The sequence below is a fragment of the Streptomyces sp. NPDC000983 genome (genome assembly GCF_040299205.1).
In the GTDB taxonomy this organism is placed as follows: Bacteria; Actinomycetota; Actinomycetes; order Streptomycetales; family Streptomycetaceae; genus Streptomyces.
The window spans coordinates 391,878-449,394 of the sequence record NZ_JBEPBM010000001.1; the positions used below are offsets into that span (position 1 = coordinate 391,878).

Consider the following 57,517-nt stretch of genomic DNA (forward strand, 5'->3'; position numbering starts at 1 on the left):
TCCAGCTCACCGGCGGGCAGCTCGAAGGTGGGGCTGCCCTTCGCGGGCGTGGTGCAGGCGCCCAGCGCGACACCGAAGCTGCGGGAGTTCTCGTTGACCTGCCGGGCGACGGCCTTCACCCGCTCCAACGGCATCCCCGCCTCGGCGGCGGCGCCCGCGATCTTCTCCACGAACAGGGTCGCGCCGGTACCGCGCCGCCCCGCGGTGTACAGGCTGTCGGTGACCGCCACGTCGTCGTCGACGAGGACCTTCGCCACCTGGATGCCCTCGTCCTCGGCGAGTTCGGCGGCCATCTCGAAGTTCAGTACGTCGCCCGTGTAGTTCTTCACCACGAACAGCACGCCCGCGCCGCTGTCCACGGCCGCCGCGGCGCGCACCATCTGATCGGGCACCGGCGAGGTGAACACCTCGCCCGGGCAGGCCGCCGAGAGCATCCCGGGGCCCACGAACCCGCCGTGCAGCGGCTCGTGACCCGAACCGCCCCCGGAGACCAGGGCGACCTTGCCGGCGACGGGCGCGTCCCGGCGGACGATCACCCGGTTCTCCACGTCCACGGTGAGTTCCGGGTGGGCTGCCGCGATACCGCGCAGCGCGTCCGCGACGACGGTCTCCGGGACGTTGATGAGCATCCTCATGGGTACCTCCTGGTGAGCCTGCTGACAGCTTCCGGACCGCTTCCGGCAGTATCCGCCCCGGCAGGCGGGAAGGTCACGCGCCGGGGCGGACCCGTCGGAGGTGTGGCGCGGCCGGGGCACCGAACCGGCCGGCCAGGGGAGGATCTACCGGCGGGGCCGGGCGGTCCGCGCCGCCCGCCGCCGACGCCGTACCCGAGCACGACGAGATCAGGAAGGCGAACACCATGAGCGAGAAGCTCACCGTCGCGGTGCTGGGCACCGGGATCATGGGCGCCGCGATGGCCCGCAACATCGCCCGCGCCGGACACGCCGTCCGCGTGTGGAACCGCACCCCCGCGAAGGCCGAACCGCTCACCGAGGACGGCGCGTCCGTCGCGCCGAACCCCGCCGAGGCCGTGCGCGGCGCCGACGTCGTGCTCACCGTCCTGTACGACGGCCCCGCCGCCCTGGACGTGATGCGCGAGGCCGCACCCGGCCTCGGGCCCGGCACCGCGTGGGTGCAGTCGACCACCGCTGGCCTCGACGCCCTCCCCGCGCTGGCCGCTCTCGCCGCCGAGCACGGACTCGCCTTCTACGACGCGCCCGTGCTCGGCACCCGCCAGCCCGCCGAGGCCGGTCTGCTGACCGTGCTGGCCGCCGGGCCCGAGGACGGCCGGGAGAAGGTCACGCCCGTCTTCGAGGCCGTCGGCGCGCGGACCGTGTGGACCGGGGGCGACGGCGCCGCGGGCACCGCCACCCGGCTGAAACTGGTCGCCAACAGCTGGGTCATCGCGGCCACCGCCGCCACCGGCGAGGTCCTCGCCCTGGCGCGGGCCCTCGACGTGAACCCGGGCCTGTTCTTCGGGGTCATCGCGGGCGGCCCCCTCGACATGGGGTACCTGCACGCCAAGTCCGCGCTGATCCTGGAGGACCGGCTCACCCCGGCCCAGTTCGCGGTGTCCACGGCCGCGAAGGACGCCCGGCTGATCGTCGAGGCGGGCGAGCGGGGCGGCGTGCGCCTCGACGTCGCCGCCGCGGGCGCCGCCCGCCTGGAGCGGGCCGCCGCCCAGGGCTACGGCGACGAGGACATGGCCGCCGCCTACTTCGCGAGCTTCGACGAACGGACCTGACCGGGCGGCGCGGGCGCGCCGGTCCTCACCCCTTCGGCGCGCCCCGCCCACCGCCCCCGACGCTCAGCGCCAGGGCGTTCGCCGCGACGATCGCCGCGATGCCGCACCACTCCGCCGCGCCCAGCGCCTGGCCGAGACCGACGAGGCCCACCAGTGCGGCAAGGACCGGGTTGACGCTCATGAAGAGACCGAAGGCCCGGGCCGGGACATGTCTGAGGGTGAACAGGTCCGCCGCGTAGGGGACGGCCGAGGACAGCACCCCGGCCGCCACCGCGCACAGCAGCGCCGCCGCCGTCACCGGCTCGCGCACCGCCAGCACGATGCCGACGGGCAGGAACAGCACCGCCGAGACCGCGGCCGCCGCCGCGGCACCCTGGGCGCCCGGGACCCGCTCCCCGACGGTCCGGTTGAGCAGGATGTACGCGGCCCAGCAGGCGGCCGCCAGCAGTCCCAGGGACATGCCGAGGTAGTCGGCCGAGGGCCGCGGTCGCATCAGGACGACGACACCGGCGGCGGCGAGCAGCGAGTAGAGCGTGTCCACGCGTCGGCGCGAGCCGGCGAGCGCGATGGCGAGCGGGCCGAGGAACTCCAGGGTCACCGCGAGGCCGAGACCGATCCGGTCGACGGCGGTGTACAGCGACAGGTTCATGGTGCCGAACACCAGCGCGAGCAGCAGTACGGGCCACCACTGCCGCCAGGTGAACTCCCGCAGCCGGGGCCGGCCGATGGCGAACAGGACCACGGCGGCCACGTACTGGCGCACCGCGACGACACCGATCGGCCCCACCACGGGGAAGGCGAGCGAGCCGATCGCGGCGCCGGTCTGGTTGGCCAGGCCGCTGCCGAGCATCGTGGCCACCGGGGCGATGCCGACCCGGGCCGACTCCGGCTTCGGGAGCGGCACTTGAAGCGCTGACGAGGGTGCGGTGGAAGCGCGCATGCAGGCATCGTGCGGCCGCCACCCGCATACGCAAAATGCACCGACGACCCCATCCATACGCTTCGGGCATGGATGCTGGGACCATGGATGTGGAGCTCCGCCAGTTGCGCTGTCTCGTCGCGATCGTGGACGAGGGAGGGTTCACCGACGCCGCCCTGGTGCTCGGCGTCTCCCAGGCCGCCGTCTCGCGCAACCTCGCCGCCCTGGAACGCGCGCTGGGCACCAGGCTGCTGCGCCGCACCTCACGCGAGGTGGCGCCGACACCCACCGGTCAGCGCATCCTCGCCCACGCCCGCCGGGTTCTCGGCGCGGTCGAGGAGCTGACCCGCGAGGCCGCCGCCGGGCACGAGCGGCTCCGCGTGGGCTACGCCTGGGCCGCCCTCGGCCGGCACACCCCGGCCTTCCAGCGGCGCTGGGCCGCCGCGCACCCCGGCACCGACCTCCACCTCGTGCGCGTCAACTCGCCCACCGCGGGCCTCGCCGAGGGCGCCTGCGAGCTGGCGGTGGTGCGCCGGCCGCTGGACGACCGCCGGTTCGACTCGGTCATCGTCGGGCTGGAACGCCGGCTGTGCGCCATGGCCGCCGACGACCCCTCGGCCCGGCGCCGCTCGGTGCGCCTCGCCGACCTCGCCGGACGCACCCTGCTCGTCGACCGCCGTACCGGCACCACCACCTCCGAGCTGTGGCCGCCGGACGCCAGACCGGCCACCGAGGAGACCCAGGACGTCGACGACTGGCTCACCGTCATCGCCACCGGCCGCTGCGTCGGCATGACCGCCGAGGCCACCGGGCACCAGTACCCGCGCCCCGGAGTGGTCTACCGGCCGGTCCGGGACGCCGAGCCCATCGCGGTACGGCTCGGCTGGTGGCGGGACGACCCGCATCCCGCCACCCAGGCGGCGGTGGAACTGCTCACCGCGCTCTATCGGGGGGACTGACCGGACCGCCGCAAGCCGAGCGCGCCCCGCCCGGACCGCCGTACGCCGAGCGCACCCCGCCCGGACCGCCGTACGCCGAGCGCACCCCGCCCGGGCCGCCGTACGCCGAGCGCGCCCGGACCACCGCACGCAAGCGCGTGCCCCAACCACCCGGTCCGCACCACCGCCCCACCGGGCGTGCCTCGTCCGGACCGTCGCGAATGGCCCCGACCGGCTCGCCGACCGGGGCCGACCGGCCCAAGCGGTGCCGCCGGGAGACGCCCAGGCTTGAGGGGCGGGGGCGCACAGCGCTCCGGGGGCCGACATCAGGAGGCGACGGGTCATGACCGAACGCATCTCGCCGAGGACGGCCGAACTCCCGCCCCTGGGCGACCTCGGACGACGTCTCTCCCTGCGGCGCACCCGCCTCGGCCTCTCCCGCGAGGAGACCGCCGACCGGGCGGGCATGGCCACCGGATACCTCCGCTACCTGGAGGAACAGCCCGTCACCGCACCGGGCATGGGTGCGCTCCTGCGGCTCGCGGGCGCCCTGCGGACGACGGTCACCGAGCTGACCGGAGGCGACGTCGAACAGCCGCCCGGGCCGGGCCGCGCCGCACGGCGGCCGGAGTTCACCGTGCTCACCTCGGCCGAGTGCCGCGCCCTGCTGTCCACCCACGGAGTGGGAAGGCTGGCCGTGCCCACCGCGACCGGGCTCACCGTCGTCCCCGTCAACTACACCGTCGTCGACGGCGCGGTCGTCTTCCGGACCGCGGCGGGCGCGACACCCGCGCTCGCGGCCGGCCTCCAGGTCGCCTTCGAGGTCGACCGTATCGACGACGCCTTCGCCAGCGGCTGGAGCGTCCTGGTCCGCGGACGCGCCCTGGCGGTCACCGACCTCGCCGAGGCCCGCCGCCTCGACGAGACCGCCCACAGCGCCCCCTGGGCCGGCGGACGGCGCACCCTGTGGGTGCGGATCGAACCGCACGCGATCAGCGGACGCCGTATCGCCGTATGAGCGCGGAATCCTCCAACCGACAGCGGACAGCGACAGCGACAGCGGACAGCGACCGGACGAGGGACGGACGGCCTCATGTACCTGAACGACGGATTCCGTGAGCTGCGCAGACCGGAGTGCCTGCGGCTGCTGGCTCGGGCCCCCATCGGCCGGATCGTCCACACCCGGCACGCGCTGCCGGCCGTACTGCCGGTGAACTTCTCGCTGGAGGACGGCGGGGCGGTGCTGCTGCGGACCGCCGCCGACTCGGAGCTGGTGCGCGCCGTCGACGGCGCGGTGGTCGCCTTCGAGGCCGACGAGATCGACGCCGGCGCGCGGTCCGCGTGGAGCGTCGTGGTCACCGGGCCGGCCTCGGTGATCAGGGACCCCGCCGAGACCGCGCTCCTGCGCCGCACCGGACCCCGCTCGTGGGCCCCCTCCCCGCAGGAGGTGTTCATCAGGATCGCGCCGGAGCTGGTGACCGGCCGCGAACTGGTCGGCGGCCGCACCCTGTACGGCGTGGAACTGTCGCCCTGACCGGCGGCCCGAGCCCGCTCAGGCCGCCGCGAGCCGGATCCCGGTGACCAGGTCCGGGCGGATCCGGACGGCGTGGTCCATGGTCTGCTCCGACCAGGGGCGCAGGATCTCCGCGTAGCGGGCCAGCTCGACAGGGTCGGTGATCAGATGGGCGTACCCCGTGACGACCACGCTCCACCCCAGATGGGTCTCCGGATCGATGACGTCCGCCTCGTAGGCCACGACGACCCCGGGCGAGCCGGCCTGCCGGGTCCGGGAGGTCAGGGCCGCGCCCTCGTGGGTGCGGATGACGATGTCGCCGCCGTCCAGCACATGGTTGACCGGACGGACCGTGGGCAGTGCGTGCCGGGTGAAGACGATCCGGCCGAAGGACACGCTGCCCAGCAGCCGGAGTGCCTCGGCGTGGTCGAGCGCGATGCTCCGGCGGGGGTCGGTGGCCGGCCGGTGGCCGTTGTCGAGGGGCATGGGCGGCATCCGTCCGGGTTGCGACGGGGGAGTCTCGTCGGGTGGGTGCGATCTGACCATTCGAACGCGGCGGCGGCCGGACCGGCTAGGGCCGTTCGGCCTCGCCCGCCGTCCGGCCGTCCCCCTTTCCCCCTTTCCCTGGTTCTCCCGGTTCTCCCGGTTTCCCCGGCCGCCGCCCCGCTCCGCACGGAGGTGCGGGGACCCCGACCGCGCCGCCCCGCGGACCGCTACCGTGGCCCTTGACCGCACTGGTCGGCGACGTGTCGGGCGACGTGGAGGAGAGCGAACCGTGGGAAGCCAGGAGCGGTCCGGCGAGGCCCGCGTACGGCTGCCGCAGCTGAAGCTGGACGAACTGCTGGAGGAACTGCAGGCCCGGCTGGACGCTGCCCGCGGCACCCGGGACCGGGTGCACAGCCTGCTGGAGGCGGTGCTCTCCGTCGGCCGGGAACTCGACCTCGAACAGGCGCTGCACAGCATCGTCGAGGCCGCCGCGGTGCTCGTCGACGCGCAGTACGCGGCGCTCGGCGTGATCGGCGCCGACGGCAAGCGGCTCTCGGCCTTCCACACCGTGGGGGTCAGCGAGGAGCAGATCGCCCGGATCGGCCCCTACCCGCAGGGCCACGGCATCCTGGGCGAGCTGATCCGCCACCCCGAGCCGCTGCGCCTGGCGAAACTCTCCGAGCACTCCGCCTCCTACGGCTTCCCGCCCCACCATCCGCCGATGAACACCTTCCTCGGCGTCCCGATCCGGGTGCGCGAGCAGGTGTTCGGCAACCTCTATCTGACCGAGAAGGCGGGCGGGGCGCAGTTCGACGAGGAGGACGAGTCGGTCCTGTCGACGCTCGCCGTCGCCGCGGGCGTCGCCATCGACAACGCCCGGCTGTACGAGGAGTCGCGGCTGCGCGAGCGCTGGCTCCAGGCGAACGCCGAGGTCACCCATGGTCTGATGTCGGGCGCCGAGCCGGGGGAGGCGCTGGGGCTGCTCGCCCGGCTGGCCCAGGAGATCACCGGGTCCGTCCTCGCCGTCGTGGCGATGCCGGTGGAGGACACCGACGCGCTGCGCGTGGAGCTGGCGATCGGCAAGGGAGCGGAGGCCCACCGGGGGCTGGTGCTGCCCGTCGACGAGAGCATCGTCGGCCGGGCCTTCTCCACCGCCGCGCCCGTGACCGGCGCGGATCTCACCGGTGCCGATCTCACCCGCGCCGAGCCGGACGCGGCGGCCCGCGACGCGGGTCCGGCCGGTCTCGGCCCGGCCGTGGCCGTGCCCATCGGCACCGGCGACGGGGTGCGCGGCGTCGTGCTGCTGGTCCGCGACGAGGGCAGCCCGGTGTTCTCCGCGAAGGAGACCGGACCTCTGAAGGGCATTGCCGCCCAGGCCGCGATCGCGATGGAGCTGGCCGAGCGGCGCCGCGACGCGGCGGAGATCGCGGTGCTCAAGGACCGCGACCGGATCGCCCGCGACCTGCACGACCTCGCGATCCAGCGGCTGTTCGCCACCGGCATGACCCTCCAGAGCGCGGGCCGCTTCATCGAGCACCCCGAGGCCGGGGAGCGGGTGGCGCGGGCGGTGGACGACCTGGACGAGACCATCAAGATCATCAGGTCGACGATCTTCGGGCTGCGGGCCCGCGAGGACGGCGCCGGAACCGGTCTGCGGGCCCGGGTGGTCAGGGTGGCCGGGGAGGCGGCCCCGGTGCTGGGCTTCGCACCGAGCGTGCGGATGGAGGGGCTGATCGACACGGACGTCCCCCGGGACGTCGCCGACCATGTGGTGGCCGTGCTGGCCGAGGCCCTGACCAACATCGCCCGGCACGCCCGCGCGGGCCGCGCCGGGGTGGCGCTGGAGACCGACGGCAGCGAGGTCCGGCTGACGGTGACCGACGACGGCGTGGGCATCGAGCCGGGGGGACGGCGCAGCGGACTGCGCAACATGGCCGAGCGGGCCGAACAGCTCGGCGGAGACCTGGAGTTCACCACTCCGGAAGGGGGCGGCACCCGCCTGGTGTGGCGGGTCCCGGTACCGGGCGACGCGAACTGGGGCTGAACCCCGCGGGCCCGTCACGGCGCGGGTGCCGAAAGGCGGTGACCGGGCGCCGAGGCTGACGGGCCACCGCATGCCCGGCCGGCCCCCGGGACCGCTCCGGGTCCGCCTCCCGAGGAGCCGCGTCCCGGACTGGTGAGGTGGCGGTCCCACCGGTGCTCGGGCTCGCCTCCCAAGAAGCCGCGGGCCCGAGAGGTGAGGTGGCGCCCCCCACCGGTGCTCGGGCTCGCAAGAAGCCGCGGCCCCTACCGGCGAGGTGGCGACCCCGCCGGTGCCAGGGCACCTCGGGGCCGCCGCTCACCCGGTCGGTCCAGCGCAGCGCGCGAAATCCGCCGGGCTCGGTGGCCCCGTACCGCCGGTCCGGGCAGGTCCCGATCGCCGGGTGCGGCGAGGTCTCCGGCGCCCCAACCACGGGGCGGCGCAAGGCCGACCACTCCTCGGAACGCCGTCCGCGCCCGGCCACGCGGGCCGAGGTACCCCCGCACGCTCCGGCGGACACAGGGCTCGTTCGCCCCCGACGCGCGCCCCTTCCGACCGCTCGCCCGCGCCCCCGGGGGCCGGTGGAGGGGCCGCTCGGCCCATGCTGCCGACGCGGGCGTGGCCCACTCTGAGGGCAGCGGGCGTACGTCCGGCACCACCGCCGATCCGGCGGCGCACCAGGAGGCGCACCATGACGACTGCGACGACACCCCGGATGACCAGGACGCTCGCCGCCGAGTACCGGGGCCGGCTCATGGCAGTGGCCCACGAGACACGTATCCCGCCGGGCATCCGGCTGTTCCACGAGGGGGGCCGCGCCGACCAGTTCTGGATCATCCGGTCCGGTGCGGTGACCCTCGACCTGCGGGTGCCGGGCGGCCGTCCGACCGTGGTGGAGACGCTCGGCCCCGGCGAACTGCTCGGCCGGTCCTGGCTCTTCGCGCCGTACCGCTGGCGGTTCGGCGCCGAGACGGCCGGACCGGTGCGGGCCCACGAGTTCGACGCCGGCGCCGTACGCAGGATGTGCGCCGACGACCCCGGCATGGGGCGCGCGATCGCGCGGTGGGTCGGCGACCTCACCGTCCACCGGCTCCGGGCCGTCCGCACCGGGCTCCTCGCCCTGCACGGGGCCGAGGGCGGCGGGTGCGGCGGGTGAACCGCGGAAGCGGCCGGGGAAGGGGGCGGAAAGGACCCACCCGCTTCTCGCGGATCCGGATTGCGCGGTGCACGGCCCGAGGCCGCTTCTCCGCGCCGGTGCAGAGGTCCTTTCCGTCCCCTCCAGCACACCACACCGGCCGGTGGACCACCAGGCCGCCCGGGCGGCGGCGGGCTCACCCCCTGCGGCCCCCCGGCAGCCCGTGCGACGGTGGAGGGAGTCCCGCGCCACGCCGCGGGCCGACGGAAGGCGGTGGAGCCATGCGACTGCCCCCGGTCACGGGTGGGCCCCCACACCCGGCGCCGACCCGGCACGGCCCGGTCCCCGGCCCGGCCCCGCGCCGCACCGAGCCGCCCGCCCCGCCGTCGCCGTACCCCTGCCGGAGTGACCATGGAGCACCTCGCCCCCGCGTTGCGCGCGGTCTCGGCCGTCGTCCTCGACACCGACGGTGTGATCACCGACTCCGCCCGGGTCCACGCCGCGGCCTGGAAGGAGGCGTTCGACGCCTTCCTGCACGACCGACCGCCCCGCGATCCCGAGCAGCGAAGGCCCTTCGACGCCCGGGACGACTACCTGCGGTACGTCGACGGAAAGTCCCGCCTCGACGGGGCGGCCGCCTTCCTCGCCTCCCGAGGTGTCGACCCCGAGGACGCCGTGGTGGGGGAGGTCGCCGCCGCGAAGGAGGAGCTGTTCACCCGCCGGCTGGAGGAGCGGGGAGTGGACGCCTACCCCGGCACCGTGCGACTCGTCCGCGCCCTGCGCGACGCACACCTGCCCGTCGCGGCGGCCTCGGCCTCCCGGCACGCCGGCGAACTGCTCACCCGGGCCGGCGTGCGGGACCTGTTCGACGTGCTCGTCGACGGCGGCGAGGCCGCCCGGCTGGGCCTGCCCGGAAAACCGGCGCCCGACCTGTTCCTCACCGCGGCCGGCCGGCTCGGCGTCCCCGCCGGGAACGCCGCCGTCGTCGAGGACGCCCTCGCCGGCGTGGAGGCCGGCCGTGCCGGAGGGTTCGCCCTGGTGGTGGGCGTGGACCGGGCCGCCGCCGAGGACTTCGCCCAGCGGCTGTACCGGCACGGCGCCGACCTCGTCGTACGGGATCTGGCGGAACTGCTCGGCGAGGAGGCGCGGTGACGGCACGGAGCTGGGAGTACGAGGGCTACGACCCCGCCGACCAGCGGCTGCGCGAGTCCCTGTGCACGCTGGGCAACGGCTACTTCGCCACCCGGGGGGCGCTCCCGGAGTGCACGGCCGACGACATCCACTACCCCGGCACGTACGTCGCCGGCTGCTACAACCGGCTCACCTCCGAGGTGGCCGGGCGGCAGGTGGAGAACGAGGACATGGTCAACCTGCCGAACTGGCTGCCCCTGCGCTTCCGCCTGCGCGGCGGGTCCTGGCTCACCCCCGACACCGCGGCCGTGCTGGAACACCGCACGGAACTCTTCCCCGACACCGGGGTGCTGGACCGGCACACCCGCTACGACCTGGGCGAAGGCAGGATCCTCAGCGTCCGCCAGCAGCGCATCGTGCACATGGGCGACCCCCATCTGGCCGCCCTGCGCACCGAGTTCGGCGCCGAGGGCTTCGCCGGCGACCTGGAGGTGGAGGCGTCCCTCGACGGCGGTGTCACCAACTCCGGAGTGCCGCGCTACCGCGACCTCGACTGCCACCACCTCGTCCACGCGCACACCGGTGTCGCCACCCCGGACACCGTCTGGCTGCGCTGCCGCACCCGCACCTCCGACATCCGCGTCGGCATGGCCGCCCGCCTCACCTCCGACGCGCCCGTCACCGCCCGCAACAAGAACCCGCGGACCGCCCAGCACACCGTCCTGCCGCTGACCGAGGGCCGCACCTTCACCGTCGACAAGACCGTCGCCCTGCACACCTCCCACGACCCGGCGATCAGCGACCCGCTGCACGCGGCCGTCAGCCGCGTCGCCCGCGCGCCCGGCTTCGACGAACTGCTCGACTCGCACCGCACCGCCTGGGCCCAGCTGTGGCGCCGGGCCGCCCTCGACGTCGACGGGGAGCCCGGCCGCATCCTGCGCCTGCACCTCTTCCACGTCCTCCAGACCCTCTCCCCGCACACCGCCGACCTCGACGCCGGCGTACCCGCCCGCGGCCTGCACGGCGAGGCCTACCGGGGCCATGTCTTCTGGGACGAGCTGTTCGTGCTGCCGTTCCTCAACCTGCACTTCCCCGAGGTCTCCCGGGCGCTGCTGCACTACCGCCACCGCCGCCTGGAGCAGGCCTGCTCGGCCGCCCTCGACGCGGGACGCAAGGGCGCCCTCTACCCGTGGCAGAGCGGCAGCGACGGCCGCGAGGAGACCCAGCAGCTCCACCTCAACCCCCGCTCGGGGCGCTGGCTGCCGGACCACTCCCACCTGCAGTACCACGTCGGTTCGGCCATCGCCTACAACGTCTGGCAGTACTGCGAGGCCGGCGGCGACACGGAGTTCCTGCACACCAAGGGCGCCGAGATGCTCCTGCAGATCGCCCGCTTCTGGGCGGACGCCGCCGAATGGGACGGCTCACTGCGCCGCCACCGCATCAAGGGCGTGGTCGGCCCCGACGAGTACCACGACGCCTACCCCGAGGCGAACCGGCCCGGCCTCGACGACAACGCCTACACGAACGTCACCGCCGCCTGGGTCCTGATGCGCACCCGGGAGCTGATCGACGACCTGCCGGAACCCCGGCGCCGGGAGCTCGCCGAGCGCACCGGCCTGGACCCCGCTGAGCCGGAGCACTGGGAGGAGATCTCCCGGACCCTCCACGTCCCCTTCCACCAGGGCGTCATCAGCCAGTTCGACGGCTACGGCGACCTCGCCGAACTCCCCTGGGAGGACTACCGGCGGCGCTACGGCGACATCCGTCGGCTGGACCGGATCCTGGAGGCGGAGGGCGACACCGTCAACCGCTACCGGGCGTCCAAGCAGGCCGACGTCCTGATGCTCGGCTACCTGTTCGGGCCGGCCGAACTGCGGCGCCTGTTCGACCGGCTGGGCGTGCCGCTCGACGACGAGATCTGGCACCGCACCGTCGACCACTACATGCACCGCACCAGCCACGGCTCCACCCTCAGCGGCCTGGTCCACGGCTGGGTCCTGGCCCGCGCCCGGCGCGCCGAGGCGTGGCAGTTCTGCCAGGAGGCCCTCCAGGGCGACATCGCCGACGTCCAGGGCGGCACCACCGGCGAGGGCATCCACCTCGGCGCCATGGCCGGCACCCTCGACCTGGTGCAGCGCGGACTGACGGGCCTGGAGACCCGGGAGGGGGCGCTCTGGCTGGACCCGGTGCCCCTGCCGGAACTCTCCTCCTACGGGTTCTCCCTGCGCTACCAGGGCAACTGGGGCGTGCGGGTGCGACTGGAGCGCGGCCTGCTGGAGATCGCCGTGCCCTCGCACGACGTCTCCCCGATCGACGTACGGCTGCCCGGCCGAAGCGTCCTCGTCGAACCGGGGAAGACCGTGCGGCTGGAGCTGGGCCCGGAGAAGGGAGAGGGGCGATGAGCGGTCCCGTCGTCGTGGGAGTGGACGGCTCGGAGCAGAGCCTGGACGCGGTCCGGGTCGCCGCCCGGGAGGCCGGGCTGCGCGGCGTCGGCCTGCGTCTGGTGCACGCCTTCGGGTGGCCGTCGTCACATGTGCCGCCCCGCATGGCGCCCTGGAGCCCGGCGAGCGCGGGCGTGCGCGACCTGGTCGACGACGTGCTCGGCGAGGCCGAACGGCTGGCGCGCACCGTCGCGCCCGGTGCGGAGATCGCCCGCGAGGTCGTGCTGGGCGAACCGGTGACGGTCCTGGAACTGGAGTCGCGGACCGCCTGCCTCGCGGTCGTCGGCAGCCGCGGTCTGAGCCGCTTCGGCAGCCTGCTCCTCGGTTCCACCGCCTCGCACCTGGCCGCGCACAGTCGCTGCCCCGTCCTCGTCGTGGGCGGCCTGCCCGATCCGGCCGGTCCGGTCCTGCTCGCCGTGGACGGCTCACCGCGGTCCGCGGCGGCCGTCGAGTTCGCCTTCACGCACGCCTCGCTGCACGGCACCGGCCTGCTGGCCCTGCACGCCTGGAACACCCGCACCGAACGGGTCTACGAGTCGCCGGGCGATCCGCCCTTCGTGACGTACGACGAGGGCCGGCTGCGCGACGAGGAGGAGCGGGTGCTCGCCGAGGCGCTGGGCGGCCTCGGCGAGCGGTTCCCGGACGTCGAGGTGGTCAGCCGGCTGGTGCGCGGCCGGATCCGGCACACCCTGATCGAGGCCAGCGCCGAGGCCGGTCTCGTCGTGGTCGGCGCGCGCGGCCACGGCGGCTTCGGCGGGCTGCTGCTCGGCTCGGTCAGCCAGGCCGTGCTGCACCACGCGCGGTGCCCGGTCGCGGTGGTGCGCGTCGACGAGGAGGAGTAGCGGCCCGCGGGCGCCTACCGGCGAGCGCGGGTGCTCAGTGGCCGGTGCGTCCGCCCGGCCCGCGCCCCTCCGGCTCGTGCGGCTGCTCCAGATGCGTCGCGAGAACCGCCGCCTGCACCCGGCGCTGCACACCGAGCTTGGCCAGCAGCCGGGAGATGTGGTTCTTGACGGTCTTCTCCGACAGATACAGCCGCTTGCCGATCTCCCGGTTGGTCAGCCCCTCCCCGATGAGCGCGAGGATCTCCCGTTCCCGCGGCGACAGTCCGGCCAGCTCGGGGGCCTCGGCCGGTTCCGGCGCCGGTTCGGTGCGCAGCGACCGCATCAGCCGGGCCGTGGTGGCGGGGTCCAGCATCGACTGGCCGGTGGCGACCGTACGCACCGCGGAGACCAGGTCGGAGCCGCGGATCTGCTTCAGGACGTAGCCCGACGCCCCGGCCATGATCGCGTCCAGCAGGGCGTCCTCGTCGTCGAAGGAGGTCAGCATCAGCACGGCCAGGTCGGGCATCCGGTCGCGCAGCTCACGGCAGACGGTGATGCCGTTGCCGTCGGGCAGCCGTACGTCCAGCACGGCGACGTGCGGCCGTACGGCCGGGGCCCGGACCAGGGCGTGCTCGACGTTCTCGGCGTCGCCGACCACGGAGATGTCGGGCTCGGCCTCCAGCAGGTCGGACAGGCCGCGCCGGACCACCTCGTGGTCGTCGAGCAGGAAGACCCGGATCGGGTCCTCGGCTGTGAACGTGCGTGGCTCGGTCATGTCGACCCCTTCGTCCCCGGGCTTGCGGACGGACCGTCGGCCGCCCGTACCACGATCTTCGCCCGCCGGGCGCGAAGCCACCAGGGCCGACCGGCCCCATCCGCCCGAGGTTCAGGGCCGCCGATCATGGTGCGGGGGCCGGTCAGCGGCGTGTTCCGCTGCCGTAGGGGGCGTACAGGTCCAGCAGCCGGGTCCGGGCCGCCTGGAGCCGGTGGGACACGACCTCGCCGACCCAGGCGGTGACCGCCCGGCCGAACTCGGGGTCCGCCTGGCACATGGCCCGGACGGTGCCGGCGTCGAACTCGTAGGCGCGCAGCGGGGTCGCGGCCTCGGCGCCCAGGTGCCAGACGTGCGGGGCGAGCAGCCAGGACCAGCCGACGAGTTCGTTGTGCCCCAGCGCCTCGATGACGGCGGGCTGCCGGCCCGGTACCCGCATGTCGAGTTCGACGGTGCCGGTCCGCACGATCCAGAAGTGCCCGGCGTGACCGCCCTCTTCGAACAGCCGGGTCCCGGCCGGGAACGACACCTCGCGCGCGGCCGACATCAGCCGCCGCCGGTGCTCGGCGGGCAGCGCCCGCGGCAGGTTCGTGGTGACGGGAGCGTTCATGGCGGGCCTCCACTCGGGCGTACCGGGGTTACCGCCTCCAGCCTCCGCGCCCCTGGCCGCTGCGGCCAGGGGCCACCCGGCCCTGCCGCGGAGTCCTTCGGCACGCGCGGCACCGTCCCGGGGGCCCTCCGGCGGGCCCGGTCCGACCGGGCCGGCGAAGGGGGCCGTTCGGCCCCACCGCGGCAGACCTTCAGCACCCGGCGGCGCAGCCGGCCCCGCCACGACAGTGTCCATGTCAGCACCACGAACCCAGGTGAAGGGACCAGACCATGGCCGTGCACGAGCACCCTCACCGGAGCCGCGCGTTCCATCTGCCCGTGCTCCGCAGGAACCGTACGGCGTCCGCCGCCGACGCCACCACCCTGACCGGCACGGCCGCCCACGCGCTGGCGTCACTGCGCCTGCTGACCGGGTTCGTCTTCCTGTGGGCCTTCCTCGACAAGACCTTCGGCCTCGGCTACGCCACCCCCTCCGCCAACGCCTGGATCGACGGCGGATCACCGACCCAGGGCTTCCTCAGCCATGTCGCCGTCGGCCCGATGGAGTCCACGTTCCACGCCTGGGCCGGGGACGCCTGGGCGGACTGGCTGTTCATGCTGGGCCTGCTCGGCGTCGGCGCGGCGCTCGTCGCGGGTGTCGCGCTGCGGCTCGCCGCCGTCGCCGGCAGCGCCCTGATGGCGCTGATGTGGATCGCCGAGTGGCCGCCGGCCAAGCACCTCTCCGACGGCACGGCCAGCATGTCGACGAATCCCTTCGCCGACTACCACCTCGTCTACGCCCTCGTGCTGATCGCCCTCGCGGCCACCGGCGCCGGCGCGGTCTGGGGGCTCGGGAAGGCGTGGGCCCGGCTCCCGTTCGTCGCCCGCAATCCCTGGCTGCGCTGACCGCGCGGCGCCCGGCGGGCCCCGTCCAGGGGTCCGCCGGATGGGCCGGTCGGTCCTCGCCGAGGACCTGCGGCCCCTGCCGCCCCACCCCCGTCACCGCACACCCTGAGAACAGGTCCAACGATCAGGAGGCACCATCATGGCCCGCACTGTCGTCGCAGGTCTCGACGGTTCGCCCGAGAGCCGGGCCGCCGCTGAATGGGCGGCCCGCGAGGCGGAGCTGCTCGACCTGCCGCTGAAGATCGTCCACGTCTGGGAGCCGGTCCCGGAACCCCTCGCCCAGGCGCCCCTGCTCGGCGTCGAGACCCACCAGCACTGGAGTGAGCGGATCCCGCGCGAGGCCGCCGAGGGCCTGCGGCTGCGCCACCCCGGCGTCGAGGTGACCACCGAACAGCTCACCGGCACCCCCGCAGACGTCCTGGTCCGTGCGGCCGAGGACGCCGAACTGCTCGTCCTCGGCTCGCGCGGCCTGAGCGGCATCCGCGGCTTCATGGTCGGCTCCGTGGGCCTGTCCGCCGTCGCCCGCGCCACCCGCCCCGTCGTCCTGGTGCGCGCCGGTGAGCAGGCCGCCGACGAACACCGGCCCGACCTCGCCGGCATCCCCTCCGCCGCCACGCCCTACCTGCCCGTCCTGCTCGGCCTGGACGCCACCCGGCCGCACCCCGACGTCATCGGCTTCGCCTTCGAGGCGGCCGCCAGGAGGGGCACCGCCCTGCGCGTCCTGCACGGCTGGAACCTCCCCCCGTACTACGTTTACGGCCTCACCGCCGACCTGTCCCTGCACGACGAACTCGTCAAGCAGCAGGCCGCCGCACTCACCGAGATCCTGCGGCCCTGGCGGGAGAAGCACCCGGACGTCGAGGTCGTCGAGGAGGTTCCGGCGGGCAGCCCCGGTGTCCGGCTGGTGGACGCGGCCCGCGAGGCGTCGCTGGTGGTCATCGGCCGCCGTATCCGGCGCAACCCCTTCGGCGCCCACCTCGGGACCGTCGCCCACGCCGTCCTCCACCACTCCACCGCACCCGTAGCAGTCGTCGCCCACGACTGATCCGCATCCCAGGAGCAGCAGCATGAAGGCAGCCGTCGTACGAGCCTTCGGTGAGCCCCTCGTCATCGAGGAGCGCCCCGACCCCGAGCCGGGCCCCGGACAGGTCCGGGTCCGCGTCGAGGCGTCCGGGCTGTGCCACACCGACATCCACGCCGCCCACGGCGACTGGCCGGTCAAGCCGAACCCGCCGTTCGTGCCCGGCCACGAGGGCGTCGGCCTCGTCGAGGCGCTCGGCGACGGGGTCACCCACCTGACCGTGGGCCGGCGCGTCGCCGTGCCGTGGCTCGGGCGTGCCTGCGGGCGGTGCGAGCACTGCCTGTCCGGCTGGGAGACCCTGTGCGAGCAGCAGGTCAACACCGGTTACGGCTGCGACGGCGGCTACGCGGAGAAGATGCTCGCCTGGGCCGACTTCGCGCAGCCCGTGCCGCCGGGCGTCGACCCGGTCGACGCGGCACCGCTGACCTGCGCCGGCGTCACCACGTACAAGGCCCTCAAGGTCGCCGACGTCCGGCCCGCCCAGCTCGTCGCGGTCTCCGGGGTCGGCGGTCTCGGCCACCTCGCCGTCCAGTACGCGAAGATCGCCGGGGCGACCGTCGCGGCGATCGACGTCACCGACGAGAAGCTCGAACTGGCCGCGGAACTCGGCGCGGACCTCGTCGTCGACGCCCGCAAGGAGGATGTCGCGCAGGTCCTCAAGGCGCACGGCGGCGCCCACGCGGCCATCGCCCTGGCCGTCAACGAGGACGCCTTCGCCGCCGTCAACGCCGGGTTGCGGCGCGGCGGGAAGCTCGTCCTGGTCGCGATGCCGGCGCACGGCACGATCAGGGTCCCGATCTTCGACACCGTCCTCAACGGCACCTCGGTGATCGGCTCCATCGTCGGCACCCGGCAGGACCTCGCCGAGGTGTTCCGGCTGCACGCGGCGGGCCGCACCCGGGTCATCCGCGAGACCCGCCCGCTCGACTCCGTCAACGACTCCATCGACGACGTCCTGCACGGCAGGGTTCCGGCCAGGATCGTCTTCGACCTCGGCGCGCCGCGGTGAACAGCGGCGAGCGCCTGCCGACCGTCGGTGCCGACGGCCCGGAACCGGCCCTGCGCGCCGAGGACCGGGCCGCCGACGTGGCGTTACCGGACGGGGTGTCGCTGCGGCCGGTGCGCCCCTGCGCGTGGGGGCGCACCGCGCCCGCCGGGCCGGACCGCCGACCCCGCGGGACGTCGCGGGCGCCGCGACCGGTGTGAGCGGGTCAGAGGCTCGCCGCGTGGTCCGGGACGTAGTTCTGCAGATCGCGCGGCGGGCGCTCGTAGCCGGTCGAGGCCGGGCGCTCGGGCAGCTCCAGCACCGGCGGCGGGACGTCCTGGTACGGCACCGAGCCCAGCAGATGGGCGATCATGTTCAGCCTCGCCCGGCGTTTGTCGTCGCTCTCCACGACGTACCAGGGCGCCTCGCCGATGTCGGTGTGCACCAGCATCTCGTCCTTGGCCCGGGAGTACCGCTCCCAGCGGGTGATGGACTCCAGGTCCATCGGCGACAGCTTCCAGCGCCGCAGCGGATCCTCCAGACGGCGCCGGAACCGCTCCTGCTGCTCGGCGTCGCTGACCGAGAACCAGTACTTGTGCAGCAGGATCCCGTCCTCCACGAGCATCCGCTCGAAGATCGGGCATTGGCGCAGGAAAAGCTGGTACTCGGCCTTGGTGCAGAAGCCCATCACATGCTCCACACCGGCCCGGTTGTACCAGCTCCGGTCGAACAGCACGATCTCCCCGGCGGCCGGCAGGTGCTCCACGTACCGCTGGAAGTACCACTGGGTGCGCTCCCGCTCGGTGGGCTTGGGCAGGGCCGCGATCCGGGCCACGCGCGGGTTGAGATGCTCGGTGACTCGTTTGATCGTGCCGCCCTTGCCCGCCGCGTCACGCCCCTCGAAGATGACGACGAGCCGGGCGCCCTCGGCACGCACCCACTCCTGAAGCTTGACCAACTCCGTCTGAAGACGCAGCAGTTCCTTCTCGTAGACGCCGCGCGGCACCTTCGGCGCCTTGTTCCCGGCCATGCCGCCTCCCACCGCCCGAAGACCCCTGTTGACGAACCGGTCGACGACGCCATCGATGATCTAGGAGTCACCCATGCCCGAGGTCGAACATCAGAACAGCACCGTACTGACCGACGACGAGCTGCGCACCCTGGACGCACACTGGCGCGCCGCCAACTACCTGGCCGCCGGGCAGATCTACCTGCTCGCCAACCCGCTGCTGCGCGAGCCCCTGCGGGCCGAGCACATCAAGCCCAGGCTCCTCGGCCACTGGGGCACCTCGCCCGGCCTGAACCTCGTGTACACCCACCTCAACCGCGTCATCAGGGCGCGCGGCCTGGACGCGCTGTGCGTGTGGGGCCCGGGGCACGGCGGGCCCTCCGTGGTCGCCAACTCCTGGCTGGAGGGCAGCTACAGCGAGACCTACCCGGACATCGGCCGGGACGCGGAGGGCATGCGGCGGCTCTTCCGGCAGTTCTCCTTCCCAGGCGGGGTGCCCAGCCATGTGGCGCCCGAGACGCCCGGCTCCCTCCACGAGGGCGGCGAGCTGGGCTACGCCCTCTCCCACGCCTACGGAGCCGCCTTCGACAACCCCGGCCTGGTCGTCGCCTGCGTGATCGGCGACGGCGAGGCGGAGACCGGGCCGCTCGCGGCCTCCTGGCACTCCAACAAGTTCCTCGACCCGGTGCACGACGGCGCCGTCCTGCCCGTCCTCCACCTCAACGGATACAAGATCGCCAACCCGACCGTGCTCGCCCGGCTGCCCGAGGCCGAACTCGACGAACTGCTGCGCGGCTACGGACACGAGCCGCTGCACGTCACCGGCGACGACCCGGCGACCGTCCACCGAGCCATGGCAGCCGCCCTCGACACCGCCCTGGACCGCATCGCCCGCTTCCAGCGCGCCGCGCGCGAGGAGGGCGCCACCGAACGCCCGCGCTGGCCGGTGATCGTGCTGCGCACCCCCAAGGGCTGGACCGGCCCCGCCGAGGTCGACGGAGTGCCCGTGGAGGGCACCTGGCGCGCCCACCAGGTCCCCCTCGCGGGGGTCCGGGAGAACCCCGAGCACCTGCGCCAGCTGGAGCAGTGGCTGCGGTCGTACCGGCCCGAAGAACTCTTCGACGCCGACGGGCGTCCGGTTCCGGACGTTCTCGCCTGTCTGCCCGAGGGCGCCCGCCGCCTGGGCTCCACCCCGCACGCCAACGGCGGACTGCTGGTGCGGGAGCTGCCGATCGACTCCCTCGACCGGTTCGCGGTGCCCGTGGACAAGCCCGGCACGACCCTGCACGAACCCACCCGGATCCTCGGCGATCTCCTGGCCCAGGTCGTCCGGGACACCCAGGACCGCCGGGACTTCCGGGTCGTCGGCCCCGACGAGACCGCCTCCAACCGGCTCCAGGCCGTCTTCGACGGCAGCGGCAAGGCCTGGCAGGCCGAAATCCTGCCGGTCGACGAACACCTCGACCGGCACGGCCGGGTGCTGGAGATCCTCTCCGAACACACCTGCCAGGGCTGGCTGGAGGGCTACCTCCTGACCGGCCGGCACGGCCTGTTCTCCTGCTACGAGGCGTTCGTGCACATCGTCGACTCGATGGTCAACCAGCACATCAAGTGGCTCAAGACCTCCCGCGAGCTGCCGTGGCGGGCGCCCGTCGCCTCCCTCAACTACCTGCTCACCTCGCACGTCTGGCGCCAGGACCACAACGGCTTCTCGCACCAGGACCCCGGCTTCGTCGACCACGTCCTGAACAAGAGCCCCGAGGTGGTGCGGGTCTACTTCCCGCCGGACGCCAACACCCTGCTCTCCGTGGCCGATCACGCGCTGCGCAGCCGCGACTACGTCAACGTCGTCGTCGCCGGCAAACAACCCTGCTTCGACTGGCTCTCCATGGACGCCGCCCGTGCCCACTGCGCCCGCGGCGCCGGCATCTGGGACTGGGCGGGCAGCGAGAACGGCGGCGAACCGGACGTCGTGCTCGGCTGCGCGGGCGACGTACCCACCCAGGAGGTGCTGGCCGCCGCCCAGTTGCTCCGCCGCCACCTGCCCGAACTGGCCGTGCGCGTGGTCAACGTCGTCGACATCGCCCGCCTGATGCCGAGCGACGAACACCCGCACGGCATGAGCGACTTCGAGTACGACGGCCTGTTCACCCAGGACAAACCGGTCATCTTCGCCTACCACGGCTACCCGTGGCTGATCCACCGCCTCGCCTACCGCCGCAACGGCCACCGCAACCTGCACGTACGCGGCTACAAGGAGTCCGGGACCACGACCACGCCGTTCGACATGGTCGTCCGCAACGACCTCGACCGCTACCGGCTGGTCATGGACGTCATCGACCGCGTCCCCGGCCTCGCCGTCCGCGCCGCCGCCGTACGCCAGGACATGGCCGACGCCCGCACCCGCCACCACGCCTGGATCCGCGAGCACGGCACGGACCTGCCGGAGATCGCGGAGTGGAGCTGGAACGCGTAGCGCTCCGCGGGAGACCAGGAACCCGCCCGGCCGCCTTCCGGTGCCGGGCGGGTCCGGGTGGTCGGGGGCGCTGTTCGGGGTGGGTGATCCGGGGTGGCCCGCGGGCCGCACAGGGCCGATCGGCCCCACCGCCGCGTCCGGACAGCCCATGGGAGTGCGCGGCGAACCGCTGGATCCTCGAAGTGACGGGTGGCCCGGGAACTCGGAGCGACGGGTGCCCCGGGAAGAGGACAAGGAGTTCCCCGATGACGGACGACGCGCTCCGCCGGCCCCAGGTCCACGCACTGCTCGCGGACGGCACCACGGTCCGTATCCGCCCGGTACGGCCGTCCGACCACGACCGGGTGCGCGGCCTGTACGAGGAGATGGCCCCGGAGAACCTGCGGATGCGGTTCTTCACCACGAGCCCCGCCTCCGCCGGTCCGGCCGCCGACCGGGTCTGCCGGGCGGACCGCCCCGGCCGGCGGGCCCTGCTCGCCGAGACCGCCGGGAGCGTCATCGGGCTCGCCGAGTACGACACGGCCGGTTCGGCGCACTCCGCCGACCTCGCCGTCGCGGTCGCCGACGGGCTGCACCACCGGGGCGTCGGCACCCTCCTGCTGGAACACCTCGTCTCGGCCGCCCGCGCCGACGGCGTCACCCGCTTCACCGCCGACGCCCTCAGCGAGAACCACGAGGTGCTCCGCCTCTTCGCCGACCTGGGGCTGCGCACCACCCGCCGCTTCGAGGGCCCCGAGGTCCGCTGCGAGATCGCCCTCGACACCGACGACACCTACCTCACGGCCGTGGAGGAACGCGGCCGGGCCGCCGACGTCGCCAGCCTCCGACCCCTGCTGCGGCCCCGCTCCGTCGTCGTGATCGGCGCCGGACGCACCCCCGGTTCCGTCGGCCGCGCGATCCTGCGCCGGCTCGGCACAGGCGGCTTCACCGGACGGCTGTTCGCGGTGCACCCCGGCGCGCGGGCCGTCCTGGGCGTCCCCTCGTACCCGACCGTCGGCGCCGTGCCCACCACCGCCGACCTCGCCGTCCTCGCGGTGCCCCCCGCCGAGGTCCCGGACACCGCCGAGAGCTGCGGCAAGGCCGGCGTACGGGCCCTGCTGGTGGTGACCGAAGGGCTGGACGCGAGCCAGTCCGAGGCGCTGCTGACCGCCTGCCGCGGCCACGGCATGCGCCTGGTCGGCCCGGGCAGCCTCGGCATCGCCCACACCGAGCCCGAACTCCGCCTCGACGCCACCTTCGCCGCCGGCCGGCCCCGCCCCGGCACCGCGGGTGTCGCCGTCCAGTCCGGCGGCATCGGCATCGCCCTGCTCGACGGGCTGTCCCGGCTCGGCATCGGCGTGTCCACCTTCGCCTCCCTCGGCGACAAGTACGACGTCAGCGGCAACGACCTGCTCCAGTGGTGGGAGAGCGACAACCGCACCGACCTCGCCCTGCTCCACCTGGAGTCCTTCGGCAACCCGCGCGCCTTCTCCCGCACCGCGCGCCGCGTCACCCGCCGCATGCCGGTGCTCACCGTCGACGCCGGACGCACCGACGCCGGCCGGCGGGCCGCCGCCGCCCACTCCGCGGCGGCCGCCACCCCCACCATGACCCGCGCCGCGCTGTTCACCCAGGCCGGCGTCACCGCCACCCACTCCTGCGGCGAACTCCTCGAAACCGCCGCACTCCTGCGCTCCCAGCCGCTGCCCGCCGGAACCCGGGTCGCCGTCGTCACCAACGCGGGCGGCGCAGGCGTCCTCACCGCCGACGCCTGCGCCGAATCCGGGCTCGTCCTGCCCGCGCCGACCCCCGAACTCACCGAGGACCTGCTCGCCCTGCTCCCCGAGGGGGCCGCCGTCGGCAACCCCGTCGACGCGACCGCCACCGTCACCGAGGACCAACTCACCGCGTGCGTCGACCGGATCATGCGGTACGGCGGCATCGACGCCGTCCTCGTCGCGCTGGTGCCGACCGCCCTCGCCGCGGCCACCGGTGACGACCTCGTCCGGGCTCTCACCCGCGCCCCCGCGACACGCCCCAAACCGGTCCTCGCGGTACGGCTCGAACAGGCACTGCCCGTGGAACTCCTGCCCACCGAGGGCGGCGGCACCGTCCCCGCCTACGCCGAACCCCGGGCGGCGGCCCGCGCCCTGGCCCACGCCGCCCGCCGCGCGGCCTGGCTGTCCCGGCCCGCCGGAACCGTCCCCGACCTCGACGGCATCGAGACCGCGCGGGCCCGGGCCGTCGTGGACGCCTACCTCGACGCCCACCCCGACGGAGGCCGGCCCGAGCCGCGCGTCGTCGCCGAACTCCTCGACTGCTACGGCATCCCCCAACTGCCTTGGGCCTGGGCCGAGTCCGAGGACGACGCCGTCCTCGCCGCCGACCGGCTGCGCGGTGCGGACGGCCGCGTCGTCCTCAAGGGCCACTGGCCGGGCCTGCTGCACAGGAGCGCCCAGGACGCCGTCCACCTCGACCTCCGGGGCGACCAGCAGGTGCGCGCCGCCTTCCGCGACCTCGACAACCGCTTCGGCGACCTCCTGACCGGGGTCGTCGTGCAACCCCTCGCCCCGCGCGGCACCGAACTGTTCGCCGGGGTCGTCCAGGACGACGTCTTCGGACCCCTGGTCCTGTTCGGGCTCGGCGGCACCGCCAGCGAGGTGCTCGCCGACCAGGCGGCCCGCCTCGCCCCGCTCACCGACCACGACGTGCACGACCTGATCACCGCCCCGCGCTGCGCCCCACTGCTCTTCGGCGCGGACGGCGGCGGACCCGTGGACCTCGCCGGACTGGAGGGCCTGCTGCTGCGGCTCTCCCGGCTGGCGAGCGACCTGCCCCAGCTCGCCGAGGCGGACTTCAACCCCGTCCTCGCCACACCGGGCGGCATCACGGTCCTCGACGCCCGCCTCCGCCTGGTGCCCCGCGGGTCCCAGGACCCCCATCTGCGCAGGCTCCGCCGAGGAGGGAAACGCACATGAGGCACGACAAGGTCGCCTCCGTGATGACCACGCGGGTCGTCCGGGCCGAGTACGGGACCCCGTTCAAGGAAGTGGCCCGGCTCCTCGGCGAGCACCGCGTCAGCGGACTGCCGGTCGTCGACGAGGACGGGCGCGTCATCGGCGTCGTCTCCGAGGCGGACCTGTTGACACGCCAGGCCGGGACCGCCGACCGGGGGAAGCACGCGTGGTTCGGGCGCGGCCGTACCCGGGCCGTCCCGGCCGAGGCCCGTACCGCCGGGCGGCTGATGACCCACCCGGCGGTCACCGTGCGCGCCGACGACACCATCGTCGAGGCGGCCCGGACCATGACCCGGCACGGCGTGCGACGGCTGCCCGTACTGGACGAGGAGGACCGGCTCGTCGGCATCGTCTCCCGCCGCGACCTGCTCTCCGTCTTCCTGCGCCCCGACGCCGGCATCCGTGCCGCGGTCGTCGACGAGGTGCTGGTCAGGGCGCTGTGGCTGAGTCCGCGCGCCGTGGACGTCTCGGTCACCGAGGGCGTGGTCACACTCTCCGGGCAGCTGGAGCGCAGGAGCGAGACGGAGCTGGCCGTCGCCATGACCCGGCGGATCGACGGAGTGGTCGCCGTCGTCGACCACCTCACCCACCGGCTGGACGACTCCCGGCTCCCACCCGACGAACAGGCCCTGTACGGCGTCGCCGACGACCGGCCGCGCCGGCTGTGAGAGGAGGCGGACCGTGATGAGCGACAAGGTACTGGTCGCCTACGGGACGACGAACGGATCGACCGCCAGGATCGCCGAGGCCGTGGCCGCGGCCCTGCGCGAGGAGGGCTGCGCCGCGCAGGCGCGCGCCGCCGCCGAGGTCGACGGGGTGACGGAGTACGACGCCGTGGTCGTCGGCGGCGCCCTGTACGGCGGACGCTGGCACAGGGACGCCCGCCGCTTCCTGCGCCGGCACCGCGCAGCCCTCGCCCAGCGCCCGCTGTGGCTGTTCAGCAGTGGGCCGCTCGACCCGTCCGCCGGCGAGCGGGACATCCCGCCCGTCCCCGGACTGCGGCGCGCCATGATCCGCCTCGACGCCCGCGGGCACGTCACCTTCGGGGGCTGTCTGGAGGAGGGCGCGAAGGGCCGGATCGCGAAGATGATCCTGCGCGGCGGGAAGGGCGGCGACTTCCGCGACTTCGACCGGATCGAGGCGTGGGCGGCCGAGGTGGCCCGGGAACTGACGAAGGTCTGAGCACGCGAGGGCGCGGCCCCTCGATGCCGGTCGCGGCCGGTTCCGGCCTCGACTCGGCCGATCGCCGCGCGAACGCCGGGGGTCCGGCCGGACCGGCCGCCCGCACCAGCAACCCGGTTCGCTGGAGGGCGGGTTCGGCCGCCGCGTCGTCCGCCACTCGCGGGCCGGGCCGGATCAGACGGCGTCACCCGCAGGGGCAGGCCCCGTGAGAGCGCCTCGGGTGCCGCCCGGTCCACCGCCGCACGGCCTCGGGCCGACCCGTTCACGCCGATGATGGTCACCTGTTCCACGGTCTGCCGCCTTCCGGTACGGGCACCCGGCGATCCGAGCCGTCCCCGGCCTCCGTTCGCGGCCTCCGTCCCCGGCCTCCGTTCGCGGCCGACGGCCCGGCAGGGGCCGAACGGACCCGGGCATGCGCCCAGCGGCCCATGCGAGGTGGTGGGTCCCGGGGTGAAGCTGGAGGGGACGACCGGTTCCGCCCCAGGAGGTGCGTGCCATGCTCTTGCCCGTCGTGGTGGGAGTCGACGGTTCCGCCGAGAGTCTCGCCGCGGCCGCGTGGGCCGCGCGCGAGGCGGTACGGCGCGAGCGGCCCCTGCGTCTGGTGCTCGTCCGGGGCCGACGCCCCGACCGCCGTCCGTCCGCCGTCCGGCGGGCCCTGCACGAGGCCGAGGAACGCGCGGCCCGCGCCGCGCCCGGGGTCGTCCTGGGGTCCGAAGTGGTCGACGGTCCGGTGGCCGACCGGCTGGTGCGTGCCGCCGGGCGGGGCGAACTGCTCGTCCTCGGCTGCCGGGGCCCGCACGGATTCACCGGGTTCCCGGTCGGTCCGGTCGTCCTCGGGGCGGTCGCCGGAGCCGTCCGGCCGGTCGTCCTGGTCCGGGCGGGGGAGCCGTCCGACGACGACCGCCGCACCCCGCCCGGTCGTCGTCGTCCGGGCGAGGGAGGAGGCCGACGACACCGTGCCGCGCTCGGCGCCTCGGGCAGCGTGGAGCAGGCGTCCGACGACGACCACCGCACCCCGCACGGCGCCTCGGGCAAGGCGGGGGAGGAGGACGACGACCACCGCGCCGTGCCCGGTACCTCGGGTACGGCGGGGCAGGAGTCCGACGGCGACTACCGCGCCGCACCCGGTGTTTCGGGCCCGGCGGAGCAGGAGGCCGTCGGCGGCGCCTCGGACACCCGGGACGTCGTCCTCGGCCTCGACCTCGGCGACCCCCGCGACGACGTGATCGCCTTCGCCTTCGAGGAGGCCCGGGTGCGCGGCGCCCGCCTCAAGGTCGTCCACGCCTGGGACCCGCCCTCCCTCCTCCGCTCCCGCCCCGGCGAGACGTATGTCGCCGACGGTCCGCGGCAGGCCGAGGAGTGGCTCGGGCTCATGACGGCCGTGCTCCAGGTGTGGCGCGACAAGTTCCCGGACGTGGAGGCCGTCGAGCAGGTCGCCGCGGGGCGCGCCCGGACCGTGCTGGTGCGGGCCGCCTCCCGGGCGGGACTGCTCGTCGTGGGCCGCCGCACCGGGCACGCCCGCATCGGGCAGGGCCCCACCGGGCATGCCCGCACCGGGCACGCCGGAACAGGGCGGGGCCCCACCGAGCACCGCCCCACCCTCCCGCGCTCCGGCCCCGTGACCCACGCGGCCGTCCACCACGCCGGCTGCCCGGTGGCCGTCGTACCCCACGAGTGAGAGGCCGACCGACGATGACCGCGCCGATCAGGTACGTGTACGAATTCGCCGAGGGCGGCCGGGACATGGCCGGACTGCTCGGCGGCAAGGGAGCCGGACTCGCCGAGATGACGAGGATCGGGCTGCCCGTCCCACCCGGCTTCACCGTCACCACGGAGGCCTGCAAGGTCTACCTGGCGACCGGGGAGGAACCCGACGAGCTGGGGGTGGAGGCCGCCCGAGCCCTCGCCCGCCTGGAGGAGGCCATGGGCCGCACCCTCGGCGCCCCCGACGACCCGCTGCTGGTGTCCGTGCGCTCCGGCGCCCGCTTCTCCATGCCCGGCATGATGGAGACCATCCTCGACATCGGCCTGAACGACGAGTCGGTCGGCGGGCTGGCGAAGGCGTCCGGGCAGGAGAGGTTCGCCTGGGACTCCTACCGCAGGCTCATCCAGATGTTCGGCCACACCGTGATGGGCGTCGACGCCGAACTGTTCGAACAGGCCATCGTCGAGCACCGCGAACGGCGTGCCGCCGCCACCGACCACGACCTGGACACCCGCGAACTCGTCCTGCTCACCGAGGAGTTCAAGGCCATCGTGCGCAAGGAGACCGGCGAGTACTTCCCGCAGGACCCGGCCGACCAGCTCGCCCGCGCCGTCCGCGCCGTCTTCGACTCCTGGAACACCGAGCGCGCCCGCGTCTACCGGCACCGCGAACACATCCCCGAGGACCTCGGTACCGCCGTCAACGTCCAGGCGATGGTCTTCGGCAACCTCGGTTCCGACTCCGGCACCGGCGTCGCCTTCACCCGCGACCCCGCCACCGGAGCGCGCGGCGTCTACGGCGACTACCTGCCCGACGCCCAGGGCGAGGACGTCGTCGCCGGCGTCCGCGACGCGCTGCCGCTGAGCGAGTTGGAGCGGCTCGACCCCCGCGCGTACGCCGAACTCGGCCGCCATCTGGGCACGTTGGAGGAGCACTACCGCGACCTGTGCGACGTCGAGTTCACCGTGGAACGCGGGCGGCTGTGGATCCTGCAGACCCGCGTCGGCAAGCGCACCGCCGAGGCCGCCTTCCGGATCGCCCACGACCTGCGCGCGGAAGGGGCCGTCGACGCCGACGAGGCCCTCAAGCGCGTCGACGGCGCCGGACTGACCCGGCTGATGTTCCCCCGCTTCGCCACCACCGGAACCGACGTGCCCCTGGCCCGGGGTGTGCCCGCGTCGCCCGGCGCGGCCGTCGGCGCGGTCGTCTTCGACTCCGCCGAGGCGGTACGCCGCGCCGAGGCCGGTGAACGGGTGGTCCTGGTGCGCCGCGAGACCACCCCCGACGACCTGCCCGGCATGATCGCCGCCGAGGCCGTGCTGACCAGCCGGGGCGGCAAGACCAGCCATGCCGCGGTCGTCGCGCGCGGCATGGGCAAGGTCTGCGTGTGCGGTGCCGAGGCGCTCTCCGTCGACCTCGCCGCCCGCCGCTTCACCGCACCGGACGACACCGTCGTCGAGGAGGGCGACACCGTCTCCGTGGACGGCACCGCCGGCACCGTGCACCTGGGCGAACTCCCGCTCACCGCCTCCGACGTGGGCCACGCGCTGGAGACGGGCACGTCCACCGGCCCGCTCACCGACGCGGTCCTCGACGCGCTCGCGCACGCCGACTCGGTACGCCGCCTGGAGGTCCGGGCCAACGCCGACACCCCCGAGGACGCCGTCCGGGCGCGGGCGCTCGGCGCGCGGGGCATCGGACTGTGCCGTACCGAGCACATGTTCCTCGGCGAGCGCCGGGCGCTGGTGGAGGCGATGATCCTCGCCCGCGACGACGGCGCGCGGGAGGAGGCGCTGGCCGCGCTGCTGCCGCCGCAACGGGACGACTTCACCGCCATCCTGGCGGCCATGGACGGCCTTCCGGTGACGATCCGGCTGCTCGACCCGCCGCTGCACGAGTTCCTGCCCGACCGTACCGACCTCGCCGTCCGCCTCGCCGCCACGGCGGACCCCGATCCGCGCGACCGGGAACTGCTCGCGGCCGTGGAGCGGATGTCCGAGCAGAACCCGATGCTCGGCCTGCGCGGAGTGCGCCTGGGCCTGGCCGTGCCCGGTCTCATGGCGATGCAGGTGCGCGCCGTCGCGGAGGCGGCGACCGCGCGTCTGCGGGCCGGCGGCACGCCCCGCGCCGAGATCATGATCCCGCTGGTCGGCACGGTCGAGGAACTGCGGCTGGCCCGCGCGGAGACGGAGCGGGTGCTCGCCGAGGTCGCTGCGGAGACCGGGACGGACCTCGACTGCCCGATCGGCACCATGATCGAGCTGCCGAGGGCCGCGCTCACCGCCGGACGGATCGCCGAGGCCGCCGACTTCTTCTCCTTCGGCACCAACGACCTCACCCAGACCACCTGGGGCCTGTCCCGCGACGACGCCGAGGCGTCCTTCTTCCCGCTCTACCTGGACAAGGGCGTCTTCGAGGTGTCCCCGTTCGAGACGATCGACCAGGAGGGCGTGGGCCGGCTGGTGGAGCTGGCCGCCGAGGCCGGCCGGGCCGTGCGGCCGGGGCTGGAGACCGGGGTCTGCGGCGAGCACGGCGGCGACCCGGCGTCGATCCACTTCTTCCACCGCGCCGGCCTCGACTACGTCTCCTGCTCGCCCTTCCGCGTCCCCGCGGCCCGGCTGGAGGCGGGCCGGGCCACCCTCACCGACTCCGACGGCAGCGGCGCCGGCCGGTGAGCCAGGGCCCGGCGGTCCGGGGTTTCAAGCCCCGGGCCCCGGCTACTCGCACCGCGTGACCAGTTCTCAGCAGCAGCTCTTCCGCTACCTGGAGGACCGCTTCGCCTGCGCGCAGGCGTGCACCGAGTGCGCGCGCGTCTGCGCGGTGCGCGCGGCCCGGGCGACCCCCGACGGCTCCACCCGGGAGGCGCTCCTCAGACGCAGGGGGATCATGTGCGCGGAGGTGTGCGAGGCGACCTGCCGCGCCCTGTCCGACCAGTCGGTGACGGACGAGGACGGCATCCGCGTCCAGTTGGAGTGGTGCCGCACGGTGTGCCTGGAGTGCGCCGAGGTCTTCGACGGCCGGCTCGGCGCCGAGGACGGCGCGAAGGCGTGCCGGGAGGCCGCCCAGGCCTGTACGGACCTCCTGGCCGCCCTGGACTGAGCCGGGGCCCCCGCGCGGGCATTCCCAATTTCTGCAACAGGTTCTACCGTGTGCGCCGTCAGGACCGGCCGAGGGAGACCTGGAGGCGCCGTGCATCTGGACCACACCCCCGAGCAGCAGCGGCTGCGCACCGAACTGCGCGCGTACTTCGCCGAGTTGGTGCCGGACACGGCCCGCGCCCGGCACGCCGACCCGGCCGCGCAGAAGCGCTTCTACCGCGAGACGATCAGGCGGCTCGGCGCGGACGGCCGGCTCGGCATGGGCTGGCCGAAGGAGTACGGCGGCCAGGGCCTGACCGCGATGGAACAGTTCATCTTCTTCGACGAGGCCGCCCAGGCCGGCGTACCGCTGCCGCTGATGGCCCTGAACACGGTCGGCCCGACCATCATGCAGTTCGGCACCGACGAGCAGAAGGCGTACTTCCTGCCGCGGATCCTCTCCGGCGAGATCGACTTCGCGATCGGCTACAGCGAGCCCGACGCCGGCACCGACCTCGCCGCCCTGCGCACCCGCGCGGTGCGCGACGGCGACGAGTACGTGGTCAACGGGCAGAAGATCTGGACGACCAACGGCGACACCGCCGACTGGGTCTGGCTCGCGGTGCGCACCGATCCGGCCGCCCCCGCCCACCAGGGCATCACCATGCTCCTCGTCCCGACCGACGACCCCGGCTACTCCTGCACCCTGATCAACACCCTCGCCGGCCACGACACCACGGCCAGCTACTACGAGAACGTCCGGGTCCCCGTCTCCCGCCGCGTCGGCCCCGAGAACCGGGGCTGGCGGCTGATCACCAACCAGCTCAACCACGAACGCGTCACCCTCGCCGCGCACGGCACCATGGCGATCCGCGCCCTGCACGACGTCCAGCGCTGGGCCGGCGACACCAAGCTCGCCGACGGCCGCCGCGTCATCGACCTGCCCTGGGTGCGCCGCCGCCTCGCGCAGACCCATGTCCGCCTGGACGCCCTGAAACTCCTCAACTGGCAGATGGTGCAGGCCGTCCAGGACGGCACCCTCACCCCGCAGGACGCCTCCGCCGTCAAGGTCTACGGCTCCGAGGCCCGCCGCGACGCCTACGCCTGGCTGATGGAGATCGTCGCCGCCCCCGCCGCCCTGAAGGAGGGCTCCGCGGGCGCGGTCCTGCACGGCGAACTCGAACGCGGCTACCGCTCCGCCGTCATCTTCACCTTCGGCGGCGGCAACAACGAGATCCAGCGGGAGATCATCTCCTGGATCGGCCTGGGCATGCCCCGCGTACGACGCTGACCCGCTGCGAAGCGGCCTTCCGGCCGGTCCGAGGGCGGGACGGCCGCCGTCAGGACGGACGGCGGCATCAGCGGTGACGGCCGAGGTGGCCGAGTCCTTTCCGGCCGGTCCCGCGCCGGGAGGGATCCGCCTCGACGACGGGCGGCGGCGACCCGGCCGGTTCGCCCCGGTCGGCGACTGATAGAAAGTTGCAGGTTCCACCGAAATTCTCGGGACGTCCGGTTGCCCGGCCGGTCCGGATCGTTCACCCAAGGATCGAGCATCGTGTCTTCTCGTCGAGTCGTCGTCATCGGTGGCGGGGTCATGGGCTCGTCCGCCGCGTGGCACCTCGCCGCCCAGGGCGACCGCGTCACCCTGCTGGAGCGCTTCCAGCCCGGCCACGACCGGGGCAGCTCGCACGGCACCTCGCGGATCTTCCGGCTCGCCTACACGGACCCCTTCTACGTCTCGCTCGCCGTACGGTCGCTGCCGCTGTGGCGGCGGCTGGAGCAGGAGACCGGACGGCGGGTGCTCACCCTCACCGGAGCCGTCGACCACGGACCGGCCGCCACGACCGAGGCGGTGTACGAGGCGCTGACCGCCGCCGGACGCCCTGCCGAGCGGCTGGCCCCGCAGGAGGTCGCCGAGCGCTGGCCGGGGCTGCGCGCCGACACCGCTGCGGTCTTCCACCCGGAGGCCGGACGCCTGCACGCCGACGACGCGGTCACCGCCTTCCAGGAGGCGGCGCGGGCGCACGGCGCGGAGATCCGGCACGGCGTCCGGGTGACCGGACTGTCGGTGCGCGGCGACGCCGACGTCCGGGTGGTCACCGACACGGAGGAGGAACTGCGCGCCGACGCGGTCGTGGTCGCGGTCGGCGGCTGGGCGCCCACCATGCTCGGCGGCGGCAGCGCTCCGCCGGTCGGCGGCGTGCCGGTGCTGCGTGTCACCCAGGAGCAACCCGCGCACTTCCCCGCGGCGGACGCGCTCGGCTGGCCCAGCTACATCCACCACCCGGGCGCCGCGCTGCCCGTGGACGGCCTCACCGTCGACGGGGTGTACGGACTGGGCAGCACCGACGGCGTCAAGGCGGGCTTCCACGGCGTCGGCGCGGTCGTCGACCCCGACCGGCGCGACCGCACCCCGGACGCCGCGGTCCTGCGGGAGTTGGCCGCGTACGCCGAGCGCTGGCTCCCCGGCGTGGACCACACCGCGCCCGAGGCCGTGACCTGCCTGTACACCACCACCCCCGACGAGGACTTCGTCATCGACCGGCAGGGCCCGGTCACCGTGCTGGGAGGGTTCTCCGGGCACGGCTTCAAGTTCGCGTCGGTCATCGGCGAACTGGCGGCCGAGCTGGTGCGCGGGAAGCCCGGACCGAGCCGGTTCGCGCTCGGACGCCCGGGCCCGACGGGGCACTGAGCCGCCCCGGAGAAGGGGCACCCCACCCGGATCCGCCGCCGCAGGGCCGCCCGCCCACGCAGCCCCGTACAAACTTGGACGAGACCTCGCCATACTGGACGAGTCAGCGCGGGCTACCACAGTGACGGGGGCGGGCGCGGGAGATGGGGGACGGCGGGCTCGTCCAGGGCCGGTACCGGCTGCTGGACCGGATCGGGCGCGGCGGCATGGGCGAGGTGTGGCGGGCGCGGGACGAGTCGCTCGGCCGGCAGGTCGCCGTGAAGTGCCTCAAGCCGCTCGGCCCGTACCAGGACCAGTCCTTCGGCCGGGTGCTCAGGGAACGGTTCCGCCGCGAGGCGCGGGTGGCCGCCGGGCTCCAGCACCGCGGGGTCACCGTCGTGCACGACTTCGGCGAGTCCGACGGCGTCCTCTTCCTCGTCATGGAACTGCTGGAGGGCCGCAACCTCAGCCAGCTCCTGGAGGACAACAAGCACCATCCGCTGCCCGTGCCCGCCGTCGTCGACATCGCCGACCAGGTCACGGCCGCCCTGGCCTACACCCACCAACAGGGCATCGTCCACCGGGACCTGAAACCGGCGAACATCGTGCGGCTGACCGACGGCACCGTGAAGATCTGCGACTTCGGCATCGCCCGGCTCGCCGCCGACATCGGCTTCACCTCCCGGCTGACCGGTACCGGCGTCGCCATGGGCACCCCGCACTACATGTCCCCGGAGCAGATCGGCGGCTCCGAGGTCGACCGGCGCAGCGACCTGTACTCGCTGGGATGCGTGCTCTACGAGATCGCCACCGGCGCCCCGCCGTTCGACCTCGACGACGCCTGGGCGGTCCTGGTCGGACACCGCGACACCCCGCCCCGCCCGCCCCGCGAGCTCCGCGCCGAACTCCCCGCCTACCTGGAGCGGATCATCCTGGACCTGCTGGCCAAGAGCCCCGGGGACCGGCCGCCCGACGCCCGCGAGGTGGGCCGCAGGATCGGCCTGGGCCGCGGCACCTCCACGTACGTGCCGACCGTCGTCACCCCGCGCCCCGAGCCGCGGCCCCCGGAGCAGGCCGGCCCCGGGTCCCGGATGCCGTCCTGGACCCGGGGCATGACCACCGGTCACAAGGCGACCGGCGCCGGGCTGCCCACCGCGCCGCCGGACGCCGGGGCCGCGCTGACCGGGGAGTGGATCCCGCGCCCCGCCGGCGGACGCCCCCACCTGCCCGTGCCCGGCCCCGACCCGGCGGCCCTGGCCGCCCTCGCCGGGCGCCACAACGCGGGGCTCAGCCTGGGCCGGCTGGGCCGCTGGGCGGAGGCCGGGGAGGTGCACCGGGCCGTCGCCGCCGAGCGCGAGCACCTCCTGGGCCCCGACCACCCCGACACCCTCGCCAGCCGCTTCGAGGTCGCCGTCACCCTCAGCCGCACCGGCCGCGCCGCCGACGCCCTGCGCGAGTACAAGCACGTCACCCGGGCCAGGAGCCTCGCGCTCGGCCCGGACCACCCCGCGACCCTCGCCGCCCGCCAGGAGATGGCCTACGTCCTGGGCCAGTTGGGCCGTCACGTCGACGCCCACCAGGTCTATCTCTCGGTGCTAGCCGCCCGCGAGCGGTCCATGGGCGCCGACCACCCCGACACCCTGCGCTGCCGCCACAACCTCGCCTTCAGCCTCAGCCGCCTCGGCCGCCCGGAGGATTCGTACCGCATGGCCCGCGACGTGGCCGCCGCCCGGGCCCGGGTGCTCGGCCCCGACCATCCGGAGACCCTGCTCACCCGCTACGAAGTCGCCTACGCGCTCGGCCAGTTGGGCCGTTGGGCGGAAGCCCTCGGCACCTACCGCGACGTCGCCGGGGCCCGCGCCCGGGCCCTCGGCCCCGACCACCCCGACACCCTCGCCGCCCGCTACGAGGTCGGCATCAGCCTCGGCCGCCTCGGCCGCAGCGCGGAGGCCCTCCAGCTCTACCGGGAACTCGTCGACGACCGCACCCGGGTGCACGGTCCCACCCACCCCGAGACCCTGCGCGCCCGCCACGGCATCGGCGTCAACCTCGGGCGGCTGGGCCGCTGGGAGGAGGCCCTCGCCGAGTCCCGCGACGTGTGCGCGATCCGCACCCGGGTCCTCGGCGCCGACCACCCCGACACCCTCGTCAGCCGCCGCGAGGTCGCCGTCGGGCTCGGCTGGCTGGGCCGCTGGCCCGACGCCCTGACCGAGTACCGCGCCGTCGCCGCGGCCCGCGAACGCGTCCTGGGCCCGGCCCACCCCGACGCCCTGGCCGGCCGGAACGACGAGGCCCACTGCCTGGAGCAGCTCGGCCGCGCCGCCGAGGCGGCCGAGCTGTACCGCAGGGTCGCGGCCCTGCGCCACCGGGCCGCGCGGGGCACGACCTGATGGCCCCACAGCTCTGGCCGACCTAGATCATCCCGTGTTACGAAGAACCATGGCCGCACACGAGGGACACCCCGGACATCGCGCGTACGACGCCGTCATCGTCGGAGGCGGCCACAACGGTCTGGTCGCCGCCGCCTACCTGGCGCGGGCCGGGAGATCCGTGCTCGTGCTGGAGCGCCTGGACCACACCGGCGGCGCCGCCGTCTCCACCCGCCCCTTCGCCGGAGTCGACGCACGGCTCTCCCGCTACTCCTACCTGGTCAGCCTGCTGCCCAAGAAGATCGTGCGGGACCTGGGCCTCGACTTCCGGGTGCGCACCCGCACGGTCTCCTCGTACACCCCCGTGGAGCGGGCCGGACGGGCCACCGGACTGCTCGTGGGCGGGGGCGCGCGACGCACCCGCGAGGCGTTCGCCAACCTCACCGGCGGGGAGCGCGAGTACGCGGCCTGGCAGCGCTTCTACGGCCTGACCGGTGAGGTCGCCGGGCGGGTCTTCCCCACGCTCACCGAACCGCTCCCCAGCCGCGACGAGCTGCGCCGCCGGGTCGACGACGAGGAGGCGTGGCGGACCCTGTTCGAGGAGCCGCTCGGGGTCGCCGTCGAGGACCGGTTCGAGGACGACCTGGTGCGCGGGGTCGTCCTCACCGACGGCCTCATCGGCACCTTCGCCGACGCCCACGACGCGAGCCTGAAGCAGAACCGCTGCTTCCTGTACCACGTCATCGGCGGCGGCACCGGGGACTGGGACGTGCCGGTCGGCGGCATGGGCGCCCTCACCGACGCCCTCGCCGGCGCGGCCCGCGCGGCCGGTGCCGTCATCGCCACCGGCCACGAGGCCGTACGCATCGACACCGACGGCACCGCCGCCGAGGTCACCTACCGCACGGCCGACGGCGAGGGCTTCGCCGCCGCCCGGCACGTCCTGGTCAACGCCTCCCCGCAGGAGCTGGCCGCCCTGACCGGCGACACCGTCGAGGACCCCGCCGAGGGCGCGCAGCTGAAGGTGAACATGCTGCTCAAGCGGCTGCCCAGGCTCCGCGACAGCGCGGTCGACCCGCGGGAGGCGTTCTCCGGGACCTTCCACATCGCCGAGGGATACGAGCAGTTGGCCACCGCCCACGCACAGGCCGCCGCGGGGGAGCTGCCGAGCGCCCCGCCCTCGGAGATCTACTGCCACTCGCTCACCGACCCGACGATCCTCGGCCGGGACCTCGTGGAGCGCGGCTACCAGACGCTCACCCTCTTCGGACTGCACACGCCCGCCCGGCTCTTCGCGCGGGACAACGACGCGGTCCGCGAGGAGCTGCTGAAGTCGACGCTGGCCCAGCTCGACGCCCATCTGGCGGAACCGCTCGCCGACTGTCTGGCGACGGACGCCGAGGGCAGGCCGTGCATCGAGGCGAAGAGCCCGCTCGACCTGGAGCGGGACCTGCGGCTGCCCGGCGGCAACATCTTCCACCGCGACCTGTCCTGGCCCTACGCCGAGGACGGCACCGGCCGCTGGGGCGTGGAGACGGCCCGCCCCAACGTCCTGCTGTGCGGGGCGGGCGCGGTGCGCGGCGGCGGCGTGAGTGGAGTGCCGGGCCACAACGCGGCGATGGCGGTGCTGGAGCGCGCCGACGCCTGAACGGCGGGGGCGGTCCCGGCGCCCGCGCGGACGGGACCGCCGGTCGCTCAGTTCTCCGAGAGGACCCAGCCGGCCGCGCTGATCCGTTCCGCGTCCGCCGGGCGTGACTCGTCGAAGAGCACCCCGTCACCGTTCTCGACGCGCAGCCCGTCCACGTACGTGCCGCGGCCGACGTAGAGGCGGTCGGTGGTGTACCGCCAGCGCACCGTGAGCCGTTCACCGGCCGGGAGGCCGGCCGTCAGCCGGTGCCAGACACGCCCCGACCAGCCGGTGACCGACCCCGCCGGATGCTCCAGGGGCGCCCCGCCGTGGCGGGCCGTGCTGAAGGGCACCGGCCGCCAGGTCGTGCCGTCGTCGTCGCTCGCCTCCAGGACCAGGGAGTCCGAGCCGGGCTCGGTGTCCCACCACAGGCCGCAGCGCAGCCGTGCCGAACCGGCCGAGGTGTCCAGGCCGGGCAGGGCGAGGGTGGCCGCGGTGGCGCTCGCCATCCCCGAGAACCAGGCGGTGCGGCCCCGCCGGGGCCGGACGGGCACGGCGCGCGCCAGCCGGTTGGCGGCGGCCACCCGAGGGGCGGAGCCGGACCGCCAACTGCGCACCGGATGGACCGAGTTGCCGAGCACCACCAGGAACGAGTCGGTGCTCGGGTCCAGCACCAGCGAGGTGCCCGTGAACCCGGTGTGGCCGGCCGTGCGCGGGGTGGCCATGGCGCCCATGTACCAGTGCTGGTAGAGCTCGAAGCCCAGCCCGTGCTCGTCGCCGGGGAAGTCGGTGTTGAAGTCGGTGAACATCAGCTCCACCGACTCCGGCGCCAGCACCCGGGTCCGGCCGTACGCGCCGCCGTTGAGCAGGGTCCGGCCGAGCACCGCGAGGTCCCAGGCGCAGGAGAACACGCCCGCGTGTCCGGCGACCCCGCCGAGGCTGAACGCGTTCTCGTCGTGCACCTCGCCCCACACCAGGCCGCGGTCCAGTCCCGACCAGGGCCTGCGGGCGTCCTCCGTGGCGGCGATCCGGGGTTTCCAGGAGGCGGGCGGGTTGTAGCGGGTGCGGTCCATGCCGAGCGGGCCGGTGATCTCCTCGTGCAGGAGGGTGTCCAGACGGCGGCCGGTGATCCGCTCCAGCACGAGCTGGAGCGAGATCAGGTTCAGGTCGGAGTACAGGTACCGGGTGCCGGGCGGGTTGAGCGGGGCCTCGTTCCAGATGAGGCGGAGCCGCTCCTCGTGGGTGGGCGCGTTGTACAGCGGGATCCAGGACCGGAACCCCGAGGTGTGGGTCAGCAGTTGACGTACCGTCATGCTCTCCTTGCCGGCCGCGGCGAACTCCGGCAGGTAGGAGGCGACCGGCGCTTCCAGCGCGAGCGTGCCGCGCTCGATCTGCTGCACGGCGAGGATCGAGGTGAACAGCTTGGAGACCGAGGCGAGGTCGAAGACGGTGTCCTCGGTCATCGGGATCTGCGCGTCGGCGGGGAACTCCACGCCGGTGTCGGTCTTCTCGTCGTACGAGGCGTAGCGCACCGCCATGCCGATCGGTTCGTGCAGCGCCACCGTGCCGCCCCGGCCGGCCAGCAGGACGGCCCCGGCGTACCAGGGGTGGGCGGGGGAGGGGCCGAGGAACGCGGAGGCGTCGGCGACCAGTTGGCGCAGATGCCCGGCGAGCAGGCCGGCCCGGGCGGGTGAGCCGTGTCTGAGGGTGCTGTGGCCGGAGGACGCGGCCGCCGGGCCCGCCGGGAAGGGCGCGAGGGCCAGCGCGCCGCCCAGGGCCAGTGCGCCCCGGGCCAGTTGCCGCCGGGTCGGGCCGGGTCTGGTGTCGGTCATCGAGGATCCTCCCGAGCGTCCGCCTGAAAGATTCTTTCCGAGATCACCTTGCGCGCTGAAACTTTCCTGTCAGGCGGCGGCCGTGTCAACCAGGCGTGACCGTCCAAGAAATCTGACGGTGCATCAGGAAAACCCTTCCGTCCTCCTCGGGAGTCCGGCATCCTGCGCCCATGCAGACCGAGTTGAGCAAGCGACTGGGAATCGAGCACGCCGTCTTCGGCTTCACGCCGTTCCCCGCCGTCGCCGCGGCCATCAGCCGGGCCGGCGGGTTCGGGGTGCTCGGCGCGGTCCGCTACACCGCCCCCGACGACCTCAAACGGGACCTCGACTGGGTCGAGGCGCACATCGACGGCAGACCCTACGGACTGGACGTCGTCATGCCCGCCAAGAAGGTCGAGGGCGTCACCGAGGCCGACGTCGAGGCGATGATCCCCGCGGAGCACCGCGGGTTCGTGCGGGACACCCTCGCCAAGTACGGCGTACCCGAACTCCCCGAGGGCGAGGCGTCCGGCTGGCGGATCACCGGCTGGATGGAGCAGGTCGCCCGCACCCAGCTCGACGTCGCCTTCGACTACCCGATCAGGCTGCTCGCCAACGCCCTCGGCTCGCCCCCCGCCGACGTCGTCGACCGCGCCCACGACCAGGACGTCCTGGTCGCCGCCCTCGCGGGCAGCGCCCGGCACGCCGAGAAGCACCGGGAGGCGGGCATCGACGTCGTCGTCGCCCAGGGCTACGAGGCCGGCGGCCACACCGGCGAGATCGCCTCCATGGTGCTCACCCCCGAGGTCGTCGACGCCGTCGCCCCGCTGCCCGTCCTCGCGGCGGGCGGCATCGGCAGCGGACAGCAGATGGCCGCGGCCCTCGCCCTCGGCGCCCAGGGCGTGTGGCTCGGCTCCCTGTGGCTCACCACCACCGAGGCCGACCTCCACTCACCCGCCCTGACCCGCAAACTCCTCGCCGCCGGCTCCGGCGACACCGTCCGCTCCCGCGCCCTGACCGGCAAGCCCGCCCGCCAGCTGCGCACCGAGTGGACCGACAGCTGGGACGACCCCGCCGGACCCGGCACCCTCCCGATGCCCCTCCAGGGGCTCCTCGTCGCCGACGCCGTCTCCCGCATCCAGAAGTACGAGGTGGAGCCGCTCCTCGGCACACCCGTCGGCCAGATCGTCGGCCGGATGAACAGCGAACGCAGCGTCCGGGCCGTCTTCGACGACCTCACCCGGGGTTTCGAACAGGCGGTGGACCGCATCAACCGCATCGCCGGAAGGAGCGGCCAGTGACCAGCACACCCCCACCGGGCTTCTGGGCCCAGGCGGACCGCGAACCCGACCGCGCCGTCCTCGTCGCACCGGACGGCGGGACCTGGACCGCCGGACGGCTGCACGCCGCCGCCAACCGGCTCGTGCACGGCCTGCGCGCCGCCGGCCTGGAGCGCGGGGACGCCTTCGCGGTGGTCCTGCCCAACGGCGTCGAACTCCTCACCGCCTATCTCGCCGCCACCCAGGCCGGGTTCTACCTGGTGCCGGTCAACCACCACTTCGTCGGCCCCGAGATCGCCTGGATCGTCGCCGACTCCGGCGCCAAGGTCCTCGTCGCGCACGAACGGTACGCCGGGCCCGCCCGGGCGGCGGCCGACGAGGCGGGGCTCCCGGCCTCGCACCGGTACGCCGTCGGCGCGGTCGAGGGCTTCCGGCCGTACGGCGAACTCCTCGACGGGCAGGCGGAGTCGGCGCCCGCCGACCGCACCCTCGGCTGGGTCATGAACTACACCTCGGGCACCACCGGCCGCCCCCGCGGCATCCGCCGCCCGCTGCCCGGCAAACGGCCCGAGGAGTCCTATCTCGGCGGTTTCCTCGGCATCTTCGGCATCAGGCCGTACGACGACAACGTCCACCTGGTCTGCTCGCCGCTCTACCACACGGCCGTGCTCCAGTTCGCGGGCGCGTCCCTGCACATCGGCCACCGGCTGGTGCTGATGGACCGGTGGACGCCCGAGGAGATGCTCCGGCTGATCGACACCCACCGGTGCACCCACACCCACATGGTCCCCACCCAGTTCCACCGCCTGCTGGCCCTCCCGCAGGAGGTGCGCGCCCGCTACGACGTCTCCTCCATGCGGCACGCCATCCACGGTGCCGCCCCCTGCCCCGACCACGTCAAGCGGGCGATGCTCGACTGGTGGGGCCCCTGCGTGGAGGAGTACTACGCGGCCAGCGAGGGCGGCGGCGCCTTCGCCACCGCCGAGGACTGGCTCAAGAAGCCCGGCACCGTCGGCAAGGCGTGGCCCATCAGCGAGCTCGCCGTCTTCGACGACGACGGCAACCGGCTGCCGCCCGGCGAACTCGGCACCGTCTACATGAAGATGAGCACCGGCGGCTTCGCCTACCACAAGGACGAGAACAAGACGCGGAAGAACCGCATCGGCGACTTCTTCACCGTCGGCGACCTCGGTCTGCTCGACGAGGACGGCTATCTGTTCCTGCGCGACCGCAAGATCGACATGATCATCTCCGGCGGGGTGAACATCTACCCCGCCGAGATCGAGTCCGCGCTCCTCGCCCACCCCGGCGTCGCCGACGCCGCCGTCTTCGGCGTGCCGCACGACGAGTGGGGCGAGGAGGTCAAGGCCGTCGTCGAAGCGGCCCCCGGTCACGAGCCCGGACCGGCCCTGGCCGCCGAACTCCTCGGCCACTGCGCCGACCGGCTGGCCGGCTACAAACGGCCCCGGAGCGTCGACTTCGTCGCCGAGATGCCCCGCGACCCCAACGGCAAGCTGTACAAGCGGCGGCTGCGCGACCCGTACTGGGAGGGCCGCACCCGGGCCGTGTGACGGCGACGCGACCGCGGCCGGACCCCTCAGTCCAGCACCGCCGCCCCCTCAGTCCAGCACCGCCGCGCCCTCAGTCCAGCACCGCGGTCGCCTCGATCTCGACCAGGTGCTCGGGGACGTCCAGCGCCGCCACCCCGATCAGCGTGGCGGGCGGCGCGTGGGTGACCCCGAGCGCCGCCCGCGCCCGGGCGATGCCCTCCAGGAGCAGCGGCATCTTCTGGGGCGCCCAGTCGACGGCGTACACCGTCAGCCTCGCCACGTCGGCGAAGGACGCCCCGGCCGCGGCGAGGGCGGTGCCGACGTTGAGGTACGCCCGCTCCACCTGGGCGGTCAGGTCGCCCTCGCCGACCGTGACTCCGTCGGCGTCCCAGGCGACCTGCCCGGCGACGAAGACCGTCCGCGTCCCGGACGCGATCGCCACCTGCCGGTAGACGTCGACCGTGGGCAGTCCCGTGGGGTCCAGCAGGGTGACAGCCATGGCTCGCTCCTTCTCGTGCTCTCTTGTGGTTACTCGGGAACCATAGGAGAGTTAGCCTTGACCTGGAAGAACGCACTTTTCGGTGACTGGGGAACCTCATGGTGACCAAGCAGCTCAAGGGCTCGGCCAAGGACGAGGCCGATGTGACACGCGCCGACTCCCTGGCGCGGGAGATCTTCTCCGACATCGCCAACAAGTGGGCTCTGCTGATCATCGAGGCGATCGGCGACGGCACCCTGCGCTTCACCGAACTGCGCGACGAGGTCGAGGGCATCAGCCACAAGATGCTCACCCAGAACCTGCGCCTGCTGGAGCGCAACGGCCTGGTCGAGCGGACCGTGCATCCGACCGTTCCGCCCCGCGTGGAGTACACCCTCACCGAGCCCGGCCGTGCGCTGCGCGCCACGGTCGACGGCATGTGCGACTGGACCCACCGCTACCTGGGCGCCATCGAGTCCGCCCGCGGCCGCTTCGACTCCGCCTGACCCCCGGCCCGCGCACCGCCCCGAGACCTGGAGTTCTCCGTATGCACAACCGGGCACCCGCCCACCGTCCGTCCCCCCTGGCCCTGTTGGTGACGGCCGTGGTCACCGCGCTGCTGGCCGCCGGCTGCGGGTCCGGGGAACCGGCCGCGACCGAGGTGACGCAGCCTCCCGCGCGCGCCGGCTTCGACTACCAGCTCGGCGGCGCCTACGACCCGCCCGAGGGCGTCTCCGTCGTGGCCCGCGACCGCACCGCGCCGCCCGCGGAGGGGGTGTACAACATCTGCTACATCAACGGCTTCCAGGCCCAGCCCGGCGCCACCCGCGACTGGGACGCGGACCTGCTGCTGCGCGACGCCTCCGGCAAGGTCGTCATGGACGAGGAGTGGGGCGAGGCGATGCTGGACGTCGGCACCGACGCCAAGCGCGACCGGATCGCCGAGACGATGTACGCCTGGATCGACGAGTGCGCCGACGACGGCTACCAGGCCGTCGAGCCCGACAACTACGACACCTTCGCCCGCGCCCCGCGCGGCCTGCTCACCGCCGGCGACGCCAAGGCGTTCCTCACCCTCCTCGCCGACCACGCCCACGAACGGGGCCTGGCCATCGGCCAGAAGAACACCCCCGAACTGGCCCCGGCCCGCGAGGAGGTCGGCGTCGACTTCGCGGTGGTCGAGGAGTGCGGACAGTACGACGAATGCGGTGCCTACGCCGCCGAGTTCGGCGACGCCATGTTCGTGATCGAGTACACCGCACAGGGCCTGGAGCGGGCCTGCGAGGGCTTCGGCGGCAAGGTGAGCATCGTCCGCCGCGACCTCGACCTGGTGGCGGAGGACGCCAAGGGCTACCACCGCGAGGACTGCGGCACCTCCTGACATCGCGAGCCGTACGGCCGGGTGCCACCGAAGGACGGCGGCACCCGGCGCACCGCGTCAACGGCGCTCGCGCACCACCACCAGCCGCAGCGACGGCGACGTCAGGATGTCCTTCTCGCAGAACCGCGAGGTCACCCACTTCTCACCGGAGAACAGCCGCGTCTGGTCACTGAAGTGCGCCGAACCCGGGTTCGAGGACTGCGCGTACGTCAGCAGCGTGCGGGCCACCGGGCAGCGGCCGCCGTCCCAGCCCACCGCCTGGATGTAGCTCGACCCGGTCGACACCTCGGTGTAGCCGCCGCCGGCCGGGTTCCACACCGGCTCGACCTTGTTCCACACCCCCAGCGACTCGGTGCCGCCCGGAACCGCGATGCGCTTGCCGTTCCGTACGACGAACTGGTGCTCGCCCAGGGGCGCGTCGAGCGCGATGCCCGCCGCGCGCAGCTCCGCGACCGCGTCCGCCAGGGCCGTGGAGAAGCCCGGCGCGGCCGTGTTGAGCGTGTTCGGGGTGCCCACCGGGTCCGCCGCCGAGAACGGCACCCCCCACAGCTGGCCCGCCGGGACGGACGCGCTCAGCTTCCGCCAGAACCGGTCGAACAGCAGCGCGCCGCGGCTCGCGGTGTCCGTGGTGCGGTCCCAGGAGTCGAGCACCGCGCAGGCCCCGGACACGTCGACCGCCTTGCCGTCGCTGCCGGTCGCCGTTCCGCCGGGCAGCGCGGCACACGCCTTCGCCGCGTCCCCGGCGGCGAGGTCCGCCGCCGGCACCCGGTTGGCGAACTGCTGCGCCTGGAGGTCGCGGACGGTCAGCCTGCCGCGCTCCGCCATCGTCTCCACGTCCTCGATGGCCCCGCGGGTGCGCAGCGAACGCTGGGTCCCGACCGTGCCGAAGACCCGCTCGTACCCGGTCAGCGGCCGGTCCGCGTTGGCCAGCCAGGCGCTGTCGTTGGAGTTCTCCGCGTACGGCGCGTCCTTCAGCGTCGGCAGCTTCGCCGGTCCGAAGATCCCCGGCTGCACGGCGTCGGCGTCGGTGCCGAGGGCACAAGCGCCGCGGGAGCCGTCGAGGATCGCGAGCCCGGCGGAGGGGTAGGTGACCCTGCCGAGCGGGGTGGAACAGGTCTGCGCCAGCGCGTCGGTGATCCGGGGGAGCACCTGCGACTGGGTGAACAGGGTGCCGCCGGAGGAGTCGGCGGCGATCGTGTTCACCCACGGCAGGCCCTGGGTGCGCTTGAGGGCGCCCAGCACCTCCCCGGTGCTCCGTGCCCTGCTGAAGCCGAGCGCGGTGTCGGAGGCGCGCAGGTTCACCGCGTTGGGGTCGTTGACCGCGTACGCCGTCGTGGCCGTCCACGGCAGCGGCAGCGCCGCGCCGAGCGAGGTCACCACCGGCCCGTACCGCGTCCACCACTGCGAGCGGGTCACCGGCGCGCCGTCCCGCACGGCCACCGACACCGTGCGCTTCGTCATCCGCTCCCGCTCGCCGTCGACGAGGTACACCGTCGGATCGGCCGGATCCAGCGTCAGCTGGTGGAGGTTGAGCGGGACACCGGTCGCGACGGTGTGACTCCACGCCACCCGCGCGTTGTGGCCTATGGAGACGGTGGGCGTGCCCAGCAGCGAGCCGCCGGCCACGTTCAGCTCGCCCGGGATGGTCTGCTGCGACTGCCAGAAGCGGCGGCCGCCCTGCCACGGATAGTGCGGGTTGCCCAGGAGCAGCCCGCGGCCGTTCGCCGTGGTGGTGCCGCTGAAGGCGACCGCGTTGGAGCCCATGTCGGCGGTGTCGGCGGCGAGGAGTTCACGCGCCGCGCGGGCGGTGTCCTCGGCGTCCGGCGCCTGCGCCGCCCCGGCCGTCCCCGTCGGCGGCTGCGCCGCGGTGATGCCGTCCACCGCCCGGCCCTGCCCGCCCAGCACCGCCAGCGCGAAGCCGCGCGTGGCCACGTCGAGGGAGGTGACCGGGCGCACCCAGGCGGCGCCCGCGCAGGCGGGATCGGTGATCCGGTTCTGCCGCAGCCAGGCGTTGTACCCGGCGGCGAAGCCCCGCATCAGCTCCTCGGACTGCCGGCTCGGGCCGCGCGGAGCCGGTTCGGCGAGCAGCTTCTCCACCGTCCCCGCCTCGCGCACGCCCTGGAAGTACAGGTCGCTGGAGAGGTTCTTCGCGGCCGACGACAGCGAGAAGTCCGGCGCCGCGTCGGGTCCGAAGAACCGGGAGCGCTCCCCGCGGACGGTCACGAAACCGTCGGCGAGCGTGCACACCTGGTCGGCGGCCTGCGCCCAGCCGGAGCCGAAGCCCAGGTTCGCGTAGTCCTTGGCGACGATGTGCGGGATGCCGTACTCGGTGTAGCGGATGACGGCCGACAGGCCGCCGTGCGAGGGGTGTTCGCCGCGGTCCCGGTGCTCGGCCGCGCTCGCCGGCAGGCCGGCGCCTGCGGTGAGCAGGGCGAGGGCCGCGATGGCGAACCGTCTCAGGCGGGTGCGCATCAAGCCTCCCAACGTCTTTGGGGGAAGGGGCGGTTGAGGGTACCAACCGGTATGTGTCAGCGGAATGTGTCGACCGTTCGGTCTCTTGACCTTCCTTCGGCGCACCCCGAGGATCAGCAGTCATGACGCCCGGACACCACAGCACGGTCGACGGGGTGCTGCGGCGCAGCGCCCGGCGCACCCCGGCCCGCGTCGCGGTCGAGTACCGCGACCGGACCTGGACGTACGAGGAGTTCGACACGGCGGTCTCCCGCGCCGCGAGCGTCCTGCTCGCCCAGGGACTCGCCCCCGGCGACCGGGTCGGCGCCTACGGCCACAACTCCGACGCCTATCTGATCGCCTTCCTCGCCTGCGCCCGGGCGGGCCTGGTGCACGTCCCCGTCAACCAGAACCTCACCGGGGACGACCTGGCCTACCTCGTCGGCCAGTCCGGCAGTGCGCTGGTGCTGACCGACCCGGATCTGGCGGGGCGGCTCCCCGGCGGCGTACGGTCGCTGCCCCTGCGGGACGCCGACGGCTCCCTGCTGGAACTGCTCGGCTCGGCGCCCGCCCACGACGGCCCCGAGGGGCGCGGCGAGGACCTGGTCCAACTGCTCTACACCTCCGGCACCACCGCCCTGCCCAAGGGCGCGATGATGACGCACCGCGCCCTGGTCCACGAGTACCTGAGCGCCATCACCGCGCTCGACCTGAGCGCCGGGGACCGGCCCGTGCACTCCCTGCCGCTGTATCACTCCGCGCAGATGCACGTCTTCCTGCTGCCCTACCTCGCGGTCGGCGCGACCAACGTCATCCTCGACGCTCCCGACGGCGACCGGCTCTTCGACCTGATCGAAGCGGGGCGCGCGGACAGCCTGTTCGCCCCGCCCACCGTGTGGATCGGCCTGGCCAACCGCCCCGACTTCGCCACCCGCGACCTCACCGGGCTGCGCAAGGCGTACTACGGCGCCTCGATCATGCCGGTGCCCGTGCTGGAGCGGCTGCGCGCACGTCTGCCGGGCCTGGCGTTCTACAACTGCTTCGGGCAGAGCGAGATCGGCCCCCTGGCGACCGTCCTCGCCCCCGACGAGCACGAGGGCCGCATGGACTCCTGCGGCCGGCCGGTGCTCTTCGTCGACGCGCGGGTGGTCGACGAGGACGGCAAGGACGTGCCCGAGGGCTCCCCCGGCGAGATCGTCTACCGCTCGCCGCAGTTGTGCGAGGGCTACTGGGACAAGCCCGAGGAGACCGCCGAGGCGTTCCGCGACGGCTGGTTCCGCTCCGGGGACCTCGCCGTGCGCGACGCGGACGGCTACTTCACGATCGTGGACCGGGTGAAGGACGTCATCAACTCCGGTGGCGTCCTGGTCGCCTCCCGGCAGGTCGAGGACGCGCTCTACACCCATGAGGGCGTCGCCGAGGTCGCGGTGGTCGGACTGCCCGACGAACGCTGGATCGAGGCGGTCACCGCGGTCGTCGTCCCGCGCGGTGAGGTCACCGAGGCCGAACTGATCGCCCACGCCCGCGAGAAACTCACCGCGTTCAAGGCGCCCAAGCGGATCGTCTTCGTCGACACCCTGCCCCGCAACGCCAGCGGGAAGATCCTCAAAAGGGAACTGCGGGACCGGTTCGCCCCGGCCTAGGATCGCCGCGTGCCGATCTTCACATCACCCGACGGGACCAGGCTGGCCTACCACGAGCAGGGCGAGGGCGAACCCCTGTTCGTCCTGCCCGGCGGTCCCATGCGGGCCTCCTCCTACCTCGGGGACCTGGGCGGACTGCACACCCGGCGCCGGCTGGTCCGGCTGGACCTGCGGGGCACGGGGGAGTCGCAGGCACCCGCCGATCCGGCGACGTACCGCTGCGACCGGCTCGTCGACGACGTCGAGGCCCTCCGCGAGCGGCTCGGCCCGGAGCGGATGGACCTGCTCGCGCACTCCGCCGGCGGCAGCCTCGCCATGCTCTACGCCGCCCGCCACCCCCGCCGGGTGCGCCGCATGGTCCTCGTCACCGCCAACCCGTGGGCGCTGGGCACCCCCGCGACACCCGAGCAGCGCAGGGCCGCCGCGCTGCTGCGCAAGGGCGAACCCTGGTTCGAGGAGGCGTACCCGGCCCTCGACGCCTGGCTCACCGGCACCGGCGACGCCGGACCGGACAGCGCGCCCTTCTTCTACGGCCGCTGGGACGAGGCGGCCCGGCTGCACGACGCCCTCGGGGACGAGGAGTTCAACGACGCGGCCGCCGGCGTGTACGGCTCCGAGGGCGCCTTCGACCCGCCCGCCACCCGCGCCGCCCTCGCCCGGCTGACCGCCCCGGTGCTGGTCCTGGCCGGCGAACGGGACGGCGCCCCCGACCCCGCCCTGGCCCGCCGGACGGCGGAGTTCTTCCCGCGGGGCGAACTCGCCGTCCAGCCGGGCGGCGGCCACTTCCCCTGGCTGGACGACCCGGCGTGGTTCACGCGGACGGTGGCCGCCTTCCTCGACCGGGCCGAAGCCGAGGACGACAGCCGCCCCGACGGCGTCGATGGCGCCGAGGAGGTCAGTCGCGCGGACCGTACGCCGTCATGAACCGGTCCCGGAACTGGTTCATCGGCCACTGGGGCGCGTCCTCGGCCGGCTTGATGCCGTCGGTCCAGCCCCAGTCGGCGATCCGGTCCAGCACCTTCGGATCGCGGGCGACGATCGTGATCGGGACGTCCTTGCTGCGGCTGCCCGCGGTGACCGTCGGCACCGGCTGGTGGTCGCCCAGGAAGACCAGCACCGTGTCGTCGTCGCCGTAGCGCTCGACGTACTCCACGACGCTGCGCAGCGAGTACTCGATGGCGTTGGCGTACTCGGCGCGGACGCTGTCGGGGTCCTTCCAGACCTCCTTGGGGTCCTTGCCCTGTTCCTTGATGCCGTGGAAGACCGAGCCGTCCCCGAGGTCCTCCCAGTCGATCATGTGCGCGACCGGGGCCCACGGGTTGTGGCTGGAGGCCAGGATGATCTCGGCCATGATCGGCTCGCGGTCCTTCTTGCCGCGCTCCAGGCGTTCGAAGGCCTCCAGGCTGAACTGGTCCGGTACGGGCGTCCAGCTGAAGTACGGTCCGTGATAGCCCAGTTGCTCGGAGTCGTAGATGTGGTCCAGGGCGAAGAACTCGCCCTCCGGCCAGGCCCTGCGCACCCCGGGCACGATGCCGACGGTGCGCCAGGCGCCGGTCTTGCGGAAGTAGCTGTTGAGCGTCGCCCGGTCGCTGGTGGTCAGACTCCGGTACCGCTGCTGGTTCTTGATCCACAGTCCGGACAGGAACGTCGAGTGGGCGAGCCAGCTGCCGGCGCCCGTCACGGGGGAGCGCAGCCAGGCACTGCGGGAGGAGAACCCGGCCTTCTCCAGCCGGTCGGTGCCCTCGTCGAGGACCGTGTCGATCTGCCCCGCCATCGCCGGATCGTCGATCGCCACCCGGCCGTAGCTCTCGATGAAGGTGAACAGCACGTCCTTGCCGCGCAGTCCGGTCAGCAGCTGATCGGGCGGGGTGGCGGCGAACGCGTCCACGGCCGCCTGTTTCTCGAAGACCTCCGCGTCCCGCAGCCCGGCCCGCACCTGCTCGACGCGGTTGTCGACGTAGTCCGCGTTTATCTTCGAGGCGATCGGCACATCGGTGAACTGCACGCCCAGCGTCACGCAGGTGATCCACGCGGTGCCGAGGATCAGCGTGGTCCGCGCCGCGACCGGACGGTGGCGGACCATCAGGTTCGTGATCCGCACCGCCGACAGGGTCGTCGCGACCAGCACGCCCGCCAGCAGCACCAGCACCCCCACCACGGCGAGGACCTGGCCCGTCCGCCCGAACGTCTCGCGCAGGAAGTCGGTCGCGTCGTCGAGCAGTATCCAGTCCAGGACCAGGTCGAACGGGCGGGCCAGCACCTGGTAGAAGCCCATGTCCAGGAACTTCAGCACCGTCAGCACACCGAGCAGGGCGCCCGTGGTGACGGCGGCGATCCGGCGGGGCCGCGGCGGCAGCGACAGCAGCAGGCCCGCCAGCAGGACGCCCTCGGCGGGGATCCGCACGAACGCGTCGAACGTCAGCCGCTCCACCCGGTTGGGCAGCACCAGCGCGCACAGCAGGAGCACACCGGCCAGGACGGTGACGGACACGGAGACGCCCCGGGCCGCCCGTGGACGGCGTTGCCGCCACCCACGCGGTCCGGGGCGCTCCTCGGTGCCCTCAGCGCTCTCGGCGCCCTGGTCCCGGTCCTCCTCCGTCTCGGCCTCCGGCAGTTGCCCCGCGACTTGCGACACCCGTGGTTCCTTCCCTGCGTTCCGTCACCATGCGTACGGTCGGCCGTCGACTTGCGTTCACAGCTCGGGCCGGTCGAAACGCACACGGTACGCGGCGGGAGGACGGGTCGGCGCGGGACACCGGCGCCGGGGGCGGGTCAGGTGCCGAACTTGCGACGTTCCACGCACAGCGCCCAGATGATGAGCGCCGAAATCCCGATCAGCACCACCGACCACACCGGGTAGTACGGCAGGGAGAGGAAGTTGGCGATGATCACGAGGGCACCGATGGCCACTCCGGAGACCCGTGCCCAGGTCGCCTCACTGAACAGACCCAGGGAGACAAGCACGGCGACCACGCCGAGGATCAGGTGGATCCAGCCCCAGCTGGTCAGGTCGAACTGGAACACGTAGTTGGGGGTGTTGACGAACACTTCGTCCTCGGCGATGGCCATGATGCCGCGCGTGATGCCGAGCACACCGGCGATCATCAGCATCACCCCCGCGAAGACCGTCATGCCCTCCGCCCAGCTCTGCTTCGCAGTCATACCGCTGCCCTCGTCTCTTGTCGTGGGGCCGGCCTCAGACGCCGGTTCCAGGAGTGGCGGATTCCGGCTGCTTGCGGGCACCGGCCGGACCGCTGTCGGTGAGGATCAGCTCCTTCGCCCGACGGAACTCCTCGTCCGTGATGGACCCGCTCTCCTTCAGCCGCGACAGCTTGGTCAGCTCGTCGGCGTGGCTCGGCCGGGCGGAGCCGGTGCCGGCCGTTTCCCGGACGTAGGAGTCGAAGGCATCCTGCTGGGCCCGCGCCTGTTCGATCTCCCGGCGCCCCATGTTCTTGCCCCGGGCGATGACGTACACCAGCACACCCAGGAAGGGCAGGATGATGACGAAGACGAGCCAGCCCGCCTTGGCCCAGCCGCTCAGCACGTCGTCGCGGAAGATGTCCACGACGATCCTGAACAGCAGGATGAACCACAGGATCCACAGGAAGAACCACAGCATCGCCCAGAAGGTGCTCAGCAGCGGGAAGTCGTACGCGAGGTACACGCCTTGGCTCATGTTGTCGCCTCCGTCCGGGCGCGGTGCCCGAGAGTCGTTGTCCGTTTCTCAGCGTGCGGGGGAGCGGGGGTGGTGGCTTCACCCTCAGTGGGTGATCCGGCGGACGGCCTGCCGCCAGGCGAACGCGACCGCCACCTCCATCACGCCCAGCAGGACCAGCCACAGACCGAGCAGCCTGGTCAGGGCCACCGCCGACTCACTGGGCAGCGCCAGTACGACGATGCCGGCGACGATGCCCAGCAGGGCCGCGCCGAGCAGCACACCGCGGTGCGGCAGGCCCTTCGCGGCGAGTGCCGCGTAGGCGGTCAGCAGTCCGGACACCAGCCAGACGACGCCGACGATCACCGACAGCGCCGCGATGGTCTGCAGCGGGTTGCGCAGACACAGCACCCCGGCCAGCACGAACAGCACCGAGATCAGCAGTCCCGGCAGCCGCTCGCCGCGCTCCTGGCCGAAGACCGCAACGAACCGGAAGCCGCCCGTGACCAGCAGATACAGCCCGAACAGGACGGCCACGACGTGCAGGGTCGCGTCCGGCCACACCAGCAGCAGGACGCCCGGCAGCAGGGTGGCGAGCGCCGAGCCCAGCATCCAGGTCCACGAGCCGCCCAGGCGGCCGAGGACGTCCTCGGGGTCGCCGGAACCGGCGCGACCCGTCCCGCCGGGCGGCTGCCCGGTTCCGGTCGGCCGCGCCGACATGTGCGATTCGGTCATGGCTCCTCCTCGCCCTCGGGGGCGCGCCGCCGCCGGGCACCGGCGGGACGGGTGTGTGGAGTTCCCACCCGGACAGCGTCGCGCCTCACCCCCCGCAGCGGATCACCCGCCAAGGGTGATCCGTGGCCGACGGGCGCGGGAAAGGGTGGAGGCTCGGCCGGCATCCTGGCCGAGTCGCCCGGACGAGGAGGCGGTCATGACCCCAGGGAGCGCGTTCTCCCACTCCCGGACCCCGGCCGAGCGGGCCGCAGCGGGCAAGGAGGCACGCTCGCGGGTGCCCCGCCTGGCCCAGGCCCGGTTCGACCCCGGACCGGGGCGCTTCGACCCGATCGACGTCATCGAGGGCCAGTCGCTGACCCGGCTCCAGGACCTGATCCCCATCCGCTACGGCCGCATGCTGGAATCGCCGTTCCGCTTCTACCGCGGCGCCGCCGCGATCATGGCGGCGGACCTCGGGGCCGCCCCGGACACCGGGCTCACCGTCCAGCTCTGCGGCGACGCCCATCTGCTGAACTTCCGGCTGCTGGCCTCACCCGAGCGGCACCTCGTCTTCGACATCAACGACTTCGACGAGACCCTCGCCGGACCGTTCGAATGGGACGTCAAACGGCTCGCCGCCAGCTTCGTCATCGCCGCCCGCGCCAACGGCTTCGGCACCGCCGAGCAGAACCGGGCGGTACGCGAGTGCGTCCGCTCCTACCGCGAACGCATGCGGGAGTTCGCCGGCATGCACACCCTGGACATCTGGTACGCCCAGGACGACGTCGACCACATGCGGACCCTGATGGCCGCGGCCATGGACAAGAAGGCCCGCAGGCGCACCGAGCAGGCCACCGCCAAGGCCCGCACCCGCACCCACATGCAGGCGTTCGAACGCCTCACGAGGAACACCCCCCAGGGCCGCCGGATCGCCCCCGACCCGCCGCTGATCACACCCCTCGCCGATCTGGGCGGCCCCGAGGAAGCCGCCCAGTGGAAGGAACTGGCCGCCGTCATCGACCAGTACACGACCAGCCTCTCCTCCGAGAAGCGGCATCTCCTGAGCCACTTCCGGGTGGCCGACATGGCCCGCAAGGTGGTGGGCGTCGGCAGCGTCGGCACCCGCTGCTGGATCCTGCTGATGCTCGGCCGCGACGACGACGATCCGCTCCTGCTCCAGGCCAAGGAGGCCCAGCAGTCGGTGCTCGCCGCCCAGACGGGCGGCGACCCCTGGGACAACCAGGGCCGCCGGGTGGTCAGCGGGCAGCGGCTCATCCAGACCACCAGCGACATCTTCCTCGGCTGGACCCATGTAGTGGGCCTCGACGGACAGGGCCGTGACTTCTACGTCCGCCAGCTGCGCGACTGGAAGGGCATCGCCCGCCCCGAGACCATGGACCCGCGGATGCTGGACCTCTTCGCCCATGTCTGCGGGGCCTCCCTGGCCCGCGCGCACGCCCGGTCCGGCGACCCCGTCGCCATCACCGCCTACCTCGGCGGCAGCGACCGCTTCGACCGCGCGCTCGCCGAGTTCGCCCAGAGCTACGCCGACCAGAACGAGCGGGACTTCGCGGCACTGGCCGCGGCCGTGCGCTCGGGCCGGGTGACCGCCCGGGACCTGTGACCGGGACAGTGTGAACCGCGCCGCCGGGGACGACACCCCGGCGGCGCGGTTGCTGTGCTGCGCATGCCCGTCACTCGGGCTGGCGGCGCATCTCCACGATGCGCAGGCCCAGCGACTGGCAGCGGGCCACCAGACCGTAGAGATGCGCCTCGTCGACCACCGAGCCGAACAGGATGGTCTGACCGGCCATCACCACATGGTTCAGCTCGGGGAAGGACTTGACGAGCGTCTCCGACATCTGCCCGTCGACGCGGATCTCATAGCGCATGGCCGATCTCCCGCGGATGGCGTGGGGCGGGCGGAACTGCACCCCGTACGTTCGATACTCCGACCCGGCGCGGCCCGCGTCCTCACCCGGCACAGGTGATAGCCGCGACGATCGCTCTCAGTGCTTCACGAACAGTTTGACGGCGACGACGATCAGCCCGAGCAGCAGATTGACCAGCGCGGAGACGGTCACCAGCCGCCGGGACGCCCCCGCCCGTACGGCGGCCCGCACCGACCAGCCGACCTGGCCCGCCACCGCGACGCAGAGCGCCAGCCAGACGGCTCCCTGCACGTCGAGACCCAGCAGCGGACTGACCAGCACCGCCAGCGCGGGAGGCAGACAGGCCCGCAGGATCGGCCACTCCTCACGGCACACGGACAGTACGGCCCGCCGGTCCAGCGCCTGCCGAGCCAGACGCTCCCCGAAGACCTTCGCGTGCACATGCGCGAGCCAGAACACCAGCCCGGTCAGGAGCAGCAGCACGACCAGCTCCACCCGGGGGAAGTTCCCGAGCGACCCCGCACCGAGCACCACCGACGCGGCTAGCAGCGAGCCGTAGACACCCCCGGTGAAGTCCTCGTGGGCCCGCCGCTCGGCCCGGCGCGCCCGGCGTGCCGAACGGCCGTGCCCGGCCGCCTCCTGGGACGTCACGACACCCCTCCGGGTCCCGGCGCGGGGCCGCTCCCGGCCGCCGGTGCCGGGTCCTTCCCGGGCGGCCGTACGGTGTCGCCGCGGCCCGGCAGCCGCGGGGTGATCAGGAAGCTCACCAGGGTGATCCCGCCGGCCGCCAGCACGGCCGCCTTCAGACCGCGCAGCTGCGCCGACGCGTAGGAGTCCGCGACGGCCTCCACCTCGGCGGGCGGCAGCCCGGCCGCCTCCGCGGCGGAGCGGACCTCGTCGGTGGGGACGAAGGCGATCCCGGCCTCCAGGGCCACGGCCGCCTGCTCCTTGGTCGCCTCCGACAGCCGCGGGTCGTCCTCCACATGGGTGGTGAACGCCTGCGCGAGGGCGCCGATCAGCAGCGACCCGATCAGGGCGGTGCCGAGCGCGGAGCCCAGGTTCTGGGCGGTGTACTGCAGCCCGCCGACCTCGCTGCGCTCGTCCTCGGCGGCACTGGACTGCACGATGTTGCCGAGCTGCGACACGAGCAGCCCCATGCCCAGGCCGAGCAGGGCCATGGCCGCGCCGAACTGGAGGTCGTCGATCTCCGGGTCGAGGGTCGCCAGCAGCCAGACGACGGCGGCCGCCAGCGTCAGCAGGGCGGCCCTGACCAGGGTGCGCGCCGGGACCTGCCGGGCGAACCGTGAGGCGCCCAGCGACGCGACGAGCATGGTGACCGAGACCGGCAGCAGCCGCAGCCCGGTCTCGAAGGCGTCGAAGCCCTGGACGACCTGGAGATAGAGCGGGATGGTGAAGAACAGCCCGAGCAGGATCAGGTTCTGGCTGAGCATCGTGCACAGCCCGGCCCGCAGCGCCGGCCGCTCCATGACCGCCAGATGCACCAGCGGGTCCTCGCCGCGCCGGGTCCGCCGGCGCTCCCAGTGCGTGAACGCGGAGAGCACGAGCGCCGAGAGGCCGATCACGAACAGCGTCGGCGCGAAGCCGAAGACCGTGAACGGCGGGTTGCGGGGCTCGACCCAGCCCCAGGTGCCGCTCTGCAGCACACCCAGGACGCCCAGAGCGAGCCCGGCCGCGGACAGCGTCGCGCCCACCGCGTCCATCCGGGGGCGCGGTCCGGTCCGCGGGACCTCCTTGACCATCCGGTGGCACAGCAGCATCGCCACCACGAGCACCACCTCGCCGGCGAACACCAGCCGCCAGGTCAGGTACGTCGTCACCCAGCCGCCGAGCAGCGGCCCCACCGCGATCCCCGCGCCGGCCAGCCCCCCGATGACGCCGTACGCCACCGCCCGGTCCCGGCCCCGGTAGGACTCCGCGACCAGGGCCGCCATGGCCGGCAGCACCATCGCGGCGCCGAGCCCCTCGATCACGGACCAGCCGATGGCCAGCACCCACACGCTGGGCGCCACCGCGGTGAGCCCCGAGCCGATGCCGTACACGACCAGCCCGACGAGGAAGAGCCGTCGGCGGCCGAGGATGTCGCCCAGTTTGGCGCCGACGGCCATGAACGCGGCCATCATCAGCGCGTACAGGGTGATCACGGCCTGGATGGCGGTGACCTCGGTGTCGAAGTCCTCGACCAGCTGACTGATCGAGACGTTCATGACGGAGGTGTCCAGGACCATCAGGAACTGGGCCGTGCCGAGCACGATCAGAGCCCGCCAGTGCGCCAAGGTGCCACCTCGCTCAGTCGGCCCGGGGCGCCGGCGGGCGGCCGGGCGGCGGCCGTTCGTCCACGGCCGTCGCTTCCATGTCACCCGAGGCGTCCCGAGCGCGCCTCACCCGCGACGGGGGAGAACCCGTGCCCGGCCCGGGCCGGGTTCACAGCAGGCCCCGCTCACGGGCCCGCCGTACGGCGTCGGTGCGCCGGTTGACGGCCAGCTTGCGGAAGACGCCCTTGAGGTGCGTCTTGACCGTGTTCACGGAGACGAACAGGTCGGCGGCGATCTCCTCCGTCGACATCATGTCCGCGAGACGCACCAGCACATCGTGCTCGCGGGCGCTGAGCTCCTCCACCAGGAGCGGTCCGCCCTCGGCGGGCCGGTCGCGGCCCGGCAGCAGCCAGCCCTCGGCGAGCGCCTCCGCCTGCCCCGTGCCCAGCAGCCGCCGGACCCAGGGCCCGGCCTCCAGGAACGGCCGGCGCAGCCGCTCCCGGCGGGCTTCCGTCAGCGCCCGGGTCAACAGCCGCCGGGCGGCCGCCGGATCGCCGTTGCGGTCGACGGCCTGCGCCCGCACCAGCAGGGCGGGCACGGTGACCGCGGGTCCGGCCTCCTCGTCGGCGGGCAGCGCGTCGAGGACGTCGAGCGCCGGACCGGGCCGGCCGGCGGCGAGCAGGGCGCGCGCGGTCTGCACCGCGCAGACCGGCTGGCCGTCGGGGGCGCCCGCGAGCGCCCGCACGGCGTCCTCGGGGCGGTTCTCGGCGAGGTACGCCGCGCACACGACGGCGGCCGCCTGACCGCGCTCCCAGGGGGAGACCGCGTCGGCGGCGACGGCGGGTCCGGCCGCGGCGAGCGCCGCCGAGGTGTCGCCCCGCGCCAGCCGCAGCCGCGCCGTGGTCAGGGCGCGGACGGCCGCCGTCACCGGGTCGTCGGGCCCGGCCGGACCGGACGCCGCGGCCTCCTCCAGGAGGTGCTGCGCCTCGTCGAGCTCATGGCGTTCCACCGCGACCGCGGCCCGGACCAGGTATCCCGTCCCGGACCCGGCGGACGCGGGCAGCCCGTACCGCTCGGTCTCGGACTGCGCCGCCAGGGCCTTGTGCTCGGCCCGGTCGAGCCAGCCCTCCAGATAGTCGATGAGGGCGAGATGACTCAGGCCGTCCTGACGCGGACGCGTCGTCGCCGCCCCCGGCGGACAGGTCACGACGGCGTCGAGGGCGTCGCGCGCCTCCTTGAACCGGCCGGCCCACAGCCGGGCGGTGCCCAGGTGGGTCAGGAGCAGGGCGTCGTACTCGGGATGCTGTTCGAGCAGCCGGGCGGGGACGTCGCCCTGGAGCAGCCGGGCCGCGTGGGCCGCCCGCTCGGCCCGGTCCGGGGCGCCGGACAGCCGGGCGGCGTGGGCCTCCAAGAGGGCGCAGCCGAGCCGGGCGGCGGCGGGGTCGGTCGCCTCGTCGGTCAGGGTCCGCTCGGCCTGGCGCAGATGGGCCAGCGCCCGCTCCACGTCGTGGTGGTTCAGGGCGCGGGCGGCGCGGACCAGTTCGGCGGCGGGGGTCCTCGTCCCCGGGTCCATCCGGGAGAACAGGTCCGCCAGGCCCTCGGCGCGCAGCCCCGTGAAGAGCTGCCCGACGGCCAGGTCGTCGACGAGGGCGGCCGTGGTGAACTCCCAGTCGCCCGCCTCGGCGCCGTGGGCGAGCGCCTCGGGGAGGTAGCCGGAGGCCCGCAGCCAGCGCGCCGCCCGGCGGTGCAGCCGGGGACGCGTCCCGGGCAGGGTCACCTCCAGATGGGACCGCA

General features: G+C 74.0%; 47 protein-coding genes (2 of these 47 only partly in view). 30 read left to right on the forward strand and 17 right to left on the reverse strand.

Going from position 1 to position 57,517, the window contains the following annotated elements; all coding sequences use genetic code 11:
- Nucleotides 1–635 carry the 5' portion of a dihydroxyacetone kinase subunit DhaK gene (dhaK, locus tag ABT296_RS01530; protein ID WP_351922324.1) on the reverse strand. 358 nt of this gene lie to the left of the window's left edge, so only the first 635 of its 993 coding nucleotides appear in the window; the start codon lies at nt 633–635; the stop codon falls past the left edge of the window.
- A 224-nt stretch (nt 636–859) separates the two neighbouring features.
- Between dhaK and ABT296_RS01535 the strand changes: the two genes are divergently transcribed.
- A complete protein-coding gene (locus ABT296_RS01535; RefSeq protein WP_351922325.1) occupies nt 860–1,744 on the forward strand; it encodes an NAD(P)-dependent oxidoreductase in 885 nt (294 codons plus the stop codon).
- Nucleotides 1,745–1,769: 25 nt separating this feature from the next.
- Here the strand turns inward: ABT296_RS01535 and ABT296_RS01540 are convergent, their stop codons facing one another.
- Entirely contained in the window at nt 1,770–2,684 is a 915-nt protein-coding gene (locus ABT296_RS01540) for an EamA family transporter (RefSeq protein WP_351922326.1), read from the reverse strand.
- An 83-nt stretch (nt 2,685–2,767) separates the two neighbouring features.
- On the opposite strand from ABT296_RS01540, the gene ABT296_RS01545 reads away from it, so the two are divergent.
- The 3 genes from ABT296_RS01545 to ABT296_RS01555 all read left to right on the forward strand — a co-directional run bounded on the left by ABT296_RS01545 (nt 2,768) and on the right by ABT296_RS01555 (nt 5,135).
- Nucleotides 2,768–3,622, forward strand: coding sequence for a LysR family transcriptional regulator (locus ABT296_RS01545; protein WP_351922413.1), 855 nt, complete (start codon nt 2,768–2,770; stop codon nt 3,620–3,622).
- A 322-nt stretch (nt 3,623–3,944) separates the two neighbouring features.
- On the forward strand, nt 3,945–4,619 hold the full coding sequence (locus ABT296_RS01550; protein ID WP_351922327.1) for a pyridoxamine 5'-phosphate oxidase family protein: 675 nt from the start codon (nt 3,945–3,947) through the stop codon (nt 4,617–4,619).
- 75 nt (nt 4,620–4,694) lie between these two features.
- Nucleotides 4,695–5,135 (forward strand): pyridoxamine 5'-phosphate oxidase family protein, encoded by a 441-nt coding sequence (locus ABT296_RS01555; protein ID WP_351922328.1) that lies wholly within the window; start codon nt 4,695–4,697, stop codon nt 5,133–5,135.
- 18 nt (nt 5,136–5,153) lie between these two features.
- Here ABT296_RS01555 and ABT296_RS01560 read toward each other — a convergent pair whose 3' ends face one another.
- Nucleotides 5,154–5,600, reverse strand: a complete 447-nt coding sequence (locus ABT296_RS01560; RefSeq protein ID WP_351922329.1) for a pyridoxamine 5'-phosphate oxidase family protein — start codon at nt 5,598–5,600, stop codon at nt 5,154–5,156.
- Between the two features lie 289 nt (nt 5,601–5,889).
- Between ABT296_RS01560 and ABT296_RS01565 the strand changes: the two genes are divergently transcribed.
- From ABT296_RS01565 to ABT296_RS01585, 5 genes are all read left to right on the forward strand, one after another.
- Nucleotides 5,890–7,644: a sensor histidine kinase gene (locus ABT296_RS01565; protein ID WP_351922330.1), complete on the forward strand. Its 1,755-nt coding sequence runs from the start codon at nt 5,890–5,892 to the stop codon at nt 7,642–7,644.
- A 667-nt stretch (nt 7,645–8,311) separates the two neighbouring features.
- Entirely contained in the window at nt 8,312–8,776 is a 465-nt protein-coding gene (locus ABT296_RS01570) for a cyclic nucleotide-binding domain-containing protein (protein ID WP_351922331.1), read from the forward strand.
- 390 nt (nt 8,777–9,166) lie between these two features.
- Nucleotides 9,167–9,907, forward strand: a complete 741-nt coding sequence (locus tag ABT296_RS01575) for an HAD family hydrolase (protein ID WP_351922414.1) — start codon at nt 9,167–9,169, stop codon at nt 9,905–9,907.
- Entirely contained in the window at nt 9,904–12,291 is a 2,388-nt protein-coding gene (locus ABT296_RS01580) for a glycoside hydrolase family 65 protein (protein ID WP_351922332.1), read from the forward strand. The genes ABT296_RS01575 and ABT296_RS01580 overlap by 4 nt, the downstream gene beginning before the upstream one ends.
- Nucleotides 12,288–13,172, forward strand: a complete 885-nt coding sequence (locus ABT296_RS01585; protein WP_351922333.1) for a universal stress protein — start codon at nt 12,288–12,290, stop codon at nt 13,170–13,172. The genes ABT296_RS01580 and ABT296_RS01585 overlap by 4 nt, the downstream gene beginning before the upstream one ends.
- Before the next feature lie 34 nt (nt 13,173–13,206).
- On the opposite strand, the gene ABT296_RS01590 is transcribed toward ABT296_RS01585, so the two are convergent.
- Both ABT296_RS01590 and ABT296_RS01595 read right to left on the reverse strand, forming a co-directional pair.
- Complete coding sequence (locus ABT296_RS01590) at nt 13,207–13,926, reverse strand: response regulator (protein WP_351922334.1); 720 nt, start codon at nt 13,924–13,926, stop codon at nt 13,207–13,209.
- A gap of 142 nt (nt 13,927–14,068) precedes the next feature.
- A complete protein-coding gene (locus ABT296_RS01595; protein WP_351922335.1) occupies nt 14,069–14,533 on the reverse strand; it encodes a cyclic nucleotide-binding domain-containing protein in 465 nt (154 codons plus the stop codon).
- Nucleotides 14,534–14,802: 269 nt separating this feature from the next.
- Here ABT296_RS01595 and ABT296_RS01600 point away from each other — a divergent pair, with 269 nt between their 5' ends.
- The 3 genes from ABT296_RS01600 to ABT296_RS01610 all read left to right on the forward strand — a co-directional run bounded on the left by ABT296_RS01600 (nt 14,803) and on the right by ABT296_RS01610 (nt 17,507).
- Nucleotides 14,803–15,417 carry a DoxX family protein gene (locus ABT296_RS01600; RefSeq protein WP_351922336.1) on the forward strand — a complete coding sequence of 205 codons (615 nt, stop codon included), beginning with the start codon at nt 14,803–14,805 and terminating at the stop codon, nt 15,415–15,417.
- Between the two features lie 139 nt (nt 15,418–15,556).
- Nucleotides 15,557–16,462, forward strand: coding sequence for a universal stress protein (locus tag ABT296_RS01605; RefSeq protein WP_351922337.1), 906 nt, complete (start codon nt 15,557–15,559; stop codon nt 16,460–16,462).
- Nucleotides 16,463–16,484: 22 nt separating this feature from the next.
- Nucleotides 16,485–17,507 (forward strand): zinc-dependent alcohol dehydrogenase, encoded by a 1,023-nt coding sequence (locus ABT296_RS01610; protein ID WP_351922338.1) that lies wholly within the window; start codon nt 16,485–16,487, stop codon nt 17,505–17,507.
- Nucleotides 17,508–17,709: 202 nt separating this feature from the next.
- Here ABT296_RS01610 and ppk2 read toward each other — a convergent pair whose 3' ends face one another.
- Nucleotides 17,710–18,513: a polyphosphate kinase 2 gene (gene ppk2 / locus ABT296_RS01615; protein WP_351922339.1), complete on the reverse strand. Its 804-nt coding sequence runs from the start codon at nt 18,511–18,513 to the stop codon at nt 17,710–17,712.
- A 73-nt stretch (nt 18,514–18,586) separates the two neighbouring features.
- On the opposite strand from ppk2, the gene ABT296_RS01620 reads away from it, so the two are divergent.
- The 11 genes from ABT296_RS01620 (at nt 18,587) to ABT296_RS01670 (ending at nt 36,616) form a co-directional block, all read left to right on the forward strand.
- On the forward strand, nt 18,587–20,968 hold the full coding sequence (locus ABT296_RS01620; protein WP_351922340.1) for a phosphoketolase family protein: 2,382 nt from the start codon (nt 18,587–18,589) through the stop codon (nt 20,966–20,968).
- 245 nt (nt 20,969–21,213) lie between these two features.
- Entirely contained in the window at nt 21,214–23,925 is a 2,712-nt protein-coding gene (locus tag ABT296_RS01625) for a bifunctional acetate--CoA ligase family protein/GNAT family N-acetyltransferase (RefSeq protein WP_351922341.1), read from the forward strand.
- The gene (locus tag ABT296_RS01630) at nt 23,922–24,632 is read left to right on the forward strand and encodes a CBS domain-containing protein (RefSeq protein WP_351922342.1); all 711 of its coding nucleotides are present in this window, start codon (nt 23,922–23,924) and stop codon (nt 24,630–24,632) included. The genes ABT296_RS01625 and ABT296_RS01630 overlap by 4 nt, the downstream gene beginning before the upstream one ends.
- 16 nt (nt 24,633–24,648) lie before the next feature.
- On the forward strand, nt 24,649–25,146 hold the full coding sequence (locus ABT296_RS01635; protein ID WP_351922343.1) for a flavodoxin domain-containing protein: 498 nt from the start codon (nt 24,649–24,651) through the stop codon (nt 25,144–25,146).
- Between the two features lie 496 nt (nt 25,147–25,642).
- Entirely contained in the window at nt 25,643–26,824 is a 1,182-nt protein-coding gene (locus ABT296_RS01640; protein ID WP_351922344.1) for a universal stress protein, read from the forward strand.
- Nucleotides 26,825–26,838: 14 nt separating this feature from the next.
- Nucleotides 26,839–29,526 carry a pyruvate, phosphate dikinase gene (gene ppdK, locus ABT296_RS01645; RefSeq protein WP_351922345.1) on the forward strand — a complete coding sequence of 896 codons (2,688 nt, stop codon included), beginning with the start codon at nt 26,839–26,841 and terminating at the stop codon, nt 29,524–29,526.
- A gap of 55 nt (nt 29,527–29,581) precedes the next feature.
- Complete coding sequence (locus ABT296_RS01650; protein WP_351922346.1) at nt 29,582–29,950, forward strand: four-helix bundle copper-binding protein; 369 nt, start codon at nt 29,582–29,584, stop codon at nt 29,948–29,950.
- Between the two features lie 90 nt (nt 29,951–30,040).
- Nucleotides 30,041–31,219, forward strand: coding sequence for an acyl-CoA dehydrogenase family protein (locus ABT296_RS01655; RefSeq protein ID WP_351922347.1), 1,179 nt, complete (start codon nt 30,041–30,043; stop codon nt 31,217–31,219).
- Nucleotides 31,220–31,483: 264 nt separating this feature from the next.
- Nucleotides 31,484–32,620, forward strand: coding sequence for an FAD-dependent oxidoreductase (locus ABT296_RS01660; RefSeq protein WP_351922348.1), 1,137 nt, complete (start codon nt 31,484–31,486; stop codon nt 32,618–32,620).
- A 143-nt stretch (nt 32,621–32,763) separates the two neighbouring features.
- Nucleotides 32,764–34,989, forward strand: coding sequence for a serine/threonine-protein kinase (locus tag ABT296_RS01665; protein WP_351922349.1), 2,226 nt, complete (start codon nt 32,764–32,766; stop codon nt 34,987–34,989).
- Between the two features lie 49 nt (nt 34,990–35,038).
- Complete coding sequence (locus ABT296_RS01670; protein ID WP_351922350.1) at nt 35,039–36,616, forward strand: phytoene desaturase family protein; 1,578 nt, start codon at nt 35,039–35,041, stop codon at nt 36,614–36,616.
- A gap of 47 nt (nt 36,617–36,663) precedes the next feature.
- On the opposite strand, the gene ABT296_RS01675 is transcribed toward ABT296_RS01670, so the two are convergent.
- Complete coding sequence (locus tag ABT296_RS01675) at nt 36,664–38,427, reverse strand: serine hydrolase domain-containing protein (protein ID WP_351922351.1); 1,764 nt, start codon at nt 38,425–38,427, stop codon at nt 36,664–36,666.
- A 170-nt stretch (nt 38,428–38,597) separates the two neighbouring features.
- Here ABT296_RS01675 and ABT296_RS01680 point away from each other — a divergent pair, with 170 nt between their 5' ends.
- Both ABT296_RS01680 and ABT296_RS01685 read left to right on the forward strand, forming a co-directional pair.
- Nucleotides 38,598–39,707, forward strand: coding sequence for a nitronate monooxygenase (locus ABT296_RS01680; protein WP_351922352.1), 1,110 nt, complete (start codon nt 38,598–38,600; stop codon nt 39,705–39,707).
- Nucleotides 39,704–41,257 (forward strand): acyl-CoA synthetase, encoded by a 1,554-nt coding sequence (locus tag ABT296_RS01685; protein ID WP_351922353.1) that lies wholly within the window; start codon nt 39,704–39,706, stop codon nt 41,255–41,257. The genes ABT296_RS01680 and ABT296_RS01685 overlap by 4 nt, the downstream gene beginning before the upstream one ends.
- Before the next feature lie 70 nt (nt 41,258–41,327).
- On the opposite strand, the gene ABT296_RS01690 is transcribed toward ABT296_RS01685, so the two are convergent.
- Entirely contained in the window at nt 41,328–41,735 is a 408-nt protein-coding gene (locus ABT296_RS01690; protein WP_351922354.1) for a RidA family protein, read from the reverse strand.
- Nucleotides 41,736–41,833: 98 nt separating this feature from the next.
- On the opposite strand from ABT296_RS01690, the gene ABT296_RS01695 reads away from it, so the two are divergent.
- A complete protein-coding gene (locus ABT296_RS01695) occupies nt 41,834–42,220 on the forward strand; it encodes a winged helix-turn-helix transcriptional regulator (protein ID WP_351922355.1) in 387 nt (128 codons plus the stop codon).
- Nucleotides 42,221–42,261: 41 nt separating this feature from the next.
- On the forward strand, nt 42,262–43,095 hold the full coding sequence (locus tag ABT296_RS01700) for an endo alpha-1,4 polygalactosaminidase (RefSeq protein ID WP_351922356.1): 834 nt from the start codon (nt 42,262–42,264) through the stop codon (nt 43,093–43,095).
- Nucleotides 43,096–43,152: 57 nt separating this feature from the next.
- Here ABT296_RS01700 and ABT296_RS01705 read toward each other — a convergent pair whose 3' ends face one another.
- Nucleotides 43,153–45,567 carry a penicillin acylase family protein gene (locus ABT296_RS01705; protein ID WP_351922357.1) on the reverse strand — a complete coding sequence of 805 codons (2,415 nt, stop codon included), beginning with the start codon at nt 45,565–45,567 and terminating at the stop codon, nt 43,153–43,155.
- A 122-nt stretch (nt 45,568–45,689) separates the two neighbouring features.
- Here ABT296_RS01705 and ABT296_RS01710 point away from each other — a divergent pair, with 122 nt between their 5' ends.
- Together ABT296_RS01710 and ABT296_RS01715 are read left to right on the forward strand one after the other, a co-directional pair.
- Complete coding sequence (locus tag ABT296_RS01710; protein WP_351922358.1) at nt 45,690–47,189, forward strand: acyl-CoA synthetase; 1,500 nt, start codon at nt 45,690–45,692, stop codon at nt 47,187–47,189.
- Nucleotides 47,190–47,198: 9 nt separating this feature from the next.
- Entirely contained in the window at nt 47,199–48,113 is a 915-nt protein-coding gene (locus tag ABT296_RS01715) for an alpha/beta fold hydrolase (RefSeq protein ID WP_351922359.1), read from the forward strand.
- Here ABT296_RS01715 and ABT296_RS01720 read toward each other — a convergent pair.
- The 4 genes from ABT296_RS01720 to ABT296_RS01735 all read right to left on the reverse strand — a co-directional run bounded on the left by ABT296_RS01720 (nt 48,085) and on the right by ABT296_RS01735 (nt 51,579).
- A complete protein-coding gene (locus tag ABT296_RS01720; RefSeq protein ID WP_351922360.1) occupies nt 48,085–49,824 on the reverse strand; it encodes an alkaline phosphatase family protein in 1,740 nt (579 codons plus the stop codon). The genes ABT296_RS01715 and ABT296_RS01720 overlap by 29 nt on opposite strands.
- A 137-nt stretch (nt 49,825–49,961) precedes the next feature.
- On the reverse strand, nt 49,962–50,351 hold the full coding sequence (locus ABT296_RS01725) for a DUF7144 family membrane protein (RefSeq protein ID WP_351922361.1): 390 nt from the start codon (nt 50,349–50,351) through the stop codon (nt 49,962–49,964).
- Nucleotides 50,352–50,385: 34 nt separating this feature from the next.
- Nucleotides 50,386–50,865: an SHOCT domain-containing protein gene (locus ABT296_RS01730; RefSeq protein ID WP_351922362.1), complete on the reverse strand. Its 480-nt coding sequence runs from the start codon at nt 50,863–50,865 to the stop codon at nt 50,386–50,388.
- An 84-nt stretch (nt 50,866–50,949) separates the two neighbouring features.
- Nucleotides 50,950–51,579 carry an HdeD family acid-resistance protein gene (locus tag ABT296_RS01735; protein WP_453172326.1) on the reverse strand — a complete coding sequence of 210 codons (630 nt, stop codon included), beginning with the start codon at nt 51,577–51,579 and terminating at the stop codon, nt 50,950–50,952.
- A 196-nt stretch (nt 51,580–51,775) separates the two neighbouring features.
- On the opposite strand from ABT296_RS01735, the gene ABT296_RS01740 reads away from it, so the two are divergent.
- Nucleotides 51,776–53,182 carry a DUF2252 domain-containing protein gene (locus tag ABT296_RS01740; RefSeq protein ID WP_351922363.1) on the forward strand — a complete coding sequence of 469 codons (1,407 nt, stop codon included), beginning with the start codon at nt 51,776–51,778 and terminating at the stop codon, nt 53,180–53,182.
- A gap of 70 nt (nt 53,183–53,252) precedes the next feature.
- On the opposite strand, the gene ABT296_RS01745 is transcribed toward ABT296_RS01740, so the two are convergent.
- From ABT296_RS01745 to ABT296_RS01760, 4 genes are all read right to left on the reverse strand, one after another.
- Nucleotides 53,253–53,450 carry a DUF8691 family protein gene (locus tag ABT296_RS01745; RefSeq protein WP_351922364.1) on the reverse strand — a complete coding sequence of 66 codons (198 nt, stop codon included), beginning with the start codon at nt 53,448–53,450 and terminating at the stop codon, nt 53,253–53,255.
- A 117-nt stretch (nt 53,451–53,567) separates the two neighbouring features.
- Nucleotides 53,568–54,101, reverse strand: coding sequence for a hypothetical protein (locus ABT296_RS01750; RefSeq protein ID WP_351922365.1), 534 nt, complete (start codon nt 54,099–54,101; stop codon nt 53,568–53,570).
- Nucleotides 54,098–55,744, reverse strand: coding sequence for an MFS transporter (locus ABT296_RS01755; protein ID WP_351922366.1), 1,647 nt, complete (start codon nt 55,742–55,744; stop codon nt 54,098–54,100). Before ABT296_RS01755 ends, ABT296_RS01750 begins: the two co-directional genes overlap by 4 nt.
- 148 nt (nt 55,745–55,892) lie before the next feature.
- Nucleotides 55,893–57,517: the 3' portion of a winged helix-turn-helix domain-containing protein gene (locus tag ABT296_RS01760; protein WP_351922367.1), read on the reverse strand. It continues 1,024 nt past the right edge of the window; the window shows 1,625 of its 2,649 coding nt (coding positions 1,025–2,649); its start codon lies off the right edge, out of view; its stop codon occupies nt 55,893–55,895.

What these genes read in the sequence shown, in the direction of transcription:
- ABT296_RS01665 (WP_351922349.1), top strand. Translation starts at nt 32,764, where the DNA reads ATGGGGGACGGCGGGCTCGTCCAGGGCCGGTACCGGCTGCTGGACCGG.
- ABT296_RS01610 (WP_351922338.1), top strand. Translation starts at nt 16,485, where the DNA reads ATGAAGGCAGCCGTCGTACGAGCCTTCGGTGAGCCCCTCGTCATCGAG.
- ABT296_RS01690 (WP_351922354.1), bottom strand. Translation starts at nt 41,735, where the DNA reads ATGGCTGTCACCCTGCTGGACCCCACGGGACTGCCCACGGTCGACGTC.
- ABT296_RS01590 (WP_351922334.1), bottom strand. Translation starts at nt 13,926, where the DNA reads ATGACCGAGCCACGCACGTTCACAGCCGAGGACCCGATCCGGGTCTTC.
- ABT296_RS01600 (WP_351922336.1), top strand. Translation starts at nt 14,803, where the DNA reads ATGGCCGTGCACGAGCACCCTCACCGGAGCCGCGCGTTCCATCTGCCC.
- ABT296_RS01670 (WP_351922350.1), top strand. Translation starts at nt 35,039, where the DNA reads ATGGCCGCACACGAGGGACACCCCGGACATCGCGCGTACGACGCCGTC.
- ABT296_RS01705 (WP_351922357.1), bottom strand. Translation starts at nt 45,567, where the DNA reads ATGCGCACCCGCCTGAGACGGTTCGCCATCGCGGCCCTCGCCCTGCTC.
- ABT296_RS01730 (WP_351922362.1), bottom strand. Translation starts at nt 50,865, where the DNA reads ATGAGCCAAGGCGTGTACCTCGCGTACGACTTCCCGCTGCTGAGCACC.
- ABT296_RS01585 (WP_351922333.1), top strand. Translation starts at nt 12,288, where the DNA reads ATGAGCGGTCCCGTCGTCGTGGGAGTGGACGGCTCGGAGCAGAGCCTG.
- ABT296_RS01700 (WP_351922356.1), top strand. Translation starts at nt 42,262, where the DNA reads ATGCACAACCGGGCACCCGCCCACCGTCCGTCCCCCCTGGCCCTGTTG.
- ABT296_RS01545 (WP_351922413.1), top strand. Translation starts at nt 2,768, where the DNA reads ATGGATGTGGAGCTCCGCCAGTTGCGCTGTCTCGTCGCGATCGTGGAC.
- ABT296_RS01605 (WP_351922337.1), top strand. Translation starts at nt 15,557, where the DNA reads ATGGCCCGCACTGTCGTCGCAGGTCTCGACGGTTCGCCCGAGAGCCGG.
- ABT296_RS01625 (WP_351922341.1), top strand. Translation starts at nt 21,214, where the DNA reads ATGACGGACGACGCGCTCCGCCGGCCCCAGGTCCACGCACTGCTCGCG.
- ABT296_RS01630 (WP_351922342.1), top strand. Translation starts at nt 23,922, where the DNA reads ATGAGGCACGACAAGGTCGCCTCCGTGATGACCACGCGGGTCGTCCGG.
- ABT296_RS01745 (WP_351922364.1), bottom strand. Translation starts at nt 53,450, where the DNA reads ATGCGCTATGAGATCCGCGTCGACGGGCAGATGTCGGAGACGCTCGTC.
- ABT296_RS01635 (WP_351922343.1), top strand. Translation starts at nt 24,649, where the DNA reads ATGAGCGACAAGGTACTGGTCGCCTACGGGACGACGAACGGATCGACC.
- ABT296_RS01620 (WP_351922340.1), top strand. Translation starts at nt 18,587, where the DNA reads ATGCCCGAGGTCGAACATCAGAACAGCACCGTACTGACCGACGACGAG.
- ABT296_RS01540 (WP_351922326.1), bottom strand. Translation starts at nt 2,684, where the DNA reads ATGCGCGCTTCCACCGCACCCTCGTCAGCGCTTCAAGTGCCGCTCCCG.
- ABT296_RS01640 (WP_351922344.1), top strand. Translation starts at nt 25,643, where the DNA reads ATGCTCTTGCCCGTCGTGGTGGGAGTCGACGGTTCCGCCGAGAGTCTC.
- ABT296_RS01575 (WP_351922414.1), top strand. Translation starts at nt 9,167, where the DNA reads ATGGAGCACCTCGCCCCCGCGTTGCGCGCGGTCTCGGCCGTCGTCCTC.
- ABT296_RS01550 (WP_351922327.1), top strand. Translation starts at nt 3,945, where the DNA reads ATGACCGAACGCATCTCGCCGAGGACGGCCGAACTCCCGCCCCTGGGC.
- ppk2 (WP_351922339.1), bottom strand. Translation starts at nt 18,513, where the DNA reads ATGGCCGGGAACAAGGCGCCGAAGGTGCCGCGCGGCGTCTACGAGAAG.
- ABT296_RS01560 (WP_351922329.1), bottom strand. Translation starts at nt 5,600, where the DNA reads ATGCCCCTCGACAACGGCCACCGGCCGGCCACCGACCCCCGCCGGAGC.
- ABT296_RS01535 (WP_351922325.1), top strand. Translation starts at nt 860, where the DNA reads ATGAGCGAGAAGCTCACCGTCGCGGTGCTGGGCACCGGGATCATGGGC.
- ppdK (WP_351922345.1), top strand. Translation starts at nt 26,839, where the DNA reads ATGACCGCGCCGATCAGGTACGTGTACGAATTCGCCGAGGGCGGCCGG.
- ABT296_RS01570 (WP_351922331.1), top strand. Translation starts at nt 8,312, where the DNA reads ATGACGACTGCGACGACACCCCGGATGACCAGGACGCTCGCCGCCGAG.
- ABT296_RS01710 (WP_351922358.1), top strand. Translation starts at nt 45,690, where the DNA reads ATGACGCCCGGACACCACAGCACGGTCGACGGGGTGCTGCGGCGCAGC.
- ABT296_RS01735 (WP_453172326.1), bottom strand. Translation starts at nt 51,579, where the DNA reads ATGACCGAATCGCACATGTCGGCGCGGCCGACCGGAACCGGGCAGCCG.
- ABT296_RS01555 (WP_351922328.1), top strand. Translation starts at nt 4,695, where the DNA reads ATGTACCTGAACGACGGATTCCGTGAGCTGCGCAGACCGGAGTGCCTG.
- ABT296_RS01740 (WP_351922363.1), top strand. Translation starts at nt 51,776, where the DNA reads ATGACCCCAGGGAGCGCGTTCTCCCACTCCCGGACCCCGGCCGAGCGG.
- ABT296_RS01675 (WP_351922351.1), bottom strand. Translation starts at nt 38,427, where the DNA reads ATGACCGACACCAGACCCGGCCCGACCCGGCGGCAACTGGCCCGGGGC.
- ABT296_RS01725 (WP_351922361.1), bottom strand. Translation starts at nt 50,351, where the DNA reads ATGACTGCGAAGCAGAGCTGGGCGGAGGGCATGACGGTCTTCGCGGGG.
- ABT296_RS01680 (WP_351922352.1), top strand. Translation starts at nt 38,598, where the DNA reads ATGCAGACCGAGTTGAGCAAGCGACTGGGAATCGAGCACGCCGTCTTC.
- ABT296_RS01695 (WP_351922355.1), top strand. Translation starts at nt 41,834, where the DNA reads ATGGTGACCAAGCAGCTCAAGGGCTCGGCCAAGGACGAGGCCGATGTG.
- ABT296_RS01595 (WP_351922335.1), bottom strand. Translation starts at nt 14,533, where the DNA reads ATGAACGCTCCCGTCACCACGAACCTGCCGCGGGCGCTGCCCGCCGAG.